46 protein-coding genes and 1 tRNA gene are annotated in these 47,454 nt (G+C 69.9%); 11 read left to right on the plus strand and 36 right to left on the minus strand.

Translation table 11 applies throughout. The features are described from left to right. Positions 1-371 precede the first annotated feature (371 nt). The 3 genes from ACJMNC_RS16840 to ACJMNC_RS16850 all read left to right on the plus strand — a co-directional run bounded on the left by ACJMNC_RS16840 (position 372) and on the right by ACJMNC_RS16850 (position 4,446). Complete coding sequence (locus ACJMNC_RS16840) at positions 372-1,244, plus strand: DoxX family protein (RefSeq protein ID WP_408949110.1); 873 nt, start codon at positions 372-374, stop codon at positions 1,242-1,244. Positions 1,245-1,288: 44 nt separating this feature from the next. Further along, the gene (locus ACJMNC_RS16845; RefSeq protein WP_408949111.1) at positions 1,289-1,984 is read left to right on the plus strand and encodes an MBL fold metallo-hydrolase; all 696 of its coding nucleotides are present in this window, start codon (positions 1,289-1,291) and stop codon (positions 1,982-1,984) included. A gap of 107 nt (positions 1,985-2,091) precedes the next feature. Further along, positions 2,092-4,446, plus strand: coding sequence for an ATP-binding domain-containing protein (locus ACJMNC_RS16850; RefSeq protein WP_408949112.1), 2,355 nt, complete (start codon positions 2,092-2,094; stop codon positions 4,444-4,446). A gap of 44 nt (positions 4,447-4,490) precedes the next feature. Here the strand turns inward: ACJMNC_RS16850 and ACJMNC_RS16855 are convergent, their stop codons facing one another. Together ACJMNC_RS16855 and uvrB are read right to left on the minus strand one after the other, a co-directional pair. After that, on the minus strand, positions 4,491-4,934 hold the full coding sequence (locus tag ACJMNC_RS16855; RefSeq protein WP_408949113.1) for a universal stress protein: 444 nt from the start codon (positions 4,932-4,934) through the stop codon (positions 4,491-4,493). A 104-nt stretch (positions 4,935-5,038) separates the two neighbouring features. Next, the gene (gene uvrB, locus ACJMNC_RS16860) at positions 5,039-7,192 is read right to left on the minus strand and encodes an excinuclease ABC subunit UvrB (RefSeq protein WP_408949114.1); all 2,154 of its coding nucleotides are present in this window, start codon (positions 7,190-7,192) and stop codon (positions 5,039-5,041) included. A 144-nt stretch (positions 7,193-7,336) separates the two neighbouring features. Here uvrB and ACJMNC_RS16865 point away from each other — a divergent pair, with 144 nt between their 5' ends. From ACJMNC_RS16865 to ACJMNC_RS16875, 3 genes are all read left to right on the plus strand, one after another. Further along, entirely contained in the window at positions 7,337-8,134 is a 798-nt protein-coding gene (locus ACJMNC_RS16865) for a hypothetical protein (RefSeq protein ID WP_408949115.1), read from the plus strand. Positions 8,135-8,240: 106 nt separating this feature from the next. After that, a complete protein-coding gene (locus tag ACJMNC_RS16870) occupies positions 8,241-8,684 on the plus strand; it encodes a VOC family protein (protein WP_408949116.1) in 444 nt (147 codons plus the stop codon). Continuing rightward, positions 8,677-9,216 (plus strand): DUF402 domain-containing protein, encoded by a 540-nt coding sequence (locus ACJMNC_RS16875; RefSeq protein WP_408949117.1) that lies wholly within the window; start codon positions 8,677-8,679, stop codon positions 9,214-9,216. Before ACJMNC_RS16870 ends, ACJMNC_RS16875 begins: the two co-directional genes overlap by 8 nt. Before the next feature lie 7 nt (positions 9,217-9,223). Here ACJMNC_RS16875 and ACJMNC_RS16880 read toward each other — a convergent pair whose 3' ends face one another. Together ACJMNC_RS16880 and coaE are read right to left on the minus strand one after the other, a co-directional pair. Then, a complete protein-coding gene (locus ACJMNC_RS16880; protein WP_408949118.1) occupies positions 9,224-9,814 on the minus strand; it encodes a YdcF family protein in 591 nt (196 codons plus the stop codon). 88 nt (positions 9,815-9,902) lie between these two features. After that, on the minus strand, positions 9,903-10,805 hold the full coding sequence (coaE, locus tag ACJMNC_RS16885) for a dephospho-CoA kinase (RefSeq protein ID WP_408949119.1): 903 nt from the start codon (positions 10,803-10,805) through the stop codon (positions 9,903-9,905). Positions 10,806-10,978: 173 nt separating this feature from the next. Here coaE and ACJMNC_RS16890 point away from each other — a divergent pair, with 173 nt between their 5' ends. Next, complete coding sequence (locus tag ACJMNC_RS16890; RefSeq protein WP_408949120.1) at positions 10,979-12,421, plus strand: lipase family protein; 1,443 nt, start codon at positions 10,979-10,981, stop codon at positions 12,419-12,421. Here the strand turns inward: ACJMNC_RS16890 and ACJMNC_RS16895 are convergent. From ACJMNC_RS16895 to ACJMNC_RS16915, 5 genes are all read right to left on the minus strand, one after another. Further along, complete coding sequence (locus ACJMNC_RS16895; protein ID WP_408949121.1) at positions 12,418-13,704, minus strand: MFS transporter; 1,287 nt, start codon at positions 13,702-13,704, stop codon at positions 12,418-12,420. The genes ACJMNC_RS16890 and ACJMNC_RS16895 overlap by 4 nt on opposite strands. A 25-nt stretch (positions 13,705-13,729) precedes the next feature. Beyond that, positions 13,730-14,947 carry a hypothetical protein gene (locus ACJMNC_RS16900; RefSeq protein ID WP_408949122.1) on the minus strand — a complete coding sequence of 406 codons (1,218 nt, stop codon included), beginning with the start codon at positions 14,945-14,947 and terminating at the stop codon, positions 13,730-13,732. A 112-nt stretch (positions 14,948-15,059) separates the two neighbouring features. Next, positions 15,060-16,094, minus strand: a complete 1,035-nt coding sequence (dmpG, locus tag ACJMNC_RS16905) for a 4-hydroxy-2-oxovalerate aldolase (RefSeq protein WP_408949123.1) — start codon at positions 16,092-16,094, stop codon at positions 15,060-15,062. Beyond that, positions 16,091-17,050, minus strand: coding sequence for an acetaldehyde dehydrogenase (acetylating) (locus tag ACJMNC_RS16910; protein WP_408949124.1), 960 nt, complete (start codon positions 17,048-17,050; stop codon positions 16,091-16,093). The genes dmpG and ACJMNC_RS16910 overlap by 4 nt, the downstream gene beginning before the upstream one ends. Continuing rightward, a complete protein-coding gene (locus tag ACJMNC_RS16915; protein ID WP_408949125.1) occupies positions 17,047-17,874 on the minus strand; it encodes a 2-keto-4-pentenoate hydratase in 828 nt (275 codons plus the stop codon). The genes ACJMNC_RS16910 and ACJMNC_RS16915 overlap by 4 nt, the downstream gene beginning before the upstream one ends. A 134-nt stretch (positions 17,875-18,008) precedes the next feature. Here ACJMNC_RS16915 and ACJMNC_RS16920 point away from each other — a divergent pair, with 134 nt between their 5' ends. Continuing rightward, the gene (locus tag ACJMNC_RS16920) at positions 18,009-18,734 is read left to right on the plus strand and encodes an IclR family transcriptional regulator (RefSeq protein WP_408949152.1); all 726 of its coding nucleotides are present in this window, start codon (positions 18,009-18,011) and stop codon (positions 18,732-18,734) included. 32 nt (positions 18,735-18,766) lie between these two features. Here ACJMNC_RS16920 and ACJMNC_RS16925 read toward each other — a convergent pair whose 3' ends face one another. The 3 genes from ACJMNC_RS16925 to rpsA all read right to left on the minus strand — a co-directional run bounded on the left by ACJMNC_RS16925 (position 18,767) and on the right by rpsA (position 21,296). Then, on the minus strand, positions 18,767-19,225 hold the full coding sequence (locus ACJMNC_RS16925; RefSeq protein WP_408949126.1) for an SRPBCC domain-containing protein: 459 nt from the start codon (positions 19,223-19,225) through the stop codon (positions 18,767-18,769). Next, entirely contained in the window at positions 19,222-19,566 is a 345-nt protein-coding gene (locus ACJMNC_RS16930) for an ArsR/SmtB family transcription factor (RefSeq protein ID WP_408949127.1), read from the minus strand. The genes ACJMNC_RS16925 and ACJMNC_RS16930 overlap by 4 nt, the downstream gene beginning before the upstream one ends. A gap of 254 nt (positions 19,567-19,820) precedes the next feature. Next, on the minus strand, positions 19,821-21,296 hold the full coding sequence (gene rpsA, locus ACJMNC_RS16935) for a 30S ribosomal protein S1 (protein ID WP_408949128.1): 1,476 nt from the start codon (positions 21,294-21,296) through the stop codon (positions 19,821-19,823). A gap of 158 nt (positions 21,297-21,454) precedes the next feature. Here rpsA and ACJMNC_RS16940 point away from each other — a divergent pair, with 158 nt between their 5' ends. Then, positions 21,455-22,282 carry a class I SAM-dependent methyltransferase gene (locus ACJMNC_RS16940; RefSeq protein ID WP_408949129.1) on the plus strand — a complete coding sequence of 276 codons (828 nt, stop codon included), beginning with the start codon at positions 21,455-21,457 and terminating at the stop codon, positions 22,280-22,282. A gap of 2 nt (positions 22,283-22,284) precedes the next feature. On the opposite strand, the gene ACJMNC_RS16945 is transcribed toward ACJMNC_RS16940, so the two are convergent. The 4 genes from ACJMNC_RS16945 to ACJMNC_RS16960 form a co-directional block, all read right to left on the minus strand. Next, positions 22,285-23,403, minus strand: coding sequence for an isocitrate/isopropylmalate dehydrogenase family protein (locus ACJMNC_RS16945; RefSeq protein WP_408949130.1), 1,119 nt, complete (start codon positions 23,401-23,403; stop codon positions 22,285-22,287). Between the two features lies 1 nt (position 23,404). Further along, positions 23,405-26,131: a DNA polymerase I gene (polA, locus tag ACJMNC_RS16950; RefSeq protein WP_408949131.1), complete on the minus strand. Its 2,727-nt coding sequence runs from the start codon at positions 26,129-26,131 to the stop codon at positions 23,405-23,407. Between the two features lie 53 nt (positions 26,132-26,184). Beyond that, positions 26,185-26,814 carry an ANTAR domain-containing response regulator gene (locus ACJMNC_RS16955; RefSeq protein WP_408949132.1) on the minus strand — a complete coding sequence of 210 codons (630 nt, stop codon included), beginning with the start codon at positions 26,812-26,814 and terminating at the stop codon, positions 26,185-26,187. Positions 26,815-26,887: 73 nt separating this feature from the next. Beyond that, positions 26,888-26,969 (minus strand) — tRNA-Leu (locus ACJMNC_RS16960). Between the two features lie 151 nt (positions 26,970-27,120). Between ACJMNC_RS16960 and ACJMNC_RS16965 the strand changes: the two genes are divergently transcribed. After that, positions 27,121-29,181 (plus strand): CocE/NonD family hydrolase, encoded by a 2,061-nt coding sequence (locus ACJMNC_RS16965; protein WP_408949133.1) that lies wholly within the window; start codon positions 27,121-27,123, stop codon positions 29,179-29,181. Between the two features lie 21 nt (positions 29,182-29,202). Here ACJMNC_RS16965 and ACJMNC_RS16970 read toward each other — a convergent pair whose 3' ends face one another. The 20 genes from ACJMNC_RS16970 to ACJMNC_RS17065 form a co-directional block, all read right to left on the minus strand. Then, a complete protein-coding gene (locus ACJMNC_RS16970) occupies positions 29,203-29,673 on the minus strand; it encodes a hypothetical protein (RefSeq protein WP_408949134.1) in 471 nt (156 codons plus the stop codon). Between the two features lie 18 nt (positions 29,674-29,691). Further along, positions 29,692-30,579: an acyl-CoA thioesterase gene (locus ACJMNC_RS16975; RefSeq protein ID WP_408949135.1), complete on the minus strand. Its 888-nt coding sequence runs from the start codon at positions 30,577-30,579 to the stop codon at positions 29,692-29,694. Positions 30,580-30,725: 146 nt separating this feature from the next. After that, on the minus strand, positions 30,726-32,159 hold the full coding sequence (pyk, locus tag ACJMNC_RS16980; protein ID WP_408949136.1) for a pyruvate kinase: 1,434 nt from the start codon (positions 32,157-32,159) through the stop codon (positions 30,726-30,728). A 57-nt stretch (positions 32,160-32,216) separates the two neighbouring features. After that, a complete protein-coding gene (gene lgt, locus ACJMNC_RS16985) occupies positions 32,217-33,905 on the minus strand; it encodes a prolipoprotein diacylglyceryl transferase (RefSeq protein ID WP_408949153.1) in 1,689 nt (562 codons plus the stop codon). A 51-nt stretch (positions 33,906-33,956) separates the two neighbouring features. Further along, on the minus strand, positions 33,957-34,763 hold the full coding sequence (gene trpA / locus ACJMNC_RS16990; RefSeq protein ID WP_408949137.1) for a tryptophan synthase subunit alpha: 807 nt from the start codon (positions 34,761-34,763) through the stop codon (positions 33,957-33,959). Further along, positions 34,760-36,040 (minus strand): tryptophan synthase subunit beta, encoded by a 1,281-nt coding sequence (gene trpB, locus ACJMNC_RS16995; protein ID WP_408949154.1) that lies wholly within the window; start codon positions 36,038-36,040, stop codon positions 34,760-34,762. Before trpB ends, trpA begins: the two co-directional genes overlap by 4 nt. Before the next feature lie 91 nt (positions 36,041-36,131). Further along, positions 36,132-36,950, minus strand: a complete 819-nt coding sequence (trpC, locus tag ACJMNC_RS17000; RefSeq protein WP_408949138.1) for an indole-3-glycerol phosphate synthase TrpC — start codon at positions 36,948-36,950, stop codon at positions 36,132-36,134. A 109-nt stretch (positions 36,951-37,059) separates the two neighbouring features. Continuing rightward, a complete protein-coding gene (locus tag ACJMNC_RS17005; RefSeq protein ID WP_408949139.1) occupies positions 37,060-37,794 on the minus strand; it encodes a TIGR02234 family membrane protein in 735 nt (244 codons plus the stop codon). A gap of 37 nt (positions 37,795-37,831) precedes the next feature. After that, positions 37,832-39,367 (minus strand): anthranilate synthase component I, encoded by a 1,536-nt coding sequence (locus tag ACJMNC_RS17010; RefSeq protein ID WP_408949140.1) that lies wholly within the window; start codon positions 39,365-39,367, stop codon positions 37,832-37,834. Further along, positions 39,364-39,543, minus strand: coding sequence for a tautomerase family protein (locus tag ACJMNC_RS17015; RefSeq protein ID WP_408949141.1), 180 nt, complete (start codon positions 39,541-39,543; stop codon positions 39,364-39,366). The genes ACJMNC_RS17010 and ACJMNC_RS17015 overlap by 4 nt, the downstream gene beginning before the upstream one ends. A 4-nt stretch (positions 39,544-39,547) precedes the next feature. Beyond that, the gene (gene hisI / locus ACJMNC_RS17020) at positions 39,548-39,910 is read right to left on the minus strand and encodes a phosphoribosyl-AMP cyclohydrolase (RefSeq protein ID WP_408949142.1); all 363 of its coding nucleotides are present in this window, start codon (positions 39,908-39,910) and stop codon (positions 39,548-39,550) included. Between the two features lie 50 nt (positions 39,911-39,960). Then, positions 39,961-40,752, minus strand: coding sequence for an imidazole glycerol phosphate synthase subunit HisF (gene hisF, locus ACJMNC_RS17025; protein ID WP_408949143.1), 792 nt, complete (start codon positions 40,750-40,752; stop codon positions 39,961-39,963). After that, positions 40,749-41,648: an inositol monophosphatase family protein gene (locus ACJMNC_RS17030; RefSeq protein WP_408949144.1), complete on the minus strand. Its 900-nt coding sequence runs from the start codon at positions 41,646-41,648 to the stop codon at positions 40,749-40,751. The genes hisF and ACJMNC_RS17030 overlap by 4 nt, the downstream gene beginning before the upstream one ends. Positions 41,649-41,655: 7 nt before the next feature. Continuing rightward, complete coding sequence (gene priA, locus ACJMNC_RS17035) at positions 41,656-42,408, minus strand: bifunctional 1-(5-phosphoribosyl)-5-((5-phosphoribosylamino)methylideneamino)imidazole-4-carboxamide isomerase/phosphoribosylanthranilate isomerase PriA (protein ID WP_408949145.1); 753 nt, start codon at positions 42,406-42,408, stop codon at positions 41,656-41,658. A gap of 153 nt (positions 42,409-42,561) precedes the next feature. Further along, a complete protein-coding gene (locus tag ACJMNC_RS17040) occupies positions 42,562-42,816 on the minus strand; it encodes a hypothetical protein (protein WP_408949146.1) in 255 nt (84 codons plus the stop codon). Between the two features lie 16 nt (positions 42,817-42,832). Then, positions 42,833-43,468 carry an imidazole glycerol phosphate synthase subunit HisH gene (gene hisH / locus ACJMNC_RS17045; protein WP_408949147.1) on the minus strand — a complete coding sequence of 212 codons (636 nt, stop codon included), beginning with the start codon at positions 43,466-43,468 and terminating at the stop codon, positions 42,833-42,835. A 5-nt stretch (positions 43,469-43,473) separates the two neighbouring features. Continuing rightward, on the minus strand, positions 43,474-44,109 hold the full coding sequence (hisB, locus tag ACJMNC_RS17050) for an imidazoleglycerol-phosphate dehydratase HisB (RefSeq protein WP_408949148.1): 636 nt from the start codon (positions 44,107-44,109) through the stop codon (positions 43,474-43,476). After that, positions 44,106-45,233 carry a histidinol-phosphate transaminase gene (locus tag ACJMNC_RS17055; RefSeq protein WP_408949149.1) on the minus strand — a complete coding sequence of 376 codons (1,128 nt, stop codon included), beginning with the start codon at positions 45,231-45,233 and terminating at the stop codon, positions 44,106-44,108. Before ACJMNC_RS17055 ends, hisB begins: the two co-directional genes overlap by 4 nt. Beyond that, a complete protein-coding gene (gene hisD / locus ACJMNC_RS17060; RefSeq protein ID WP_408949150.1) occupies positions 45,230-46,582 on the minus strand; it encodes a histidinol dehydrogenase in 1,353 nt (450 codons plus the stop codon). Before hisD ends, ACJMNC_RS17055 begins: the two co-directional genes overlap by 4 nt. A gap of 55 nt (positions 46,583-46,637) precedes the next feature. Then, positions 46,638-47,087, minus strand: coding sequence for a hypothetical protein (locus ACJMNC_RS17065; RefSeq protein WP_408949151.1), 450 nt, complete (start codon positions 47,085-47,087; stop codon positions 46,638-46,640). A gap of 193 nt (positions 47,088-47,280) precedes the next feature. On the opposite strand from ACJMNC_RS17065, the gene ACJMNC_RS17070 reads away from it, so the two are divergent. Then, positions 47,281-47,454, plus strand: a 174-nt coding sequence (locus ACJMNC_RS17070; protein WP_408949155.1) for a DUF6788 family protein, incomplete at its 3' end; no start/stop codon positions are given.

Raw genomic sequence — 47,454 nt, forward strand, 5'->3', positions numbered from 1 at the left:
CGCCGATAGTTCACGCTGACCGAACCCCGCCGGAAATCACCGACCTCGGTCAACTCGCGCAGCAACCGCTCACGCTCGGCTTCGAGATCTTCCAACGACACACACGACATTGTTCCACCACCTGCCTGGTTGTTAAAGACACAACCAGACTAGAAGCCGACCTGGCCAAACCCCCGCAACCTACAAACGTGTCTCACACCCGGTCGCCGGCCGACCCGGTCCAGGCTAGGTGATGCGGTGTGCGAGCACCGCGCGAACTGCGCCAGACGGGTGACGGAGTCCGTGAAGGGCCGTAGCCTGGTTCACGGGTCCGGACCCATGCCCGGGAGGTTCCGGACCGGCGACCGTCCCGGTGCACGACATGAAGGCGAATGACCATGATTCTCCGCAAGATCACCCGCCCGCTGCTCGCTTCGGCCTTCGTGGCCTCCGGCGTGGAGGCCCTGCGCACGCCGGCAGCCCAGACCCGGACCGCGCAGCCGCTGGTCGACGGCGCCCGCAATGTCCTGCCCGAGCCCGCGGCGGCCGTCGTCCCCGCCGACGCCGCGCCGGTGGTCAAGATCAACGGCGCGGTGCAGATCGGCGCCGGCATCCTGCTGGCCACCGGCAAGGCCCCCCGGATCGCCTCCGGCGTGCTGGCCGGCACCCTGGCGCCGACCACCATGGTCCAGGCCGCGTTCTGGGCCGAGCCGGACCCGCAGCTGCGCGCCCTCAAGCGCGACGTCTTCATCAAGAACGTGGGACTGCTCGGCGGGGTGCTGCTGGCGGCCGCCGACACCGAGGGCAAGCCGTCGCTGGCCTGGCGCGGACGCCGCCGCGCCGAGGCCGCCAAGGCCGGTATCGCCGCCGCCCTGCCGTTCGGTGCGGCCGCCTCCAACTCCGCCCTGCAGCAGCTGGCCGACCGCGCCCAGCACGACGCGCAGGAGGCCGGTGAACGCGCCTCGGTGGTCGCCGACGCCGCGCGTGAGCGCGCCGGTGAACTGGCCGAGACCGTCGCCGACCGGGCACCCGTGCTGGCCGAGCAGGCCCGCGACCGGGCGGCCGACTGGGCCGAGACCGTCGCCGACCGGGCACCGGTGATCGCCGAGCAGGCCCGCGACCGGGCCTCGGCCTGGGCCGGGACCGTCGCCCAGCGTGCGCCGGAGATCGCCGACACCGTCCGGACGGACGCCCGCAAAGCCGGCCGCCGCGCCCGGCGGGATGCGAAGAAGGCCCGCGCCCGCCTCGAGAAGCTCGAGCGCTGACCGCAATCCTGCACAGCGCCGCCGGCCGCCGATAAGCTCGGGGTATGAGCACCCAGGTGACGATCTCCGACGACTACACCGGCGACCTGAGCGGGCACGACGACGACACGGTCCTGGCCCAGCGCCGGATCCTCGACAACGCCGCCGTCGTCAAGCTCTCCGTGGGTCCGATGGACAACAACGCCTACCTGGTCACCGATGCGGCGACCGGCGCGCAGCTGCTGATCGACGCCGCCAACGACGCGGACTCGATCCTGACCCTGCTCGGCACGGTGGACGGCCACCTCGTCGGCATCGTCACCACGCACGGCCACTTCGACCATTGGCAGGCGCTCGAAGCGGTGTCGTCGGCCACCGGTGTGCCCACAGCCGCCGGTGAGGCCGACGCCCCGGATCTGCCGATCGCCTCCGACCGGCTGCTGCGGGACGGCGACACCGTGACCGTCGGCGATCTGACCCTCGACGTGATCCACCTCGTCGGCCACACCAAGGGGTCCGTCGCCCTGGCGCTGACCGAACGCTCCGGCCGGGTGCACCTGTTCACCGGTGACTCCCTCTTCCCCGGCGGAGTCGGAAAGACCTGGCAGCCGGGCGATTTCGAGATTCTGCTCGGCCAGGTCACCGAGAAGCTCTTCGACCGCTACGGCGATGACACCGTGGTGTATCCGGGGCACGGCAAGGACACCACGCTCGGTGCCGAGCGGCCCGCGCTGGACTCCTGGCGCGAGCGGGGCTGGTGAGCCCGGCGCGGCGGCACGATCCCACGCCCCGGCACCGCTGAGCTCCGGTTCGCCGGGGCCTGCGGGCCCCGGCCGACCGCCGCGGGGATCGGTAGGATGGATTGATCGTGACTGCTGACTCTCCCCTGAATCCAGCTGCCGGCACCCCGGCCGCGGCACCCGCCGATCCGCGGCTGGCCGACGAGCAGACGCACCTCGACGCGGTCTACGGCCGGCTCGACCGGATGCGCGCCACCGCCAAACGCCGGCTCGGCGAGGTGTGGCTCGAGTCCGCCGAGACCCCGCAGGCGCTCTCGGAACGCGAGTCGTACGAACGCCTCTACACCGAGGCGATCACCAAGATCGACGCGGCCGAACACAATCTGTACTTCGGCCGGCTCGACATGGCCGACGAGGTGCCCGCCCCCGACGACGAGGAGACCCCTGTCGGAGAACCCGGTGCGGTGTACCGGATCGGCCGGATGGGCGTCCTCGACGACGACCAGACCAGCACCCTGCTGCTCGACTGGCGCGCCCCGCTCTCGCGCCCGTTCTATCTGGCCACCCCGGCGGCGCCGGAGGGCGTCGCCCGGCGCCGGCACCTGCGCACCCGCAGCCGCAGGGTCCGGGAGATCTCCGACGAGTACCTGCTGTCCGGAACCATCGACGGCGATCCGGCCGCGGCGAGCGTGGTGAACGAGGCCGCCCTGATCGACGCGCTCAACGCCGCCCGCACCGGCGAGATGACCGACATCGTCGAGACCATCCAGCGCGAGCAGGATGAGATCATCCGGTACCCCAAGCGCGGGGTGCTGGTGGTCCAGGGCGGTCCGGGCACCGGCAAGACCGCCGTCGCCCTCCACCGGGCCGCCTACCTGCTCTACACCCACCGGGACACCCTCTCGCGCAGCGGCGTCCTCATCCTGGGGCCCAATGAGGACTTCCTGCGCTACATCGGTCAGGTGCTGCCCTCGCTCGGCGAGACCGGTGTGCTGCTCTCCACCGTCGCCGACCTCTTCCCCGGGGTCCGGGCGCGCGGCACCGACACCCGCACAGCCGCCGCGCTCAAGGGCGACGGAAGCATGGTCGCCGTGCTGCGGGCCGCGGTCCGCGCCCGGCAGAGTCTGCCCGGCGAGGGAGTGATGCTCGACTTCGACGGCGAGGCGCTGCCGCTGGATCCGGAGATCGTCAAGCGCGCCCGGGCCGCGGCCCGCTCCACCCGGCGGCCGCACAATCTGGCCCAGCGCACCTTCCTGCGCGCCGCCCTCGACGAACTCGCGGCGCTCTCGGCGCGCGGCCTGGGTCTGTCCACGCTCGACGGCACTCCCCTGCTCACCGGTGACGACGTCGCCGACATCCGGGCCGAGCTGGAGAACGACGACGATCTGGTCGCCGCCGTGCTCGAGTACTGGCCGACCCTCACCCCGCAGGAGCTGCTGCGGGATCTGTACGCCGATACCGGACTGCGCCGCCGGGCCACCCGCGGCTGGCCGGACGCCGACCGGGACGCCCTGGCCCGGGCGGCCCGCCCGCTGCCCGACGACGCCGATCTGAGTCCGGCGGATGTTCCGCTGCTCGACGAGCTGGCCGAACTCATCGGCTACCGCACCGACGAGGCTCAGCGCGCCGAACGCGCACAGTGGCGCCGGCAGATCGCCGAAGCCCAGGACGCACTCGACATCCTGTCCGGTTCGGCCCCGCAGGACCTCGAGGACGAACTGGATCCCGAGATCCTGATGGCGTACGACCTCATCGACGCCACCACGCTGGCGCAGCGGCAGGAGACCGGGAGCCGGCTGACCACGGCCGAACGCGCCTACGAGGACCGGACGTGGGCCTTCGGGCATGTGATCGTCGACGAGGCGCAGGAGCTCTCGGCGATGGCCTGGCGCATGGTGATGCGCCGGATCCCCAACCGCTGGATGACCGTCATCGGTGACACCGCCCAGACCGGCGACGTGGCCGGCAGCACCTCGTGGGAGTCGGTGTTCGCCCCGTATGTCGCCAACCGGTGGCGGCTGCGCGAGCTCACCGTCAACTACCGCACCCCGTCGGAGATCACCCGCTACGCGAATCGACTCCTGACCCGGATCGATGCCGCGCAGACACCGCCGGAGTCCTTGCGCAGCAACGGGATCGAGCCCTACGCAGTGGCCGTGGCCGCCGCCGACCTGCTGCCGGCCGCCCAGCGGGTGGCCGCCGGTGCCGGAACCGCCGGGACCACCGCGATCATCGTCGCCGACGCGCGGGCCGCCGCGAGCGCCCCGCCGCGCGACCCGGAGGCGCGGGTGCAGGTGCTGGGCATCACCGCCGCCAAGGGGCTCGAGTTCGACACGGTGATCGTGGTGGAGCCGGCGGAACTGGCGGACGGCTCGCCGCGCGGGCTCTCGGACCTGTACGTGGCGCTGACGCGGGCCACGCAGCGCCTGGTGGTGGTGCACGCCGGAGATCTGCCGGAGGAACTGGCCGATCTACCGCACTGATCCCGCCGGCGGCGTACCGGCGGCGGGATCAGCGGGGTTCAAGACTAGGTGGTGTGGACGATCAGCACGTCGCAGGCGGCCTTGCGCGCGACGTCGGCGGGCACCGAACCCAGCAGCCGGCCGGCGATCGAGTTCAGGCCCTTGTTGCCGACCACCAGCAGGTCCGCCTGCACGTCGGTGACCAGCTGCAGCAGTGCCTCCACCGGTGCGCCCTTGACGCTGCGCTGCTGGATGTTGCTGGCGCCGGCGCCCTGAGCGTGCTCCTTGGCCAGGCGCAGAATCTCCTCGGTGGGCGAGCTTCCCATCACCTGGTAGGCCTCGTCGCCGAGTACGTCGCCGGCTGCCGAGGCCGACTTGCCGTCGTTCGGGAAGTAGGCACAGGCGATCACCAGGGTCGCGTCACCCGCGATGGCTCCCGCGCGCTCGACGGCTCGCAACGACGAATCAGATCCGTCGGTCCCGACGACCACGGTCGTGTATGCGCTCATCAGTGGATGTCCTCCGCTTCGTTCATCACCGGTCAACCGGTCCGGGTCCGGCCCGAACAGGAACGTCGAACAAGAACATACCCTGTTCGGCCGGTACAGCAGCGCTACTTGATCCCCGCAGCGTCCATTCCGCGCAGTTCCTTCTTCAGATCCGCGATCTCGTCGCGCAGCCGGCCCGCCAGCTCGAACTGCAGATCCCGGGCCGCCTGCATCATCTGTTCGGTGAGATCGTTGACCAGGTCGGCCAGTTCGGCGCGCGGCATCGACGAGACATCGCGCTGCTCGATCACCCCGGCGCTCGGCGAGGTGCTCAGCTCGCCCTGGGCGCGCCGACCGCGGCTGGCGTTGCGGCCGGAACCGCCCACCTCGAGGGTGTCGTCGGCCTCGGCGTAGACCTGGTCGAGGATGTCGGCGATCTTCTTGCGCAGCGGCTGCGGATCGACGCCCTTCTCGGTGTTGTAGGCGATCTGTTTGGCGCGCCGGCGTTCGGTCTCCTCGATGGCGTTGGCCATCGAATCAGTGACCTTGTCGGCGTACATGTGCACCTCGCCGGAGACATTGCGCGCCGCACGGCCGATCGTCTGGATGAGGGAGGTGGTGCTGCGCAGGAAGCCTTCCTTGTCGGCGTCGAGGATCGCCACCAGCGACACCTCCGGCAGGTCCAGGCCCTCGCGCAGCAGGTTGATGCCCACCAGCACGTCATACTCGCCGGTGCGCAGCTGGCGCAGCAACTCCACCCGGCGCAGGGTGTCGATGTCCGAATGCAGGTAGCGCACCCGGATACCGATCTCGAGGAGATAGTCGGTCAGATCCTCGGCCATCTTCTTGGTGAGCGTGGTGACCAGCACCCGCTCGTCCTGGTCGGTGCGCTCCCGGATCTCGTGGATGAGGTCGTCGATCTGGCCCTTGGTGGGCTTCACCACGACCTTCGGGTCGAGCAGACCGGTGGGCCGGATGACCTGCTCGACGAACTCGCCGCCGGACTGGCCGAGCTCGTACGGTCCCGGGGTGGCCGACAGGTACACCGTCTGCCCGATCCGGCCGGCGAACTCGTCCCAGGTGAGCGGGCGGTTGTCGACGGCCGAGGGCAGCCGGAAGCCGAACTCGACCAGGTTCCGCTTGCGCGACATGTCGCCCTCGTACATGGCGCCGATCTGCGGCACCGTCACATGCGACTCGTCGATCACCAGCAGGAAGTCGTCCGGGAAGTAGTCGATCAGGGTGGCCGGAGCGCTGCCGGCCTCACGTCCGTCGATGTGCCGCGAATAGTTCTCGATACCCGAGCAGAAGCCCACCTGCCGCATCATCTCCAGGTCGTAGGTGGTGCGCATCCGCAGCCGCTGGGCCTCGAGGTACTTGCCTTTCGCCTCGAAGTCGGCCAGCCGTTCCTCCAGTTCGGCCTCGATCGCCTCCATCGCCTTGGCCATGCGCTCGGGTCCGGCCACGTAGTGGGTGGCCGGGAAGATGCGCAGGCTCTCGACCTGGCGGACCACGTCGCCGGTGAGCGGGTGCAGATAGTAGAGCGCCTCGACATCGTCGCCGAAGAACTCGATGCGCACCGCGAGCTCCTCGTACGACGGGATGATCTCGACGGTGTCGCCGCGCACCCGGAAACTGCCGCGGGTGAACGCCATGTCGTTGCGGGAGTACTGAACGTCGACCAGCAGCCGCAGCAGCGCGTCGCGGTCGATGGTCTCGCCCACCGACAGTTCCACCGAGCGGTCCAGGTACGACTGGGGGGTGCCCAGACCGTAGATGCACGACACCGACGCGACCACCACCACGTCGCGCCGGGACAGCAGACTCGAGGTGGCCGAGTGGCGCAGCCGCTCGACGTCGTCGTTGATCGAGCTGTCCTTCTCGATGTAGGTGTCCGTCTGCGCGATGTACGCCTCGGGCTGGTAGTAGTCGTAATACGAGACGAAGTACTCGACGGCGTTGTTCGGGAGCATCTCGCGCAGCTCGTTGGCCAGCTGCGCCGCCAGAGTCTTGTTGGGCGCCATCACCAGGGTGGGGCGCTGGACCCGCTCGATCAGCCAGGCGGTGGTCGCCGACTTGCCGGTACCGGTGGCACCGAGCAGCACCACGTCCTTCTCGCCGTCGTTGAGCCGACGCTCCAGATCGGCGATCGCGGTGGGCTGGTCACCGGCGGGCTCGTGCTCGCTGACCACCTCGAACCGGGCGTCCGACCGCTCGATTTCACCGATCGGGCGGTACTCGGAATGCGCGACCACCGGCTGTTCTGCTGCGAATGCCATATCACCAGGGTAGACATCGCCTCCGACACCGCCCACCGGCTCGCTGTCGATCACCCGACCGACAGTGCGGTGCACCCGGACCGGAACCGTATGCGAGACTTTCCCTCGTTCTTCTCATCGATCCCTCAGGAAGTCAGCGCGATTATGACAACTCCGCCCCACCAGCCGGGTCAGCCCGGCCAGCCGGGTCAGCCGCTCGCCGGGCAGCCCGGTCAGCAGGTTCCCCCCGGTCAGCAGGTTCCCGCCGGCCAGCAGGTTCCCGCCGGTCAGCAGGTTCCCGCCGGCCAGCAGGTTCAGCAGCCGCCGGCCGGCGGATTCGCGCCGATTCCCGGCGGCCAGAACTACCCGGCACCGGCGCCCGAGCCGGCTCCGGGCCGCTCGAAGCGTCCGCTGCTGATCCTGGCCGTCGTGATCGTGGTGGTGGCGATCATCGCCATCCTGTCTGCGACCGTGTTCAAGGACAAGGACAGCGGCACCTCGGTCGAGTCGAGCCCGGTCGGCTCCTGCGTCACGGTCGAGGGCACCACGGACGTCAAGACCAAGGCCGTCGACTGCGACACCACGCAGGTCTCCTACATCGTCGGCGCCACGCTCGACTCCGCCGATGCCTGTGAGGCCGGCGGCTACGAGTACTCGGTCTCGGAGTACGGGAGCGGCGCCAGCGAGAAGGTCTCCTGCCTGATCGGGAACTATCAGCTGGGCAGCTGCTACGAGCAGTCTTCGGTCTCGGTCGGCATCGACCTGACCACGGTCGACTGCTCGGAGGAGTCGTCGACGATCACCACCCGGTTCAAGATCACCGAGCGCGTCGACTCGTCGTCGGTGCCGAACTGCTCGGACCCCGCCAAGCAGAAGGTGATCACCTACGACATCCAGAGCGACCCGGCACGGCAGCTGGGCGTGTGCGCCGAGATCCTCGGCGCGGACTACACCTGGGAGTAGTCACCGGTCGTCGACTACTCGCCCCGGTGCGCCTGCGCCGGGGCGAGGACGTCTGCGCTCCCCCGATCACCGCGCGGATGTCGGCGCAGGCGTCTACCGTGTGCCCATGTCCGATATGCCTGCCACCCCGAACATCACCGCGATCACCCTCGGCGTCCGTGATGTCGCCGCGTCCACGGTCTTCTACACCGAGGGCCTCGGCTTCACGCTGATCAACTCGATCGACGGTGAGATCGTCTTTGTGCAGGCCGGTCCCGGACTGATGCTCGCGCTGTGGAATGTGCGGTCCATGCCGGCCGAATACGGCGACGTGGCGCACGGGCCGGCGGCACCACCGATATCGCTGGGGCACAACGTCTCCGAAGCGACGCAGGTCCATCGGCTCTACGACCGCGCACTCGCCGCCGGCGCCGTCCCGGTCAGCGCGCCCGAAGAGCGGCCCTGGGGCGGGACCAGCGCATGCGTGGCCGACCCGGACGGGTTCCGCTGGGACTTCGTACACAATCCGGCGTTCTCGGTGGCGGCCGACGGGACGGTGAGTTGTGTCTGAGGCCCCGGCCGTGGATCTGCACCCGCCCAAACGCGAGGTCTTCGACGTGGCCGCGCAGACCAACACCGACAACAAGGGGGTCGAGCGTCCGGTTGAGAACTACCGGGAGACGCCGGCGGGCCTGTACATGTCCCGGACCGCCGATCACCCCCGCTTCAGTCACCTCGAGTCCTGGCTGCTGCCGGCGCTCGGCCTGCGGGCGAGCCGGTTCCACTTCACCGCCGGCAACGATCCCGGATGGCGCACCTACCTCGATGTGGGCGCCTTCTCCGGTCCCGACGCGCAGGGCCGCTGGCACAGCGTGGACTGGTATCTCGACCTGATCGACGTCCCGGGCCGGCCACTCGAGCTGGTGGACGTCGACGAGCTCTTCGCCGCACAGACCGCCGGCCTGCTGGCGCTCCCGGACGCCGTGCGCGCCACCGAGATCGCCGTGGCGGCGCTCACCGGTACGGCGCGCGCCGCGGACGATGTCCAGACCTGGCTCGAGGAGTCCGTCGGGGCACCGCTGCCCTGGCTCGAGCGGAAGTGAGCGCTGCTCAGGCGTAAGCGGGACGGAAGGTCAGGTCCGCGTGCTGCCGGCCGGCGGCGTCCCGGAAGTTCTTCAGCGCCCGCTTCATGTGGAACTGATTGGTCACCACCACCGCACCGCTGGCGCCCATCCCCGCGAGCATGCCGACGGTGTTCTGCGCGTTCTCGACTGTGGAGGTGGACCGGTCCTCGTTCACCATCTGCCAGACCGGCACGCCCCGGCGCAGCAGCCCGACGTTCATGAACTGTGCCTCGGTGACCGGCAGCCACCAGGTGGCGCCGCCGCTGACCACCACCCGGTTGACGGGATGCCGCCGGGCCAGGCCCGCCGCCCGGTCGAGCCTCTGCTGCAGAACGCCGGGCAACTGTCCATTCGGCTCGGGCCGCGCGCCGAGCACCACGATGTACCGCCGCGTGACGTCTCCCCATAGAAACGAGCTGACCGTCGACGAGGCCTGCCGCACGTCGGTTCTCATCTCGTGTGCGGGCGCCGTCGCCGTCGCCGCCAGCGCGGGTACGGCCACCAGGCCGACGCCGGCCACCGCGGCGAACCGGTGATGAGTGCGCCGCCGATGTCGTCTGAACGTATGAATCCGCATGGCCGAATCGTGGGTAACCCACGGCGGTCCGGTCAACCGGTGTTGCCGGATCTTGAGGTTCGCGTGATGGGACCCAGATCGGTGCGCGTCAGTCCGCGAGGGCCACGACCACCGTCGCCGGGCGACCCGGATCGGCGCTGGCGTACCGGCCGCTTCCGTCGGGCGGGAAGCCGCCCGCGGTCAGCAGCGGACCCAGGTCCTCCGCGGCTGCCGCGTCCCGCACGGTGATCCGCAGCTCCGGCACGCCGGCCTCGCCGGCGGCCGCCACCGCAGTGGCCTTGTCGCCGGCGATCGCCCACAGCCGGTTGGTCAGCCGGCCCGGCAGTGCCTCCCGATCGGGTTCGGCGGCCGCCCAGTGCGGGTCGACCGTCGCGGGCCGGCCGGCCCGGATGTTGGCCTCGAGCGGCCGCAACCGTTCGTCCCAGATCCGGCCCGCCGCCACCGCCAGCTGCTCCGGGGTGCCCGAATTGTCCAGCCACACGTCGGCGACCGCCCGGCGCTGCGCGTCGTCGGCCTGAGCGGCGATCCGGGCACGCGCATCGTCGGCGTCGAGACCGCGCAACGTCGTCAGCCGTTCCAGGCGCAGCGCCTCGTCGGCGCCGACGATGACGACGAGATGGAAGAACGGCGCCATCTTGCTCTCTACCAGCAACGGAATGTCCTGTACGACAACCGCATCGGTGGGTGCCTCGTCGATCAGCTGCTGGGTCCGGGCGCCGATCAACGGGTGGGTGATGGAGTTGAGCAGGGTGCGGCTCTGCTCGTCGGCGAAGGCCCGCGCCGCCAGAGCCGGCCGGTCGAGCGCGCCGTCCGCACCGAGGATCTCAGGACCGAAGGCATCGACCAGTTGCCGCAGACCGTCACTGTCCGGTTCCACCACCTCCCGGGCGATCTTGTCCGCATCCACCAGATAGCCCCCGCGCTCGGCGAAGGTCCTGGCCACCGTCGATTTTCCGGCACCGATACCACCGGTCAGTCCAACCCTGATCACTCCCTCAGTCTGCCAGCCCGGCGGAGGCGGGTACCGCCCGACCGCGCAGATGCCGACGCGAGCGACACCGCCGAACACTGATCAGTGACCTGTATCACAGTCGGTGCTACGGTCACTCCGAAACGACGCCACGTCCACGGGGTCACGGGGTGCCCCGGCAGGAGATCACAGCCATGAGGAGTTCAGCAGCCGGCGACCGGCGCCGCCGGAGACGACCGGCCGCACCCCGCACGGCCTCGATGCTGGTCGCCGTCGTCCTCACCGCGCTGGCCGTCACCGCGCCGGCGGCCCCGGCGTCGGCCAAGCCGCTGTCTCACGAGCCGTTCACCATGGGTGCGATGCCCGAGGAGATCCCCGGGGCGATCGACGAGATCGTCCCCTCCGCGCCGTATCCGCAGCTGCGGACCATCCCGCAGCGGGCTGCCACGCCCGGAGCGAGCCACCGGCTCCAGGAGTTCCGCGCGGCCGTCCTCCCCGATCCGACCGGCGACCCGTTCTTCGACCGCTGGGCACCCGACCTGCCGGATCGCCGGCCGGGCGAGCTGCTGGCACACCGGAGTGTGACCGCTGCGGCCGCACCGCTGGTCACCGCTCCGATCGCCGAGGCCACCCAGATCAAGTTCGCCACCCGCGACGCGCTCGACCAGCCCGCCTTCGGCACCGCTACCGTGCTGGTCCCCCGGAGCCCGTGGCCGGGCACAGGCGCCCGGCCGATCCTGGTGAACAATCTGCCGATCGATTCCCTCGGCGCCGCCTGCACGCCCGGCATGACCCTGGCGCACGGCGTGGGTATCGCCACCGGCGCCACCGACTTCGTTCCGCCCACCACCCAGCTGGCCCTAGCCCGCGGCTACACCGTGATCGTTCCCGACCACCAGGGACCGCGGATGGCGTACGCCGAACCGACCACCGCCGGGCACATCGTTCTCGATTCCCTCCGGGCCGCCGGTGCCCTGGACCGGGAGGCCTACGGCCGGAGCCCCATCGCGATGACCGGCTATTCGGGCGGCGCCATCGCGACCAACGGCGCCGCCGCACTGGCCGGCTCCTACGCACCGGAGTTGTCCGATCGGATGGTGGGCGCCGCCCTCGGCGGGGTGCCGGCCGACTTTCAGCTGCTGGTGGGGTCGATGAACGCCAACCTGGCGACCGGGCTGTTCCACGCGGCCACCTTCGGGATCGCACGGGAGCGGCCGCGGATGCTCACCATGGCCAATCACGCCACTGAGTGGCTGGCCACGTCACCGCTGAAGAACGTCTGCGTGATCCCTGCCGCGCTGGCCGGCGGCACGTTCCTGCCGATGCAACTGCTGGCCAACCACCCGGACCCGTTCCACTCCCCGATCGCCGAGGAGATCTACTCGGCGACCAGGATGTCAGACAAGAAATCCGAGGTGCCGCTGTACATCTATCAGGGCGGCCAGGAGTTCTGGATTCCGGCGATCGGTGCCCGCAACCTGTATCGCGCGCAATGCCGGCTGGGTGCGAACGCCGCCTACCGCGAGGTGCTCGGCGAACACGCGATCGCCGCGGTGACCGGCTACCCGGAGGCGCTCTCCTGGCTCGACGCCCGGCTGCGCGGCTCCCCGGCCCGGTCGGAGTGCCCGCGGGGTTAGCTGTGCGTGGGTGAGCTGTGCGCGGCCTGCCCGTGCGCACCCCCGAGCCACAGGCTCCGCCGGAACAGCGGAATGCCCACGAGGGCCGCGAGGATCAGGATGCCGGCCGCCATCGCGGTGAGCGAGGAGTAGCCGAGCGCCTTGGCGACATACGACGGGACCAGCGCCCCGATCACCGCGCCGCCGGCGATGATGCCGTTGAGCAGCCCCATCGCCGACCCCTCGGAACCCGGTGCCAGGCCGGCGATCATCATGGTCGCGGCCGCCACGACGAAGGTGTACGCGATCGCTGCGATCACCAGGCCGGCACCGCCGATGTAGGCCATACCGCCGGCGTGGACGTGCGAGACGCCGAACATCACCCCGAAGGAGACCGTCATCATCGCGATGCCCAGCAGCAGCACCTGCCCGGCTCCCCAGCGGCCGGCCAGGGTGCCGGCCAGCGGATAGCACAGCGTGCCCACCGCGGCACCGGCCAGGAACAGCCAGGACGAAATGGACGCCGAGACGTCGAAGGCGTCGCGCATCACCAGCGGCACCACATTGAAGAAGGTCTGCACGCCGGTCATCACCAGCAGCCACATCAGCAGGAACAAGCCGTACTTCCCGGCGAGACCGGCGAGCGGTCCGGCACCGGCCGGTCGCGGTTCCGCCGCGGCCGGACCGAGCGCGGGCAGTTTGATCCGCGCCAGCACGGTGCCGGCCAGCAACAGCGCGGCGGTGATCAGCCAGCCGGTCTTCAGTTCGGCGACGGCGACCGCGGCGATCACCAGGCCCACCACCTGCCCGGCGCCGTAGGCGAGCCGGAACCAGCTCAGCCGCTGATTCCATTCCTCCCGCGGGTGCGCCTCAACGACGAAGAGACCGGCCACCGAGCACGCCAGGGAGCCCGCCCCGCCGAAGATCAACGCGAACAGCGCCCACAGCCACGTGCCCTCGACGAAGGCGAAGGCGGCGACACCGGCGGCCATCGCCGGGAAGCAGCCGACGAAGACGATCCGCTGCCATCCCCGCCGATCGGTGAGACTGCTCAGGACCGGGGCGAAGAGCCCGCCGACGTAGAAGGCGGCGACCACCAGCCCGACCGCGGTGGCGTCGCCGCCGGCCGCGTCGACGGTGACCGGCATGAAGATCGGCGCCACGCCGAGCACCAGGATGCCGACCACCCCATAGGCACTGAACCAGGGTTCGACCCATTTCAGCACGCCGGCGACGACGTTCCCGGTTCTCGAATCCCCACCGCCGGCGAGTCTGGGCGCCGCTTCCTTCCCGGTTGTCTCCACGGCTTAGCACTCTACCGAGTGCCGATCAGGCTCCGGTCAGTTCGAAGAGCTCGCCGGGGGTGCCGGCCTGCGCCAGCGTCTTTCCGTCGTCGAGGCCCACGGCGTAGAGCTTCTCGGTGGCCGGGTCGCTGACATAGGCGACGTCGTCGATCACCTCGAGCACCGGCATCGCCTCCTGCCAGTCGTCCGGCTCGGTCCATGCGTCGATCACCGGGTAGTGGGCGGTGCGGCGGCCTGCCGTGTCGAAGACGTGCAGAGCCCCGTCGGAGCCGAGCAGGACCGCCTCACCGCCGCGGCCGCGGCCGAGGGAACGGAAGCTGTACGTCGCGTCGATCGGGTGCGGGGTGATTGTGCCCGCGACGGTGTCGATCAGTGCGAACCGGCGCGGCCGTTCCAGCTCGGCGTCCTTGTCGGTCTTGTAGTCGGTGAGCACCACCGGCGAGTCCTCGTCACCGGCCTGATTGCCCAGCCGGGCGTACGGGTCGGGCGCGGTGATCTTGGTGATCTGCTCGCCCCGCACCAGCAGGGCCCCGTCCTCGCAGCCGAAGGTCAGCGCTCCGCCGGCCGCGGCTCCCTCGCCGTGCAGGCCGGGGCAGGAGTCGTTCTCGGCCAGGGTCTTCCCGTCGGCGCCGCGGATCTGCAGGCCGCTGCGGCTGTCCTCGTCGCCCACCGAGATCACCACACTGCCGTCCGCGCGGGCCACCGCCACTCCGTGGTGGGCGGGCACGGTGAACTCGTCGATCACCGCGTCCGGGGTCCCCAGCTTGCCGGTGTCGAGGACGCGCACGGTGCCGGTGCCGTCGTCGAACAGGGTGGTGCGACCGTCGTGGACCACCACGTGCCCGGGCTTCTCGGCGGCGTAGTCGATACCGGTGAGCCGCGGCTGCACGGTGTAGTGGTGGGAGTGGTCGCCGTGCGCCTCGCTCCACGAACCCATGTCGATGAGCTCGAATCCGTCTGCGGTGGAGGCGAAGACGTACCGGTCGTCACCGGCCGGGTTCAGCCGCACGAAGCCCTCGAGCGGCAGGTCGGCGACGCTGCTCAGGTCGGTGGCGTCATAGATCTGGACACCGCCGTCGTAGGCGGCGGCCAGTCGCGGAGAGGCGCTGCGCTGTTCGGTCGGTGTGACCGAGGAAGCCGGGGAACCACTTGCCGCCGAGTCGGTTTCGGAGTCACCGGAGCAGGCGGTCAGGCTCATGGCGAGCACGGCGGACACTGTCAGAATCGTCGGAATTGTTCGCATGCCGACGAGTGAACACTCTAATGAAAATTATTGTCAAAAATGCATACGCGCATGCGACGAGGCGCCGGACTGCGCCGGCGCCTCGTCGTGAAGCGGTATCGGGTGCGAATGCTCAGACCGCGGCGGCCTGCGCCTCCTCACGCTCGCTGACCAGATTCAGCGCGATGTCGACGATCATGTCCTCCTGACCGCCGACCAGCCGGCGCTCGCCGCAGACGGTGAGGATGTCGCGCACGTCCAGGTCGTAGCGATCGGCAGCGGCCTCGGCATGCCGCAGGAACGACGAGTACACGCCGGCATAGCCGAGCGTGAGAGTCTCCCGGTCCACCCGCACCGGCCGGTCCTGCAGCGGACGCACCAGATCGTCGGCGGCGTCCTCGAGGGCGTTGAGATCGCAGCGGTGCTCGAAGCCCGAGAGATTGGCCACCGCGACGAAGGCCTCGATCGGGCAGTTGCCCGCCCCCGCGCCGTGACCTGCGAGCGAGGCGTCGACGCGGTAGATGCCGTTCTCCACCGCGATGACCGAGTTGGCCACCGAGAGGGACAGGTTCTCGTGCGCGTGGATACCGATCTCGGTCTCGGGCTTGAGTGCGTCGCGGTACGCCCGGGCCCGGGCCTCGACGTCCTTCATGGTCAACCGGCCGCCCGAGTCGGTGATGTACACACAGTGCGCGCCATAGGATTCCATCAGCGTGGCCTGCTTCGCCAGCACCTCCGGCGGCGCCATATGCGAGAGCATCAGGAAGCCGGAGACGTCCATGCCGATCTCCCGGGCCGCCTCGATGTGCTGTGCGGAGACGTCGGCCTCGGTGCAGTGCGTGGCCACCCGCACCGAGCGCACGCCCAGATCGTAGGCGTGCTTGAGGTCGTCGACCGTGCCCACACCTGGCAGCAGCAGCGTGGTCAGCCGGGCGTTCTCGATCGCCCCGGCCGCCGCCTCGATCCACTCCCAGTCGGTGTTGGAGCCGGGACCGTAGTTCACGGTGCCACCGGCCAGACCGTCACCGTGGGCCACCTCGATGGCATCCACACCGGCCGCATCCAGCGCACCGACGATGCGCGTCACGTCCTCCGGCGTGATGCGGTGCCGGACGGCGTGCATGCCGTCACGCAGCGTGACGTCCTGAACAAAGATCTTGTGGCTCATGCCTTCTCCTCCTCCGCAGCCGCGGCCGCGATGCGCTCGGCGTACTGCAGGCCCGCCGAGGTCATGATGTCCAGGTTGCCGGCGTATGCGGGCAGGTAGTGGGCGGCGCCCTCCACCTCGAGGAAGATCGACACCTGATGGGTGGGCCGGTCGTCTCCCTCCTCGGCGAGCAGCGTCTGCACCGGAGTGGTCTCCGGGATCTCGGTGATCTGCACGCGCTGCTTGAGCCGGTAGCCCGGCACGTAGGCGGCGACGTCGTCGACCATCTTCTCCACCGAGAGCCGGATCTGCTCCTGAGTGTCCTCATCGGGAGCGTCGACCAGCACGTACACCGTGTCCCGCATGATCAGCGGCGGCTCGGCCGGGTTCAGGATGATCACGGCCTTGCCGCGGCGCGCGCCGCCGACCTGCTCGATGGCCGCCGAGGTGGTCTCGGTGAACTCGTCGATATTGGCGCGGGTGCCCGGTCCCGCGGACTTCGAGGCGATGGACGCGACGATCTCGGCGTAGGCCACCGGGACCACTCGTGCCACGGCCGCGACCATCGGGATGGTCGCCTGCCCGCCGCAGGTCACCATGTTGGCGTTCGGGGCGTCGAGGTGCTCGTCGAGATTCACCGCCGGCACCACGTACGGGCCGATGGCCGCGGGGGTCAGGTCGATCAGCCGCTTGCCGAGCGGGGTCAGGATGCCGGCATTGTGCTCATGGGCCTTGGCGCTGGTGGCGTCGAAGACGATGTCGATCTCGTCGAAGCCGTCCATCTTCACCAGGCCCTCGACGCCTTCGGCCGTAGTGGGCACACCCATCCGGGCCGCCCGGGCGAGCCCGTCGGAGTCCGGATCGATGCCGACCATGGCACCCATCTCGAGGTGTTTGGCGGTACGGATCACCTTGATCATCAGGTCGGTGCCGATATTGCCCGAGCCGATGATCGCGACCTTCTTCTTGGTGCTCACTGAGCACTCCCTTCACTGAAGCGGGCGGTCACTGAGCCCAGCCCGGAGATTTCCACGGTCACCTCGTCGCCGGCGGCGAGCGGCCGCATGGGGCCGAGCGCTCCGGAGAGGATGACCTGTCCGGCGCGCAGCGGCTCGCCGAAGTCCCGCGCGGCCCGGGCCAGCCAGGCCACCGCGTTCAGCGGATCGCCGAGGCAGGCCGCACCGTCGCCGGTGGACACCTCCTCGCCGTTGATCAGCATCCGCATGCCGGTGTCGACCGGACTGAACTCGTCGAGGCTCTTGCGGGTGGTGCCCAGCACGTACACGCCCGACGAGGCGTTGTCGGCGACGGTGTCGGCGAAGGCGATGTCCCAGCCGTCGATCCGGCTGTCGCAGACCTCGATGGCGGGCACGCCGTAGTCCACGGCGGCCCGGACCTGCTCGACGTCGAGATCGCCGTCGGCCAGATCGGATTTGAGAACGAAGGCGATCTCGGCTTCGGCCTTGGGCTGCAGCAGCCGGTCGACGGGGACCACCTCGCCGTCGCCGTAGGCCATGTCGTCGAGCAGCACGCCGAAGTCGGGCTGGTCCACGCCCATCTGCTCCTGGACGGCCTGCGAGGTGAGACCGATCTTGCGGCCGACCACCGTGGCGCCGTCGGCACGGCGGCCCGCGATGAGCTGCTCCTGGACGCGGTAGGCCGCGGCCAGATCGGACGGGCCGATCAGTTCGCGCACCGGCGCGCAGGCCCGGCGGCTGGTCAGGGCGGTCAGCAGGCGCTGCGCGGCGGCGGCCTCGGCCTCCGGTCCGCCGACGGCGGTGGGATCAGTGGTCTGGGTCATACACTCCATGGTCGCCGCCGGCGCCGCCCACCAGAAGGCATCCGTCTCGCTGAGCGAGACGCACCGGTATCGTGGGTTCTGTGACCGCCCCGACTCCCCCGCCGTCTCCGCCGGACAGTGTGATCGGCAAGGTGATGCTGATCCTGCGCTCGTTCACCGTCGACGACGCCGAGCTCTCGCTGGCCGAGATCGTGCGCCGGACCGGTCTGCACAAGGCGACCGCGCACCGACTGGCCGGTGAGCTCGTGGAGCAGCGACTGCTCGACCGGAGCCCGAGCGGCTACCGCCTCTCCGGTGGACTGTTCGAGCTCGGCATGCTGGCCTCGGTCGAGCGCAGTCTGCTGGAGTTGGCGATGCCCTTCCTGCAGGATCTGTACACCCGCACCCAGGAGACCGTGCACCTGGGCGTCCTCGACGGCACCGAAGTGCTGTACGTGGCCAAACTCGGCGGTCACCGGCAGGCCAGCTCGCCGTCGCGCACCGGTGGCCGGATGCCGCTGTACTGCACCGGAATCGGTAAATCGCTGCTGGCCTTCGGCGAGCCCGGGCTGCGCAGGCAGGTGCTGTCCCGGCCGCTGCCCCGCCGCACCCCGCGCACCGTGGTGGCCCCGGGGCTGCTCGCCCGGCAGCTCGACACCGTCCGGGAGACCGGCGTTGCCTTCGAGATCGAGGAGTCCACCGTCGGCATCGCCTGCGTCTCCGCACCCGTGCTGTCCGTGGCCGACAACTCGGTGATCGCGGCGATCAGTGTGACCGGACCGGTCAGCCGCTTCCGCCCGGACGTGCACGCCGACGCGGTGCGGGCGGCCGCCGGCGGCATCGCATCAACCCTGCACCGCCGCAAAGCCCTGCGAGGTTGATCGCGCGACGGACGGCTTGCTGATCCAGAGGGTTAAGCGACTTCCGCCAGTCGATCGAAACTCGCGTCCATCCCCGCACCCATGCCGGAGGCGTAGGCCGCGTCCCGAGCCTCCTGCGACACATAGACGATCGTGCCAGTCATCACGGTCCGCTCACCATCGGCACTGAAGGTGATCTCATGACGGGCGGGCGGCAGGTCGACATCGCTCATCTGCTCAGTCGTGACCAGACGGTTGGGCTCGTCGGCTTCCAGGACCTCGCCGTGGATCTCAAGCGTTCCCTCGGGATACTGCCAGACCCATCTGTACGACCCGCCGTTCCGGACGTCCATGTCGCACACCTCGAACGTCGTGCCAGAATGCGGGCCCGTCATCCAGGTTCGGACGATGTCCGGCGTCGTGTAGGCGGCCCACACCCGCTGTGGCGAGGCGTCGAACGTACGGGTGTAGCGAATGCTCGTCTCATCGGGGAGACTGAACTCGGTTTTCATGTCTGCTCTCCTTCTCGTTTGGGTTCTTCGACGACTGCAGCGAGACGGTCGAGTGCAGCATCCATCTGTTCCTCGAACTGAGAGACATAGATCGCCGCCCTCACGAGCGAGTCGATCGCGAGGATGCCGTAAATGCGGGTGCCGTCCCGCTGACGGCTGATCAGCCCCGCCTCCTCGAGCACCTTCAGATGCTTGGACACGGTCGGCTGCCGCAGCGAAACTCCCGCCGCCGGATCTCCGGCGGTGAGGGGCCCCTTCTGCAGTCTCTTGAGCATCGCCCTACGTGTCCGGTCCGACAGCGCCATGAAGATCCGGTCGAGCTGATCCTCATCGGATTCCATAGCCTCGCTCCTTATATCGCCCATCCTCCCCACGTCAACCCCGCAGCCCGAGACGGATAGCCCTCAGGACGACGTGTCCACCCCTGCCGGCGAACCTCCGCGTCCTTCATGCGATCTCCAGATCTTCGCGCGGCGGACCGGTCTGCCGCGCGAACGTTGTGGAGTCGCGTTCAGCGGTGACAGATCCGGTGGCCCCGGTGATCGGAGTCGATCACCGGGGCCACCGGGTGTGCTTACTGCGTGCGGAGCACTGATCAGGCGTTGCCGGTCAGCTTCTCCCGCAGTGCCGCGAGCTGCTCGTCGCTGGCCAGCGAGCCGCCGGCCGGAGCCGCGTTGCTCGAGGACGAGGACGAGGAGGAGGACGACGCCGAAGACGAGGAGTACTCGCCCGAGCCGGCGTTGTCGGCCTCGGCGGCCGCCGCGGCGAACTTCTCCATCTGCGCGGTGTGCATCTTGTGACGGCGCTCGGCCTCGGCGTACCGGGCCTCCCACTCCTCACGCTGCTTGTCGAAGCCTTCGAGCCACTCGTTGGTCTCCGAGTCGAAGCCCTCCGGGAAGATGTAGTTGCCCTGCTCGTCGTAGCTGTCGGCCATGCCGTACTTGCTGGGGTCGAACTCTTCGGTGTAGTCCTCGTTGGCCTGCTTCAGCGACAGCGAGATCCGGCGACGGTCCAGGTCGATGTCGATGACCTTGACCATCGCGTCGTCGCCCACGGCCACGACCTGGTCCGGCACCTCGACATGGCGCTCGGCCAGCTCGGAGATGTGCACCAGACCCTCGATGCCCTCCTCGACGCGCACGAACGCACCGAACGGCACCAGCTTGGTGACCTTGCCCGGCACGATCTGGCCGATGGCATGGGTGCGGGCGAACTGACGCCACGGATCTTCCTGAGTCGCCTTGAGCGACAGCGAAACCCGCTCGCGGTCCATGTCGACGTCGAGCACCTCGACGGTGACCTCGTCGCCCACGGCCACGACCTCGGACGGGTGGTCGATGTGCTTCCAGGACAGCTCGGAGACGTGCACCAGGCCGTCGACGCCGCCGAGATCGACGAAGGCGCCGAAGTTGACGATCGAGCTGACGACGCCCTTGCGGACCTGGCCCTTGGCGAGCTTGTTGAGGAACTCGCTGCGCACCTCGGACTGGGTCTGCTCGAGCCAGGCGCGGCGCGACAGGACCACGTTGTTGCGGTTCTTGTCGAGCTCGATGATCTTGGCCTCGACCTCCTTGCCGATGTACGGCTGCAGGTCGCGCACGCGACGCATCTCCACCAGCGACGCCGGGAGGAAGCCGCGCAGGCCGATGTCCAGGATCAGGCCGCCCTTGACGACCTCGATGACGGTGCCCTTGACGGCCTCGTCCTTCTCCTTGAGCTCCTCGATCGTGCCCCAGGCCCGCTCGTACTGAGCGCGCTTCTTCGACAGGATCAGCCGACCTTCCTTGTCCTCCTTGGTGAGGACCAGGGCTTCGACCTCGTCGCCGACGGCGACGACTTCACTGGGATCGACATCATGCTTGATGGACAGTTCGCGCGAGGGGATCACGCCTTCGGTCTTGTAACCGATGTCCAGCAGAACCTCGTCGCGATCGACCTTGACGATGGTGCCCTCGACGATGTCGCCATCGTTGAAGTACTTGATCGTGGAGTCGACGGCGGCAAGGAAGTCCTCGGCCGAGCCGATGTCGTTGACGGCTACCTGCGGCGAGGAAATGGTGGGGGACGACATATGTTGAGTTGCTCCGGACGGATATGTAGTAGGTATGAGGATGCGCGCGCGCAGAGCGCACGCAGCTGACAGGCTACTCCACCAGCTCTGTCCAGCACAAATGTTCGTGGGCCGTCGGCCTGCGTCCGACGCCGCCGGGCGCCGGTAAGGTCGGTGCCGTGACCGACGATTCGCCCATCCGACCGCCCCGGCTGCTCGGCGAGATCGACTCCGACACCAGCGAGCGCGCCAATCGCACCTGGTGGGACGGCGAAGCCGACGGCTATCAGGCCGAACACGGCGCCTTTCTGGGCAACCGGCTCCCGGGCGGCGACTTCGTCTGGGGCCCGGAGCGGCTGCGGGAGGACGACGCACGTCTGCTCGGCGAGGTCGCCGGCCGCGATGTGCTGGAGATCGGCTGCGGTGCCGCGCCGTGTGCCCGCTGGCTGACCGCCCGCGGCGCGCATGCCGTCGGGCTGGACCTCTCGCACGCGATGCTGCGCCACGGCGTGGCCGCGATGGCCCGTGACGAGCGGCCCACGCCGCTGGTGCAGGCCGGCGCCGAGCGGCTGCCGTTCGCCGCCGAGAGCTTCGACATCGCCTGCTCGGCGTTCGGTGCGGTGCCGTTCACCGCCGACTCGGCCCGGGTGATGGCCGAGGTGGCGCGGGTGCTGCGGCCCGGCGGACGCTGGGTCTTCGCCACCAACCACCCGATGCGCTGGATGTTCCTCGACGACCCCGGCCCCGACGGGCTGGTGGTGCGGCTGTCGTACTTCGACCGCACCCCGTATTCGGAGGTCGCCGACGACGGCGAGGTCAGCTACGTCGAACACCACCGGACCATCGGCGACCGGGTCCGCGAGATCGTCGCGGCCGGGCTGATCCTCGAGAACATCGTCGAACCGGAATGGCCCGACGACCTGCAGGAGGAGTGGGGGCAGTGGTCGCCGCTGCGCGGCTCCTATTTCCCCGGCACCGCGATCTTCTGCTGCCGCAAACCCGCCTGAGCTCAGCGATCGAGCCGGGCGTGCACGGCCTCGGCGAAGACGGCGGTGGACGCGCTGCCGCCGATGTCGGCGGTGGCGATGCCCGCGCCGAGCGTGGCGTGCACCGCGGCGGTGACCGCGGAGGCCGCCTCGTCGATCCGCCGATCGCCGGTGCGGGCGGCCTGCCACTGCAGCAGCAGCACCACCGAGCCGATCATGGCGACCGGATCGGCCACTCCCCGCCCGGCGATATCCGGCGCGGCCCCGTGCACTGCCTGGGCCATCGCCCGGCTCGCCGAGCAGTTGATCGACGCCGCGAGGCCGAGCGATCCCGACAGCTCGGCGGCGAGGTCGGAGAGGATGTCGCCGAACAGGTTCTCGGTGACGATCACGTCGAAGTCGGCCGGACGCCGGACCAGCAGCGCCGCCATCGCATCGACGTGCTGATCGTCGACGTCGACATCCGGGTAGTCGGCGGCCACCTCGAAGCACACATCGCGGAACAGGCCGGTGCTCAGCCGCAGCACATTGGCCTTGTGCACCACCGTCACCCGCGGCCGGCGGCCCGGACGCCGGCGCGAGCGCGCCGCCTCGAAGGCCTGCCGGGCGATGCGCTCGGTGGCGGCCCGGGTGATCATCCCCACCGACAGGGCGATGTCCGGGGTGGGCATGAACTCGCCGCTGCCGACCGCCATGTTGCGGTCAGCGTAGAGCCCTTCGCTGTTCTCCCGCACGATCAGCAGGTCGATGTCGGGCGCGGTGGCAGTGACTCCCGGAAGTGCTTGCGCCGGACGAAGATTGGCGTACATCCCACCGTGGTTCCGGAGCACTCCGCCGGGCGGGGTGCCGGCCCGCAGCGCGGGCGGGTACGAGGCGCTGTCGTGCGGACCGACCACCCACAGCTCGTAGCCGGTGAGCGCGTCGAGCGTCTCCGCCGGCAACGGTTCTCCGTAGGAGGCGATCGCCTGCGCACCGAACGGCAGTGTCGTCCACTCGCTGCGCACGCCGCGGCGCCCGAGCGCCTCCTGGGCCAGGCCCACCGCCACCGGCACCACCTCGGGGCCGATCCCGTCGCCGTCGAGAACCGCCAGGCGCATCATCGGCTCGGGTGAGTGATCGGCTGCCGTCCGCCCATCGGTCATGTCAGTGCGCCGCGTCGTCCCACGACCGGCCGAAGCCGACCGAGACGTCCAGGGGCACCGACAGTTCGATGGCACCGCCCATCTCCTCGCGGACCAGTGCCTCGACCTGCTCGCGTTCGCCGGTCGCCACCTCGACGACCAGTTCGTCGTGCACCTGCAGCAGCATCCGGCTGGCCAGCTTCTCATCGACGATCCGGCGTGCGACATTGATCATCGCCACCTTGATGATGTCGGCGGCGGTGCCCTGGATGGGGGCGTTGAGCGCCATCCGCTCAGCGGACTGGCGGCGCTGGAAATTGTCCGAGTTCAGATCCGGCAGATAGCGGCGACGGCCGAAGAGCGTCTCCGTGTACTCCTTGGTCCGGGCCTCGACGACCACCTCGTGCAGATAGTCGCGCACTCCGCCGAACCGCGCAAAGTACTGGTCCATCTGGTCGCGTGCCTCCTCGCGGCTGATGCCCAGCTGCGCGGCCAGGCCGTAGGCGCTCAGACCGTAGGCCAGCCCGTACGACATCGCCTTGACCCGATGGCGCATCTGCGCATCCACCTGGTCGATCGGCACGCCGAAGGCCCGCGAACCGACGAAGTTGTGCAGGTCCTCACCGGTGTTGAAGGCCTCGATCAGCCCCTCGTCCCGGGACAGGTGCGCCATGATGCGCATCTCGATCTGCGAGTAGTCGGCCGTCATCAGGCACTCGTAGCCGGAGCCGACGACGAAGCCGCCGCGGATCTGCCGGCCGGCGTCGGTGCGCACCGGGATGTTCTGCAGGTTCGGTTCGGTCGAGGAGAGCCGGCCGGTGGCGGCCACGGTCTGGTTGAAGGTGGTGTGGATCCGCTGATCGTCGGCCACCGACTTGAGCAGGCCGTCGACGGTCACCTTGAGCCGGGTGGCGTCGCGGTGTTCGAGCAGGTATTTGAGGAAGGGATGCTCGGTCTTCTCGTAGAGCGAGGCCAGTGCGTCGGCGTCGGTGGTGTAGCCGGTCTTGGTCTTCTTGGTCTTCGGCATGTCGAGCTTGTCGAAGAGCACCGCCTGCAGCTGCTTCGGCGAACCGAGGTTCACCTGCTCGCCGATCACCTCGTACGCCGATTCGGCGGCATCGCGGACCCGCTGGGCGAACTGCCCCTCGAGCTCCTGGAAGTGCTCGGCGTCGACGGCGATGCCCGTGGCCTCGAGTTCGGCGAGCACGAAGGCCAGCGGCAGCTCCATCTCGGTGAGCAGCCGGGTCTCGTCGATCCGCTCGAGCTCGGTGTCGAGGGTGTCGGCGAGTTCGGCGACGGCCTGCGCGGACAGCATCAGCTGCTCGGCGGCTCGGGCCTGGTCGGCGTCGTCGTCGAGCAGCGAGAGCTGCCCGTCGTCGGTCGCACCGTCGTCGGCCTTGAGTTCGCGCCGCAGATAGCGCAGGGCCAGATCGTCGAGGTTGAAGGTGCGCTGGCCGGGCCGCACCAGGTAGGCGGCCAGGGCGGTGTCGGAGGTGACGCCGGCCAGCCGCCAGCCGCGTCCGCGCAGCGCGTGGATGGCCCATTTGACCTCGTGGACGGCCTTGGCGGCGTCCTCGTCGGCCAGCCACTGGCCCAGCGCCGCCTCGTCGTCGGCGTCGAGTTCCACCGGATCGAGGTGGGCGGCCTGTCCGTCGGCGCCCGCGATCGCCAGGGCCGCGGTGTCGGCGCCGACCACCACGCGTGACCCGGCCACCGCCAGCCCGCTGCGGCCCGTCCGGGCATGCGCGTCGAGCCAGACCCGCACCTGCCCGGCCTGCAGCCGGGTGCCGTTGACCTCGAAGCCGGCCTCGGCCTCCGGCTCCACCGAGCTGAGGGTGTTGAACAGCCGATCGCGCAGCACCTTGAACTCGAGATCGTCGAACAGCCGGTGAATCGCGTCGCGGTCCCACGCGGCCAGTGCCAGTTCGTCCGGGCCCACCGGCAGCGCCATGTCGCGCACCATCTCGGTGAGTTCCCGGTTCAGTTGCACCGCAGCGAGATTCGCGCGCAGCGAGTCGCCCACCTTGCCGCGCACCTCGTCGGCGTGGTGCACCAGGGATTCGAGGGAGCCGTATTCGCGGATCCACTTCGAGGCGGTCTTCTCCCCCACTCCCGGAATGCCGGGCAGGTTGTCGCTGGGATCGCCGCGCAGCGCCGCGTAGTCCGGGTACTGCTCCGGGGTGAGTCCGTACTTCTTCTCCACCTCCTCCGGGGTGAAGCGGGTCAGCTCGGAGACACCGCGTTTGGGGTAGAGCACGGTGATCTGGTCGTCCACCAGCTGCAGCGAGTCGCGGTCGCCGGTGACCACCAGCACGCGATATCCGGCGGCGCGCGCCTGAGTGGCGAGCGTGGCGATGATGTCGTCGGCCTCGTAGCCCTCTTCGGCGAGCACCTCGATGCCCATGGCGCGCAGCACGTCCTTGGTCAGATCCACCTGCCCCTTGAACTCGTCGGGCGATGAGGACCGCTGCGCCTTGTACTCGGGGAACATCTCCGACCGGAAGGTCTGCCTGGAGACGTCGAAGGCGGCCGCGATATGCGTGGGCGCCTCGTCGCGCAGCAGGTTGATCAGCATCGACGTGAAGCCGTACACCGCATTGGTCGACTGCCCGGTGTTGGTCTTGAAGTTCTCCGCCGGCAGCGCGAAGAACGCCCGGTAGGCCAGCGAGTGGCCGTCGAGCAGCATCAGGACCGGTTGCTGGTCGGTGGTGCGGGCGGACGCGGCGGGGGCACTCTTCGCGGGACTCACGTCAGCGAGTCTAGTGACGCGAGCCGACAGCCGTCCGCCGCACCACCGCTGGGTCAGGAATCGGCGGGATCCGCGCCGAGGGTGTCGATGACGATCTCGGCGACCGCCTTCATGGTGGCCCGCTTGTCCATCGCATTGCGCTGGATCCAGCGGAACGCCTCCGGCTCGGTCAGGTTCTGCTTGTCCATCAGCAGCCCCTTGGCCCGCTCGATCAGCTTGCGCGCCTCGAACCGCTCGGAGATGGTCTCGACCTCGTTCTCCAGGGCCCGCAACTCCCGGAACCGGCTCAGCGCCACCTCGATCGCCGGCACCAGATCGGCCTGGTTGAAGGGTTTGACCAGGTAGGCCATCGCGCCGGCGTCCCGCGCCCGTTCGACGAACTCGCGCTGACTGAACGCGGTCAGCATGACCACCGGCGCCAGCCGTTTGCGGGCGATCTCGCTGGCGGCGTCGATGCCGTCGCGGACGGGCATCTTGATGTCCATGATCACCAGGTCCGGCGTGAGCGCCTCGGTCAGGTCGACGGCGACCTGACCGTTCGGTGCCTCGCCGACGATGTCGTAGCCCTCGTCGCGGAGCATCTCGATCAGATCCATCCGGATCAGCGAGTCGTCTTCGGCGACGACCACCCGGCTGGCCGCGAGTGCGCCGCTCTCGCCGGTGTGGTTCTCCGGTCGGCTCATCTCGTCGCTTCCCTACCTCGTCGGGCGTCAATGCGGCGCACCTCCGGGGTGCGGTGCACGCCGCCGCAGTGCGTGCCCCGGGCCGGACTCGAACCGGCACCTCCGGAGAGACCGCATTTTGAGTGCGGCGCGTCTGCCAGTTTCGCCACCGGGGCCGGTGTCGTGAAGTGCGCTTTGCAGTGTACGTACCGAGCCCGCCGCAGCGGAAACCCGGGCGGCTCTCAGCCAGGATGGACAGCGTTCTTACTCATCGGTTAGGTTGTTGCGAGGATCATCACATCTATCAAGCTCGGGGGTTTGACTCACATGGGATCTGGTTCGTGGCGTTTACTGCGCCGACCGGTTGTTCTCCTCCTGTCCGCACTGGTCGTCGTGGCCGGTGCGGGCGCACTGCCGGTGACGCAGGCGCCGTCGGACGCCGCGGTCTTCGGCGCGCTCGGCGCCAAATGGACCAAGACCCAGGACGGCCCGCAGAAGTATCCGGGCTACTCGGTGACCCCCGACGTGCCGCTGAAGATGAGTGACGGCACCGTCCTGCGCGGCAACCTGATCCGGCCGGCCGACAAGTCCGGCAAGCCGGTGAACACCGCGATGCCCACCATCATCAACATGACCCCCTACACCAAGATGGTCAGCGCACTGGCCAGCGAGGTGATGAACTACCCGGTGCTGATGCCGCAGTTGATCGAGCTGCTCAATGCGATCAACCTGCGCGGCACCGTGCTCTCGGGCTACAACGACCTCGTCGGCTCGCTGCGCAGCGGGTTCATCCAGTCGTTCGCCTACGATCCCAAGCTCATCCGCAGCGGTTACAACATGCTGGTGGTCGATGTCCGCGGCACCGGCTTCTCGCAGGGCACCTGGCAGGTGTTCGGCGAGCGTGAGCGCAAGGACACCCTCGAGGTGATCGACTGGGCGGCCAGGCAGAAGTGGTCCAACGGCAAGATCGGCATGGCCGGTGCGTCGTACTCGGGTATCAACCAGCTGCAGGCCGCCGCCGACGATCCGGGCAAGCTCGGCGCGATCTTCCCGATGGTGCCCGGCGCGGACATCGTGCGCGACGTGGTGGCCCCGGGCGGCGGCGTGGGTGCCGGATTCCTGTCCATCTGGCTGGCCCTGGTCAACACCACCAAGATGATCCCGAACGTGGCCTCGATGCTCAACGGCACCTTCGACTGGACGTGGCTGGGCGACCGCGCGAAGGATCCGCTGACCTACTTCGACGTGATGCTGCAGGCGCTGACCGTCCAGCATCCCGGCCAGGTGACCGGTGAGACCCGGCAGCTGCTGATGGAGGGCACCGGCCGGCGCGCCTCACTGAACACCGACGTCGGCCGGATCACCACCCCGACCTTCGCCGTCGGCGGCTGGAACGATCTGTTCACCAACAGCGAGGCGCGGCTGCTGACCAATCTGACTCAGCTGCCCAACAGCAAGAAGAAGCTGATCATGGACGACGGCTACCACGTCACCACCGGTAACCGGATGGGCACCAAGGGCGCCCCGCCGCGGATCGACGTGCTCGCCCGGGCCTGGTACGACCACTGGCTCAAGGGCATCGACAACGGGATCGAGCGGTATTCGCCGGCCACCCTGGCCTCCATGCCGATCGACAACTTCGTGCAGGGACCGACCTTCCCGCTGCCGGGCTACACCCACCAGCGCCAGTATCTGACCGGCAAGCCGTCGGGCTCGACCAACACCCCGGTCGCCGGCGACGGCAGCCTGTCGGCGCAGAAGCCGCGCACCCGCACGGTGCGGACGGTGCAGCCGGGCCTGTCGAATCTGTGCGGCAAGGACGGGGCGCAGGGCGCCGCCGGCGTGACCGCGATCTTCGACTTCTGCGGCCGGGACAACCGGGTGGCCGAGGTGGCCGCCCAGACGTTCACCAGCGCACCGGTGAAGAAGCTGACCCGGATCTCCGGTTTCCCGGCGATCCACCTGAATCAGCGGCTGCACGCCACCGACGGCTACTGGCATGCCACCGTCAACGTGGTCTCCCCGGACGGCCGTTCCCAGGTGATCTCGATGGGTCAGCTGATGGTCTCGCTGCGGGAGGTCGACAAGAGCCGCAGCCAGTTCGCCGCCAACGGCGACGTGATCGACCCGTTCCTGTACCTCTCGCTCGACCACTACAAGCCGGTCAAGCCGGGCCGGGTCCTGGGCGTCGACATTCCGATGACGCCCACCCAGGCCGCACTGCGCCCGGGTGACCGGCTGCGGATCGACATCTACTCCCTCAACGCCCCCAAGGCGGTGCCGCTGGGACCGGAGCTGTGGTCCTCGCAGCTGCGGCCGCAGGATGTGGTGATCGATCCGAAGAATCCGAGCTACGTCAACGTGCCGGTCAACCGCCCCATCGGCTGACCGGCACGGCGGGACGAGCGGTCAGGGGTCGAGGACGAGTCCGGCCTCGAGTGCGGCGCGGCTGACCAGCCGGCCGGGCGCGTCGCCGATCTCCAGCAGATAGCCGCCGGAGCTCAGCGGCACGTGGTCGACCGTGAACACGGCGAAGCAGGCCGTCGAGCTCCCCCGGGCCAGGGCCTCGGTGCCCAGCCGCGCCGAGGCCAGCAGTTCGCCGGTCTTGGAGTCGTAGATCCGTACCGGATCGCCGGCCCGGATCGGGGCGCCGGAGACCGCGACGCCGGTGGCACAGTCGACCTGAACCGCACCGGTGGCCGTGAAGTGCCGATTGTGGTCGATTCCCACGATCACCGCGGTGATCGCACAACCGGCCAGCGCCACCGCGCCGAGCACGCTGAGGGCGAACACCCAGGCCCGGCTGCGCCGCTGCCAGGTGCGGGTGGGCAGCGGCGGTCCGGACGGCTGGAAGTACTGCAGTTCACCTGGCTGGCTCATGGGGTCTCCGGTGGCCGGTCAGCTGCGCGGCGGGAAGTACTTGATGAGGGCCTCCTGCACCACGGAGGCGACGAGCACGCCGTCCCGGGTGAAGAAGCGGCCGGAGCCGACACCGCGTGAGCCGGCGGCGACCGGGGATTCGGTGGCGTAGAGCAGCCACTCGTCGAACCGGAACTCGCGGTGGAACCACATCGAGTGGTTGACCGTCGCCGCGAACAACCGGTCCATCCCCCAGGACAGGCCGTGGGTGGTGATGATCGAATCGAGGACCGTGGTGTCCGAGGAGTAGGCCATCGCCGCCACATGCATCAGCGGATCGTCGGGCAGGTCGCCGTCGGCCTTCATCCACACGCGATTGTGGTCGAGGGTCTCGCCGGCGGTCTTGAGCTTCCAGCTGGGGTCGTTGGTGTAGCGGATGTCCACCGGGTGCAGGGCGTTGACGAAGGTCGCGATCTGGTCCTCGTAGCCGGTGAAGTGATCGCCGATGGGCGGCAGCTCCTCCGGGAACGGCACCGCCGGGATCTCGACGGCGTGCTCGAGACCGGCCTTGTTGTCCTGGAAGGCCACGAGCACGGTGAACACCACCTCGTCGTCCTGGACGACGGTCACCTGCCGATTGGCGAACGGCTTGCCGTCGCGCAGCCGCGTCACGTGGTATTCGAGCGGCTGGTGCGGGTCGCCGCCGCGGATGAAGTGCGCGTGCAGCGCATGCACCGGCGGGTTGCCGCGGGTCAGAGTGCGGCCGGCGGCCATCACCGCCTGTCCCAGCAACTGTCCGCCGAAGGTGCGCGCCATCTTCTGTTCGGGGTGCTGCCCGAGGAACAGGTCGTCCTCCACCTGCTCCACGTCCAGCAGCTCGACGAGCTTCTCCAGATCACCCGCGCGATTCACCGTCTTGTCGGTCATCCCCCAACCCTATCCGGTCGCCCGCGCCCCACCTGTGCACCTGTCTGCGACACAGCCATTCGCGACATCGAGACCGATACGCGCGGGTGCGCAGGCGCGCGTATCGGTTCCGGTGTCGCGTACGCGTTCTTCGGGCTCGAGCCGAGTCAGTGATCCTGTTCGCCGACCCGGTGCACGTGGATCAGGTTGGTCGAGCCGGCGACGTGCGGCGGGGCTCCGGCGATGACCACGACGACGTCGCCGCGCTTGAGCGTCCCGTTGCCGACGAGCACCTCGTCGACCTGCTCGATCATGGCGTCGGTGTTCGGTGCCCGATCCACCAGGTACGGCCGGGCACCCCAGCTGAGGGTGAGCTGGTTGCGGGTGCTCTCCTCGCTGCTGAAGGTGATCAGCTCGAGCCGCGAGTGCAGCCGGGCCACCCGGCGCGCGGTGTCGCCGGTCTCGGTGAAGGCGACGATGGCGTCGACGTTGAGCCGCTCCCCGATGTCGCGAGCGGCATAGGAGAGCACCCCGCGCCGGGTGCGGGGCACGTGTTTGAGCGGCTGGATCTCCCGGCGGCTCTGTTCGGCGGCGGCGACGATGCGGCTCATGGTGCGCACCGTCTCGAAGGGATACGCGCCGACCGAGGTCTCACCGGAGAGCATGACGGCGTCGGCGCCGTCGAGCACAGCGTTGGCCACGTCGGAGGCCTCGGCGCGGGTCGGCCGCGGGTTCTCGATCATCGAGTCGAGCATCTGGGTGGCGACGATCACCGGCTTGGCGTTCTCCCGGGCCAGCGCGATGGCCCGCTTCTGGACCAGCGGCACCTGCTCGAGAGGCATCTCCACGCCGAGGTCGCCGCGGGCGACCATGATCGCGTCGAAGGCCAGGACCACCGATTCGAGGTTCTCGATGGCCTCGGGCTTCTCGAGTTTCGCTATGACCGGGGTGCGGCGGCCGACCCGGTCCATCACCTCGTGGACCAGCTCGATGTCGCCGGGACTGCGCACGAAGGAGAGTGCGACGAAGTCGACGCCGAGACCGAGCGCGAACTCGAGATCGGCGATGTCCTTCTCGCTCAGGGCGGGCACCGAGATGTTCATGCCGGGCATCGAGAGGCCCTTGTGGTTGCTGACGGTGCCGCCTTCGGTGACCATGCAGACCACGTCGGTGTCGTCGACGGATTCGACGATCAGGCCCACCTTGCCGTCGTCGACGAGCAGCCTGTCGCCGGGGCGGGCGTCGTCGGCGAGCCGCCGGTAGGTGGTGGAGACGCGGTCATGGGTGCCGAGCACGCTGTCGACGGTGATGCGGACCTGTTCGCCGGTCTTCCAGTCGACGGCGCCGTTGGGCCGGCCGTTGTCCTCGAACTTGCCGAGCCGGATCTTGGGGCCCTGGAGGTCGGCCAGGACGCCGACCGCCTCGCCGGTGGCGGCGGACGCGCGGCGCACCGCCTCGTAGACGGATTTGTGGTCGGCGTGGGTGCCGTGGCTGAAGTTCATCCGGGCCACGTTCATACCGCATTCGACGAGGTCGATGAGGGCTTCGTCGGTGTTGGTGGCGGGGCCGAGGGTGCAGACGATTTTGGTTCGACGGGTCACCCGTCCGAGGTTAGTCCCGAACTGGTGAGTAGGTGCGATGGCCGTATGTGGCCAGAGTCACTGCTCGCCGGTTTCGGTGTCGCCGGACTCTGTTTCGCCGGACTCGGTGCCGTCGGACTCGGTGCCGTCGGACTCTGCTTCGCCGGACTCGGTGCCGTCGGACTCTGTTTCGTCAGACTCGGTGCCGTCGGACACGGTGCCGTCGGAGTCGTCCGGGCCGTCATCGCTCTCGTCGCTTGCGGTCGCCTCGTCGTCCTCGTCGGCACCGGGCGCCTCGTCCGGGTCGGCGAGCTCCTCGCCGAGATCCTCGTCGAGGTCCTCGTCCAGTTCGCCGGACGGGTCCAGGATCACCATGGAGGTCTCCGCGGAGGTCGACTCACGGATCTCGATGGTCGAGCCCGCGCTGCGCGGATCCTGCTTCAGCGTCGCCCCGCCGTACCGGACTTCCAGGACTCCGGCGTCGGCCTCGGGCCGGTCGTCCTCGACGGTCTCGCCGTCGCCGGAGTCCTCCTCCGCGTCGGTGTCGGTGTCAGCATCGGTGCCGGTCTCAGCGGTGGCTTCCCCGGCCGCCGACTCCCCGCCGGCCGCCTCATCGCTCGCCCGGTCCTCGTCGGCCGCCGTTTCTGCATCGGTGTCCGCTTCGTCGTCGGTGCCGTCGGTGCCGTCGGTGCCGTCGGTGCCGTCGGTCTCGCCGGCTTCGGCGTCGTCGGCGGCTTCGACATCATCGGCGTCCGCGTAGGTCTCGATGCCGTCGGTCTCGATGTCGTCGGTCTCGATGTCGTCGGTCTCGGTGCCGTCGGTCTCGATGTCGTCGTCCTCGTCGAGTTCGGGCGGCAGGTAGCCCACTTCCCCGAGCTCGGCGAGCTCTTCGGCGCGATCCGGGCGGAACATCGACAGCCCGGTCTCCCGGCCGCGCGGCGCCAACACCACGTAGAGCGCCGCCAGCAGGAAGACGATCGCCGAGGTGAGCACGTTGATCCGCAGCCCCAGCACATGCGTCGCCGGATCGGTGCGCATCAGCTCGATGGCGAACCGCCCGGCGCAGTAGCCGGCCACGTACAGCGCGAAGAGCCGGCCGTGACCGATCTTCCAGTACCGGTCGATCACCACCAGCAGCACGACGATCAGGACGTTCCAGATCAGCTCGTACAGGAACGTCGGATGCACCACCTGGTAGATCTCGCCGGTGGACACCCCGTCGACCAGCCGGTGATCGACGTGCCCGGACGAGTCCACCCGCTGATAGATCTCCAGACCCCAGGGCAGCGTCGTCGGCTCGCCGTAGAGCTCCTGATTGAAGTAGTTGCCCAGCCGGCCGATGGCCTGCGCGAGCAGGATCGCCGGGGCCAGCGCATCGGCGAACGGCGGCAGTTTGATGCCCTTCCAACGGCAGCCGATCCAGGCGCCGACCGCACCGAAGGCGATGGCGCCCCAGATGCCCAGGCCGCCGTCCCAGATCTGAACGGCACCGCTGATCCCCTTGCCGCCGTCACCGAAGTACTTCTGCCAATCGGTGGCCACGTGGTAGAGCCGGCCGCCGACCAGTCCGAAGGGCACCGCCCACAGGGCCACGTCGAGGACGTCGCCGGGCTGGCCGCCGCGGGCCCGCCAGCGGCGGTCGCCCCACCACACCGAGACGATGATGCCGACGATGATGCACAACGCGTACGCCCGCAGCGGGATCGGTCCCAGATGCCAGACACCCTGGGACGGGCTGGGAATGTACGCCAGAAGGGTCGTGTCCATCACGTCCGCAACCCTAACCGAAAGGTTCAGGTGTTTTCCGGGCGGCTCGGCTCAGCGCCGGGCGCGCCGCACCCCGTCGGCCAGTTCACCGACCAGCGCGGCCACCGCTTCCTGGCTCTCCCCCGCGGCGGTCACGATCGCCGAACCGACGATCACCCCGTCCGCGTATCCGGCGATCTCAGCGGCCTGGTCGCCGTCGCGCACACCCAGGCCCACACCGATCGGGATCTCCGAATACTCGCGGATCCGCGCGCACAGCTCCGGCGCCATCGACGACACCGACGAGCGGGCACCGGTCACGCCCATGGTGGAGGCGGCGTAGACGAAGCCGCGGCAGTGCTCCAGGGTCATCGCCAGCCGTTCGGGCGTCGACGACGGGGCCACCAGATAGATCGGGTCCAGCCGATGCTCGCGCGCGGCGGCCTCCCACTCGACGCCCTCCTCGGGGATCAGATTCGGGGTGATCACCCCGGTGCCGCCGGCCGCCGCCAGGTCACGGGCGAAGGCGTCGACGCCGTACCTGAGGACCAGATTCCAATAGGTCATCACCACCGGCCGGGCCCCGGCCCCGGCGACGGCCTCCACCGCTGGAAAGACGTCCCGCACCCGGCAGCCGTTCTCCAGGGCCAGCTTGGCCGCATCGGCCACCGTGGGCCCGTCCATCACCGGATCCGAGTACGGGATGCCGATCTCGACGATGTCGCAGCCGGCGTCGACCATGGTCCGCAGCGTGGTCAGCGACTCGCCGACGGTCGGATAGCCCACCGGCAGATAGCCGATCAGCGCCGCCCGGTCCTCAGCGCGGCAGGCCGCGAAGGTCTCGCCCAGGCGGGAGTCGGGGGCGGGTGTGCGGCTCATGCGCCGGTCTCCTCTGCATTCGCACGCTGCTGGTCTTTGAGCTGCTGGGCGTATTCGGTCTCTGACGGCGGCTTCCCGAGGAGCCCGAACCAGCTCGCCGCGGTGTCGACGTCCTTATCGCCGCGTCCGGACAGGCTGACGACGATGATCGCGCCCTCGCCCAGTTCTCGGCCCAGGGTCAGCGCCCCGGCCACGGCGTGTGCCGATTCGATGGCCGGGATGATGCCCTCGGTGCGCGAGAGCAGGGCGAGCGCATCCATCGCCTCGGTGTCGGTGACCGGCCGGTAGTCGGCGCGGCCGATCTCGCGCAGGTGCGCGTGTTCGGGGCCGACGCCCGGATAGTCCAGACCCGCCGAGATGGAATGCGATTCGATGGTCTGTCCGTCCTCGTCCTGCAGCAGGTACGAGTAGGCGCCCTGGAAGGCGCCGGGGCTGCCGCCGGTGAAGGTGGCCGCATGCCGTCCGGTCTCCACGCCGTCGCCGGCCGCCTCGAAGCCCACCAGGGCCACGCCGGCGTCGTCGATGAACGGATGGAAGATGCCGATCGCATTGGATCCGCCGCCGATGCAGGCGGCGACGGCGTCGGGCAGCCGGCCGGTCTGCTCGAGGATCTGCGCCCGCGCCTCCATGCCGATGATGCGCTGGAAATCGCGCACCATCATCGGGAACGGGTGCGGCCCGGCGGCCGTACCGAAGCAGTAATAGGTGTTGTGCGCGTTGGTGACCCAGTCGCGCAGGGCCTCGTTGATGGCGTCCTTGAGGGTGGCCGAGCCGGTTTCGACGGCCACCACGGTGGCACCGAGGAGCCGCATCCGGGCCACGTTCAGCGCCTGCCGTTCGGTGTCGACCCGGCCCATGTAGATCAGGCAGTCCAGACCGAGCAGTGCGCAGGCGGTGGCGGTGGCCACGCCGTGCTGCCCGGCACCGGTCTCGGCGATCACCCGGGTCTTGCCCATCCGCTGTGCGAGCAGCGCCTGACCGAGCACATTGTTGATCTTGTGCGAGCCGGTGTGGTTGAGGTCTTCGCGCTTGAGGAACAGCCGGGCGCCGCCGGCCGCATCCCGCAGCCGGGCCGCCTCGTAGAGCGGTGACGGCCGGCCGGTGTAGTCCCGGGCGAGCCGGTCGAGTTCGGCGAAGAAGCTCTCGTCGGCGCGCAGCTTCTCGTAGGTGGAGGTGGCCTCCTCGATCACCGCCATCAGCGCCTCGGGTACATGCCGGCCGCCGAACACGCCCCAGTGGCCGAGCTCGTCGGGCCCGAGCGGCGACCGCTGGGACATGCCGTCGCTGGCGAGAGGGAAACGGTCGGACTGCGGTTGGTTCACTACTCTCAGCTTTCCTCGGTCACCGGGCGCAGGGCTGCGCGGACGGTCAGCGGCGCGGTTTGGGGCAGGACGGGTGCGCCCCGGCGGTCACCAGATCCGACACCGCCTGACGCGGATCGCCACTGGTCACCAGGCCCTCACCGACGAGCACGGCGTCGGCGCCGGCGCCGGCGTAGGCCAGCAGGTCGGCGGTGCCGCGCACCCCCGACTCGGCCACCTTGATCACCTCGGACGGCAGTCCGGGGGCGATCCGGGAGAAGGTGTCCCGGTCCACGTCGAGGGTTTTGAGGTTACGCGAGTTCACGCCCACCACGGTGGCGCCGGCCTCGAGGGCGCGATCGGCCTCCTCCTCGGTGTGCACCTCGACGAGCGCGGTCATCCCCAGCGATTCGGTGCGGTCGAGCAGCGAGGCGAGCACCGGCTGCTCGAGGGCGGCCACGATCAGCAGGATCACGTCCGCGCCGTGCGCCCGGGCCTCGTGGATCTGGTAGGGGCCGACGATGAAGTCCTTGCGCAGGACCGGGATGTCCACCGCGGCGCGCACGGCGTCCAGGTCGGCGAGACTGCCCCGGAAACGGCGTTCCTCGGTGAGCACACTGATCACCCGGGCACCGCCGGCCTCGTACGCCGAGGCCAGATCGGCCGGATCGGGGATGTTCGCCAGTTCGCCCTTGGACGGGCTGGCACGCTTGACTTCCGCGATCACGCCGATGCCCTGCTGCCGCAGTGCGGCGGTGGCGTCCCGCGGCGGTGCGGCCTGCTCGGCGGCGCGACGGACGGCTGCCATGTCCAGCACGGCCTCGCGCGCCGCGACGTCAGCCTTGACACCCGCGATGATCGAGTCGAGTACTGTCTCGCCGCTCACAGTCGAAGTCCTTCCTCCAGCCTGGATCCAGCCTAGATAGTCGGCTCGCTGCAGCGGCCTCCGGGGCCGGGTTAGTGCGCCGGGAGACCGGCGGCGACGGTGGCGCAGCTCAGTCGCCGGTGGGGTCGACGCCGTTGTCCAGCGCATCCCACAGCTCGCGCTCGGTGCCGGCCACCGCGGTCCGGTCGTCGTCGCGCTGGGCCGCGCGCTGCTCCCGCTCGGCGAAGACCTTGCGTTCGAGTTCTTCGCGCCGGGCGGCGGGCGAGGTGTACTTGCTCGACATTCCGGCGGCCCGGTTCGCGGCCCGCAGGATGGCGATCGCGGCGAGCACCGCGCAGGCGGCGGCCGCCAGCACCAGCACACCGGGCCAGGTCTTGGCGTCGACGCCGAAGACCTCGTAGCGGCCGGGCATGTCGGCCACCCGGGCGGCGTAGAGGTTCTCGTCGCCGTCCCGGATCAGCGAGATCGCCGGCACGGCGACCGCCACTCCGGCGAGCGCGACGAGCACGGCGACCACGCGCAGGGCCCAGCCGCGCACCGCGAAGACCACGGCGATCGCGGCGAGCAGCGCGATGGCGACGGCCGTCAGCCACGGGCTCCAGTCGGAGCCGAGCACGTCGAAGACCGCTAGATCGTGTTCGTCGCTGCTCAAGCCGTCGAAGGCGTGCACCTGCGCCCACACCATCCGGGAGGCGGCCCACAAACCGATTGCGGCCAGCAGCAGAAAGACCGTCGCCACCGCCTGCCAGCGACGGGCCCGCTTCCGCGACTCGGGATCCGGGCCGGCGGGGGTCGGCGGGCTGTGCTGCGGCTGCTGTTGCGACTGCGGTTGCGACATCGTCATCTCTCGGAACTGATCATCTCTCGGAACGGGTGCCCGTTCACTGCGTCCGGTCTCCCACCGGCGTCATGGTGGCCGCGGCGGCGACGGCCTTGAGTACCGCCATCGCCTTGTTGCGGGCCTCGTTGTATTCGTACTCCGGGTCGCTGTCGGCGACCACCCCGGCGCCGGCCTGCACGTACGCGGTGCCCCCGGCCATCAGTGCGGTGCGGATGGCGATGGCGGTGTCGGCGTCGCCGGCGAAGTCCAGGTAGCCGACGATGCCGCCGTAGAGCCCGCGGCGGGTGAACTCCTGTTCCTCGATGAGCTCCATGGCGCGCACCTTGGGCGCCCCGCTGAGCGTGCCCGCCGGGAAACACGCCGTCACCGCGTCCAGGGCCCGACGGTCGTCCCGCAGTTCCCCGGTCACCGTCGAGACCAGGTGCATGACGTGGCTGTAGCGTTCGACGTGCCGGTAGTCGGTCACCCGCACCGTGCCCGGCCGGCACACCCGTCCCAGATCGTTGCGGCCGAGGTCCACCAGCATCAGATGTTCAGCGTTCTCCTTCTCGTCCTCGAGAAGGCCCTTGGCCAGGAGCTGGTCCTCCTCCTCGGTGGCCCCGCGCCAGCGGGTGCCCGCGATCGGATGGGTGGTGGCCACCCCGTCGCTCACCGTCACCAGGGCCTCCGGCGAGGAGCCGACGACGGCGAAGGGCTCGGCGGTGGCCCCGTCCCGGCCCACCCCCGGCATCCGCAGCAGATACATGTACGGGCTCGGATTGGAGGCGCGCAGCACCCGGTAGACGTCCACCGGATCGGCCTCGGTGGCCACCTCGAAGCGCAGCGAGGGCACCACCTGGAAGGCATCGCCGGCTTCGATGGCCTCGACCAGTTCGTCGACCACCCCGGTGAACTCCTCGAGGGTGCGCTGCGGGACGAACTCCGGTTCGGGCCGGGTGAAGCTCGAGACGGTCGACGGTGCCGGCGCGGCCAGGGCCGCGGTCATCGCGTCGAGGCGGGCCACCGCATCGTCGTAGGCCTGTTCGGCGCGCTCGGCGGTGCCGTCGAAGTTGATCGCGTTGGCGATCAGCGTGATGGTGCCCTCGTGGTGGTCGAAGGCGGCCAGGTCGGCCACCAGCAGCCAGCACATGTCGGGCAGGCCCAGATCGTCGACGGTGCTCGACGGCAGCCGTTCGAGGCGGCGCACGAAGTCGTAGGCCATGAAGCCGACGAATCCACCGGTCAGCGGAGGCAGTCCGGGCAGCCGGTCGGTCTGCAGCAGTTCCAGCGAGGCGGCCAGCGCGTCGAGCGGATCGCCGCCGGTGGGCGCACCGGCCGGCACCTCGCCCCACCAGTGGGCCTGGCCGTCGGCCACGGTCAGCGCTGAGGGCGCCCCGGCGCCGATGAAGCTCCAGCGCGACCACGACTGCCCGTTGGGCGCCGATTCGAGCAGGAAGGTGCCGTCCTTGTCGCCGGCGAGCTTGCGGTACGCCGAGATCGGCGTCTCCGAATCGGCCAGCAGGGTCCGGGTCACCGGGACCACCCGGTGATCGGCGGCCAGATCCAGGAAGGCCTCCAGACTGGTGGTGCCGTTCATCCCAGCGGCACCCCGCCGACGCCCCACTGGGTGTGCGGCACCTCGGTGATGGTCACCCACACCGAATCGGGGTTCTTGCCGGTGGCCCGGGCGTAGGCCTCGGTGACCGCGGCGATGGTCTCGTTCTTCACCCGGTCCGACAGGCCCGGGGTCTGGGAGATCTGGATGAGGGGCATGTGCTCACCGTCCTTCTTCTAGTGGGATGCCGAATTCGAGGGGTTCGGTGTCGAAGCAGCTGTGATTGCCGGTGTGGCAGGCCGGACCCACCTGGTCGACGATCAGCAGCAGCGCGTCGCCGTCGCAGTCCAGGCGCACGTCGTGCACGTACTGGGTGTGACCGCTGGTCTCCCCCTTCACCCAGTACGTCTGGCGCGAACGCGAATAGTAGGTGCCGCGCCGGGTGGCCAGGGTGCGCTCGAGCGCCTCGTCGTCCATCCAGGCCAGCATCAGCACCTGTCCGGTGCTGCGTTCCTGCGCGATCGCCGCGAACAGACCGTTCGCGTCGCGCTTGAGGCGCGCAGCCAGGTCGGTGGGCAGGGCCATCGGGTCCCCTCTCCTCGTCTCGGACGTCCCGGTGATGCCGGGCGTCGGTGTCAGTCGTGGGCGGTGCGGACGGTGATGTCCTCGGCGGCCATCGCCGCCTTCACCTCGCCGATCGTCATCTCGCCGAAGTGGAACACCGAGGCGGCCAGCACCGCATCCGCCCCGGCCTGCACGGCCGGCGGGAAGTGCCCGGGCAGCCCGGCGCCGCCGCTGGCGATCACCGGGATGCTCACCGCGGCGCGCACTGCCTCGATCATCGCCAGATCGAATCCGTTCTTGGTGCCGTCGGCGTCCATGGAGTTGAGCAGGATCTCGCCCACGCCGAGCTCCTCGCCGCGGCGCGCCCACTCCACCGCGTCGATGCCGGTGCCCGTGCGGCCTCCGTGGGTGGTCACCTCCCAGCCGGACGGGGTGGCCTGCGCGTCGTCGCGCGGCACGAAGGTGCGCGCATCCACCGACAGCACGATGCACTGGGAACCGAACCGCCGGCTCATCTCCTCGAGCACCTCCGGCCGGGCGATCGCCGCGGTGTTCACGCTCACCTTGTCGGCGCCGGCCCGCAGCATGGTGTCGACGTCGTCGACGGTGCGGATGCCCCCGCCCACGGTGAGCGGGATGAAGATCTGGTCGGCGGCCGCACGCACCACGTCGATCATGGTGCCGCGGCCCGAACTCGACGCGGTCACGTCCAGGAAGGTCAGCTCGTCGGCGCCCTCCCGGTCGTAGCGGGCGGCCAGTTCCACCGGGTCGCCCGCATCGCGCAGGTTCGCGAAGTTGACGCCTTTGACCACCCGGCCGCCGTCGACGTCCAGGCATGGGATCACGCGCACTGCCAGAGTCACTCTCGCCCCTTTCGGCTGTCCGGATTGTTCGTGCCGGCCCCGGAGGTCTCCGGAACCTCGCCGTCGCCGGTGGGCTCGGGCCGCTCGGGCCAGTCGCCGGCGTCGATGATCTCCATCAGCTCGGCGTGCACGCCCGGGTCGCCGGCCAGCATCGACGGCATGCCGACGGTCCACGGCCGGCCGAAGAGGTCGGTGGCCACCCCGCCGGCGGCGCGCACCAGCACCACGCCGGCGGCATGGTCCCAGGCGTTGCGGCCGTAGCTCACGGCGCCGTTGAGCTGCCCGCCGGCGACGAACGCCATATCCGCACCGGTGGAGCCGTGGATCCGCACCCGGGCGTGGCGGCGCACCAGCTCGGTCTGGATCCGGGTGCGTTGCGGGCCGGGAAACCGGCCGCGGGCGCTGGCCTGGAAGGAGACGTAGCCCACCGCACCGCCGTCGAGGGTGGTCGGCGTCAGCGACGGCGCGGTCCGGCCGCCGATCAGCAGCGGACCGCCGCGGACCGCGGCGAACCGCTGCCCGGTGGCCGGCAGCCAGGTCAGGCCGATCACCGGGACGCCGTCGCTCACCAGCGCGACCAGCATCGCCGCCAGCGGCAGCCCCTGTGAATAGTTGAAGGTGCCGTCGATCGGGTCGACCAGCCAGCGCAGTCCGGTCCCCGGATCGTCGCCGCCGAACTCCTCACCGTGCACCCCGATGCCGGTGGCCGCGGTCAGCTCGGTGGTCAGCCGCCGTTCCAGGATCAGATCCATCTCGGTGGCGAAGTCGTTGCCGCCCTTCTCGATCGAGCGGGGCGCCCCCATGCCGGAGAGGAACTCCGGGGTGGCCGCGTCGAGGATCTCCGCCGCCGCGGTGCACAGCTGCGGCAGGTCCCGATCGTCGACGGATCCGGTCACGGCGCGCTCACTGTCCTGCCGCGTCGGCGACGGCGCGGCGCGCCTCGGGCAGGGTGAACCGTCCCGCGTAGAGGGCTTTGCCGATGATCGCGCCCTCCACCCCGGCGTCGGTGAGACCGGCGATGGCCACCAGGTCGTCGAGGCAGGAGATCCCGCCGGAGGCCACCACCGGGGAGTCGGTGGCGCGTGCCACCTGTTCGAGCAGTTCCAGGTTGGGTCCGGTGAGAGTGCCGTCCTTGCTCACGTCGGTCACCACGTAGCGGGCACAGCCGTCGGCGTTGAGCCGGTCGAGGATCTCCCACAGGTCGCCGCCGTCGGTGACCCAGCCGCGGCCGCGCGCCCGGTACGAGTCGCCGTCGCGGAGCACGTCGAGACCGACGGCGATCCGGTCGCCGTACTCGGCGATCGCCGCGGCGCACCACTGCGGGTTCTCGATGGCGGCGGTGCCCAGATTGACCCGGGTGCAGCCGGTTGCCAGGGCGGCCGCCAGCGAGGCATCGTCGCGGATGCCGCCGGACAGTTCCACCTTGACGGTCAGCTCCGCCGCCACCTGAGCGATCAGTTCGCGGTTGTCGCCGCGGCCGAAGGCGGCGTCGAGGTCCACCAGGTGGATCCACTCGGCGCCGTCGCGCTGCCAGGCCTGCGCCGCGTCGCGGGGCGCACCGTAGGAGGTCTCGGTGCCGGCCGCGCCTTTGACCAGGCGGACGGCCTGGCCGTCGGCCACGTCGACGGCGGGCAGCAGTTCCAGGACGGGAGCCATGCTCGTTCTTTCCCTCGGCTTCCTTGTGATGTCGGTATCGGGTGGTGATGTCGGTATCGGGTGCTGTCGGTGACGGGGATGTCGGGGTGTGGGATGTCGGCGTGCGGTGGTCGCGGTGCCGTGCTCTCCGAGGAGAGGGCCCACCCCGACGGCTCAGTCGCCGGCGGCCTTCTCGGCTTTGATCTCGTCGATGCGGGTCTGCACGCCGCGCAGCATCCTCCGCGAGACCAGGGCGATCACCACCACCATCAGGACGATGGCCGCGATCGCGATGATCAGCGCCGCCACCGGTGAGGCGGTGCTCACCGCGAAGACGATCGGCGTGGCCACCGCCAGCACCAGCACGCCCGCCCCCAGCGAGAAGAAGAAGTGCCGGGACAGCGAGAAGTCGGTTCCGTCATCGTTCACAGTGTCTCCGCCCAGTTCACAGTGTCTCCACCCAGTTCGTCAGCAGCTGTGCCCCCACGTCCCCGGACTTCTCCGGATGGAACTGGGTGGCCCACAGCGGACCGTTCTCCACCGCGGCCAGGAACGGGCCGCCGTAGTCGCCCCAGGTCAGCAGCGGCGGGGCGATCCGCGATTCGGCCGAGTCCATCTCCCATTCCTGCACCCCGTAGGAGTGCACGAAGTAGAAGCGCGCATCGTCGTCGACCCCGGCGAACAGCTGGGAGCCCTCCGGCACGTCCACCGTGTTCCAGCCCATATGCGGCAGCACCGGCGCCTGCAGACGGGTCACCGAACCGGGCCACTGCCCACACCCGGTGGTCTGCACGCCGAATTCGACGCCCTCCTCGAAGAGGATCTGCATACCCACGCAGATGCCCAGCACCGGTCGGCCGCCGGCCAGCCGGCGGCCGATGATCCGGTCACCGCGCACCGCCCGCAGCCCGGCCATGCAGGCCTCGAAGGCACCCACTCCGGGCACCAGCAGCCCGTCGGCGCCGAGGGCGGTGTCGAAGTCGTCGGTGATCTCCACCTGCGCACCGGCCCGCTCGAGGGCCCGGTGGGCGGAGCGGACGTTGCCCGAGCCGTAGTCGAGGAGGGCGACGCGTTTACTCACGGCCGTCACAACGATCCCTTGGTGGAGGGGATTCCCGACACCCGCGGGTCCGGCTCCACCGCGGCCCGCAGCGCGCGGGCGACGGCCTTGAACTCGGCTTCGGTGATGTGGTGGGGGTCCCGGCCGTAGAGCACCCGCACGTGCAGGGCGATGCGGGCGTTCAGGGCCAGCGACTCCCAGACGTGCCGATTGATGACGGTGGCGTAGGAGGTGACCGGGCCGCCGCCGGCCTCGCCGGAGTATCCGCCGATCACCGAAGTGAGCAGGTGCTCGGGCTCGCCGGTGTGCACGCAGTAGGGACGGCCGGAGACGTCGACGATCGCCTGCGCGAGGGTCTCGTCCATCGGGATCCAGGCGTCGCCGAAGCGGCGGATCCCGGCCTTGTCGCCGAGTGCCTGACCCAACGCCTGACCGAGCACGATCATGGTGTCCTCGACGGTGTGGTGCGCCTCGATCTCGATGTCGCCGACGGCGCGCACCGCCAGATCGAAGCTGCCGTGCTTACCGAAGGAGGTGAGCATGTGATCGAAGAAGGGCACCCGGGTGGAGATGTCGGTGCGGCCGGTTCCGTCCAGGTTCAGCTCGACGGTGATCGAGGATTCGCTGGTGGTGCGCTCGATGCGCGCAATCCGGTCGGTCATGCCTGCGCCTTTCGGTCGGTGGCGGCCAGAGTTCGGCTCACGTCGAGGAACGCGTCGTTCTCGTCGGGCAGTCCAATCGTGACACGCAGACGGCCCTCGATGCCGACATCGCGGATCAGCACGCCGTGGTCGAGGTAGCGCTGCCAGCTGGCGGGCGCGTCGGCGAACTCCCCGAACAGCAGGAAGTTCGCGTCCGAATCGATCACGTCGTAACCGTAGTCACGCAGTGCCGCGGCCACCCGGGTGCGTTCGGCGACGATGGCCGCCACCCCGGCGAGCGTGTCGGCACTGTGCCGCAGTGCGGCCCGCGCCGCGGCCTGGGTGAGCACGGACAGGTGATACGGGAGCCGGACCAGCAGCAGAGCGTCGATCACCGCCGGTGCCGCCGCGAGATAGCCGAGCCGTCCGCCGGCGAAGGCGAAGGCCTTGCTCATGGTGCGGCTGACGATCAGCTGAGCGCCGAACTCGTCGATCAGGGCCACCGCGCTGGGCCGTGCGGAGAACTCGGCGTACGCCTCGTCGACGATGACGATGCCGGGCGCCGCCTCGAGGATGCGGCGCAGATCGTCGAGCCCGATCGAACCGCCCGTCGGATTGTTCGGCGAGGTGACGAAGACGATGTCCGGCCGGCGGGCGGCGATCTCGCCGACCGCGTAGCCGACGTCCAGGCCGAAGTCGGCGGTCCGTTTGGCCTCGAGCCAGGTGGTCTGAGTGCCGTCCGAGATGATCGGGTGCATCGAATACGAGGGCACGAAGCCCAGCGCCGTGCGGCCCGGACCGCCGAAGGCCTGCAGGATCTGCTGCAAGATCTCGTTGGAGCCGTTGGCCGCCCAGATGTTCGCGGTGCTCAACGGAACACCGGTGGCCGCGGACAGGTAGTCGGCCAGATCGGTGCGCAGCGCCACCGCATCCCGGTCCGGGTAGCGGTGCAGTCCGGCCGCGGCATCGCGGACGCATTCGGCCACGTCGTCGATCAGCGCCCGACTCGGCGGATGCGGATTCTCGTTGGTGTTGAGCACCACCGACACCGCCAATTGCGGTGCGCCGTACGGGTTCTTGCCGCGCAGATCGTCGCGCAGCGGCAGCGCGTCGAGTCCGACGCCGGCGCCCGGCACCGTGGTCATCGACGGCCCCCGAATCGCGCAGTGACCGCATCTCCGTGTGCCGGAAGGTCTTCCGCGCGCGAGAGGGTGACCACCGTGTCGGCCACTCCGGACAGTGCGTCGGCGTCGTAGTCGATCACGTGCACACCGCGCAGGAAGGTCTGCACCGACAGACCCGAGGCGTAGCGGGCCGATCCGGAGGTCGGCAGCACGTGGTTGGAGCCGGCGCAGTAGTCGCCCAGGCTCACCGGCGAGTAGGTGCCGACGAAGATCGCGCCGGCACTGGTCACGCGGTCGGCGACCGCGGCGGCGTCGCGGGTCTGGATCTCCAGGTGTTCGGCGGCGTAGGCGTCCACCACGGCCAGTCCCGCGTCCAGATCGTCGACCAGCACGATGCCCGACTGCGGACCGGACAGCGCGGTGGTGACCCGCTCGGTGTGCTTGGTGGCGGCGGCCTGCGCGGCCACCTCGGCGTCGACGGCGTCGGCCAGGGCCTGGCTGTCGGTGACCAGGACGGAGGCGGCGAGCACATCGTGCTCGGCCTGGCTGATCAGGTCGGCGGCGACCACGGCCGGGTCGGCGGTCTCGTCGGCCAGGATGGCGATCTCGGTGGGGCCGGCCTCCGAGTCGATGCCCACCACGCCGCGGACGAGTCGCTTGGCGGCCGTGACGTAGATGTTGCCGGGACCGGTGATCAGATCCACCGGGTCCAGGTCGGCGGTGCTCTCGCCGGTCGCTGCACTCTCCCAGGGGCGGGTGTCGACTCCGCCGTAGGCGAGCAGCGCGACGGCCTGTGCGCCGCCGACCGCCCACACCTCGTCCACGCCGAGCAGCGCGCACGCGGCCAGGATCGTCGGGTGCGGCAGGCCGCCGAAGTCGGCCTGCGCCGGGGAGGCCACCACCAGCGAGCCGACGCCGGCCTCCTGGGCGGGCACCACGTTCATGATGACGCTCGACGGGTAGACGGCGTTGCCGCCCGGCACGTAGAGCCCCACCCGACGCACCGGGATCCACTTCTCGGCGACGCTGCCGCCGGGGACCACCGCGGTGACCGTGGTGGTGCGCCGCTGGTCGGCGTGCACCTTGCGGGCGCGGGCGATGGACTCCTCGAGGGCGGCGGTGACCACCGGATCCAGTTCGGCGCGGGCCCGGGCGATCGCCTCGGCGGGCACTCTCACCGACTCCGGGCGGACCTTGTCGAACTGCTCCGTGTAATCCAGCGCAGCCTGCGCACCGTGCTCGGCGACCACTTCGACGACGGGTGCCACCGTGGGCAGCACGGCATTGACGTCGGTGCCACCGCGCGGCAGGGCACGGCGGAGCTCCCTGCGCGTCGGGGTGCCGCCGCGCAGATCGGTTCTGGCCAGCATGAGAGAGTCGGCTCCAGTTCGGGTGGAAGAAGGTCGGACCCCTCCAGGATATGCCCTAGCCGCGACTGCTTTTACCGCCGCCGTCTCCCGGCGGCGGCTCGGCCCCGCCCCCGCCCGGCTCGACCCGGTTCGGATCCGGCAGGTCGATCGTGCGCGCCACGTAGCCGGTGGCGGCTGCCAGGGCCACCGTCGCCAGGCCGGCGATCACGGACAGCCCCAGGTTGCGGATGCGCTCGTCGGTGCAGCGCTCCCAGTCGTCGGAGTCCTCGGTGCGCTGCTCGCCGAGGCTGGCGACCGGCCCCTCGCAGTACGTGCCGTCCTGAGCCCCGGCCGGCCGGAAGAGCAGGATGCCCACGCCGATCGCTCCGGCCAGGGTCAGGGCGGCGAGGAACAGGGCGATCACGATGGCCGCTCGCCGGCCGGTGGGCCGGGCGGGATCCGCCGCGGCCAGCCCGGGCGCGCCGGACTGGCCGTTATGGTCGGAATCACCGTTCTGCGTGGTCATGTGGGGAACTCTAGCCCCGGTGCGTGCGGCGGCGGGCTCACTCCAGCGGCCCCGCAGATGCCGCCGATGATCACCGCGATGACGCCGGTGAACAGGCCGGGTGGGTGTGAGACACGTTTGTAGGTTGCGGGGGTTTGGCCAGGTCGGCTTCTAGTCTGGTTGTGTCTTTAACAACCAGGCAGGTGGTGGAACAATGTCGTGTGTGTCGTTGGAAGATCTCGAAGCCGAGCGTGAGCGGTTGCTGCGCGAGTTGACCGAGGTCGGTGATTTCCGGCGGGGTGCGGTCAGCGTGAACTATCGGCGTTGCGGCAAACCGAATTGCGGATGTGCCGATCGGGACAATCATCCTGGTCACGGGCCACGTTGT

Source organism: Gordonia sp. VNK21, assembly GCF_046098115.1.
In the GTDB taxonomy this organism is placed as follows: Bacteria; Actinomycetota; Actinomycetes; order Mycobacteriales; family Mycobacteriaceae; genus Gordonia.

Coding starts and splice junctions, on each gene's coding strand:
- ACJMNC_RS16840 (WP_408949110.1), top strand. CDS start 372: ATGACCATGATTCTCCGCAAGATCACCCGCCCGCTGCTCGCTTCGGCC.
- ACJMNC_RS16930 (WP_408949127.1), bottom strand. CDS start 19,566: ATGGAATCCGATGAGGATCAGCTCGACCGGATCTTCATGGCGCTGTCG.
- hisD (WP_408949150.1), bottom strand. CDS start 46,582: ATGCTGGCCAGAACCGATCTGCGCGGCGGCACCCCGACGCGCAGGGAG.
- ACJMNC_RS16915 (WP_408949125.1), bottom strand. CDS start 17,874: ATGACCCAGACCACTGATCCCACCGCCGTCGGCGGACCGGAGGCCGAG.
- ACJMNC_RS16975 (WP_408949135.1), bottom strand. CDS start 30,579: ATGACCGACAAGACGGTGAATCGCGCGGGTGATCTGGAGAAGCTCGTC.
- dmpG (WP_408949123.1), bottom strand. CDS start 16,094: ATGAGCCACAAGATCTTTGTTCAGGACGTCACGCTGCGTGACGGCATG.
- ACJMNC_RS17055 (WP_408949149.1), bottom strand. CDS start 45,233: ATGACCACGGTGCCGGGCGCCGGCGTCGGACTCGACGCGCTGCCGCTG.
- ACJMNC_RS16890 (WP_408949120.1), top strand. CDS start 10,979: ATGAGGAGTTCAGCAGCCGGCGACCGGCGCCGCCGGAGACGACCGGCC.
- ACJMNC_RS17005 (WP_408949139.1), bottom strand. CDS start 37,794: ATGACGATGTCGCAACCGCAGTCGCAACAGCAGCCGCAGCACAGCCCG.
- trpB (WP_408949154.1), bottom strand. CDS start 36,040: ATGTCCCAGCGGTCGCCGCTCGGGCCCGACGAGCTCGGCCACTGGGGC.
- uvrB (WP_408949114.1), bottom strand. CDS start 7,192: ATGGCATTCGCAGCAGAACAGCCGGTGGTCGCGCATTCCGAGTACCGC.
- lgt (WP_408949153.1), bottom strand. CDS start 33,905: ATGGACACGACCCTTCTGGCGTACATTCCCAGCCCGTCCCAGGGTGTC.
- ACJMNC_RS16870 (WP_408949116.1), top strand. CDS start 8,241: ATGTCCGATATGCCTGCCACCCCGAACATCACCGCGATCACCCTCGGC.
- ACJMNC_RS16845 (WP_408949111.1), top strand. CDS start 1,289: ATGAGCACCCAGGTGACGATCTCCGACGACTACACCGGCGACCTGAGC.
- ACJMNC_RS16945 (WP_408949130.1), bottom strand. CDS start 23,403: ATGACCGATGGGCGGACGGCAGCCGATCACTCACCCGAGCCGATGATG.
- ACJMNC_RS16955 (WP_408949132.1), bottom strand. CDS start 26,814: ATGAGCCGACCGGAGAACCACACCGGCGAGAGCGGCGCACTCGCGGCC.
- ACJMNC_RS16880 (WP_408949118.1), bottom strand. CDS start 9,814: ATGCGGATTCATACGTTCAGACGACATCGGCGGCGCACTCATCACCGG.
- hisB (WP_408949148.1), bottom strand. CDS start 44,109: ATGACCGACCGGATTGCGCGCATCGAGCGCACCACCAGCGAATCCTCG.
- hisI (WP_408949142.1), bottom strand. CDS start 39,910: ATGGCCCTGCCCACCGACCTGGCTGCGCGCCTCAAGCGCGACGCGAAC.
- priA (WP_408949145.1), bottom strand. CDS start 42,408: ATGGCTCCCGTCCTGGAACTGCTGCCCGCCGTCGACGTGGCCGACGGC.
- ACJMNC_RS17015 (WP_408949141.1), bottom strand. CDS start 39,543: ATGCCCCTCATCCAGATCTCCCAGACCCCGGGCCTGTCGGACCGGGTG.
- trpA (WP_408949137.1), bottom strand. CDS start 34,763: ATGAGCCGCACACCCGCCCCCGACTCCCGCCTGGGCGAGACCTTCGCG.
- ACJMNC_RS16900 (WP_408949122.1), bottom strand. CDS start 14,947: ATGCGAACAATTCCGACGATTCTGACAGTGTCCGCCGTGCTCGCCATG.
- rpsA (WP_408949128.1), bottom strand. CDS start 21,296: ATGTCGTCCCCCACCATTTCCTCGCCGCAGGTAGCCGTCAACGACATC.
- ACJMNC_RS16855 (WP_408949113.1), bottom strand. CDS start 4,934: ATGAGCGCATACACGACCGTGGTCGTCGGGACCGACGGATCTGATTCG.
- ACJMNC_RS16865 (WP_408949115.1), top strand. CDS start 7,337: ATGACAACTCCGCCCCACCAGCCGGGTCAGCCCGGCCAGCCGGGTCAG.
- ACJMNC_RS16925 (WP_408949126.1), bottom strand. CDS start 19,225: ATGAAAACCGAGTTCAGTCTCCCCGATGAGACGAGCATTCGCTACACC.
- ACJMNC_RS17065 (WP_408949151.1), bottom strand. CDS start 47,087: ATGACCACGCAGAACGGTGATTCCGACCATAACGGCCAGTCCGGCGCG.
- ACJMNC_RS16970 (WP_408949134.1), bottom strand. CDS start 29,673: ATGAGCCAGCCAGGTGAACTGCAGTACTTCCAGCCGTCCGGACCGCCG.
- ACJMNC_RS16965 (WP_408949133.1), top strand. CDS start 27,121: ATGGGATCTGGTTCGTGGCGTTTACTGCGCCGACCGGTTGTTCTCCTC.
- ACJMNC_RS17010 (WP_408949140.1), bottom strand. CDS start 39,367: ATGAACGGCACCACCAGTCTGGAGGCCTTCCTGGATCTGGCCGCCGAT.
- ACJMNC_RS16920 (WP_408949152.1), top strand. CDS start 18,009: ATGCTGATCCTGCGCTCGTTCACCGTCGACGACGCCGAGCTCTCGCTG.